General features: G+C 67.4%; 43 protein-coding genes (1 of these 43 running past the window's edge). 23 read left to right on the plus strand and 20 right to left on the minus strand.

The window, feature by feature from the left end:
- Positions 1-61 precede the first annotated feature (61 nt).
- Positions 62-361: a sarcosine oxidase subunit delta gene (locus QAR72_RS02145; RefSeq protein ID WP_304615716.1), complete on the minus strand. Its 300-nt coding sequence runs from the start codon at positions 359-361 to the stop codon at positions 62-64.
- 24 nt (positions 362-385) lie between these two features.
- Complete coding sequence (locus tag QAR72_RS02150) at positions 386-1,639, minus strand: sarcosine oxidase subunit beta family protein (protein WP_304615717.1); 1,254 nt, start codon at positions 1,637-1,639, stop codon at positions 386-388.
- Positions 1,640-1,735: 96 nt separating this feature from the next.
- On the opposite strand from QAR72_RS02150, the gene QAR72_RS02155 reads away from it, so the two are divergent.
- The gene (locus QAR72_RS02155; RefSeq protein WP_304615718.1) at positions 1,736-2,731 is read left to right on the plus strand and encodes a GlxA family transcriptional regulator; all 996 of its coding nucleotides are present in this window, start codon (positions 1,736-1,738) and stop codon (positions 2,729-2,731) included.
- Here QAR72_RS02155 and QAR72_RS02160 read toward each other — a convergent pair.
- Both QAR72_RS02160 and QAR72_RS02165 read right to left on the minus strand, forming a co-directional pair.
- A complete protein-coding gene (locus tag QAR72_RS02160) occupies positions 2,715-3,782 on the minus strand; it encodes a hybrid-cluster NAD(P)-dependent oxidoreductase (protein WP_304615719.1) in 1,068 nt (355 codons plus the stop codon). The two genes, QAR72_RS02155 and QAR72_RS02160, sit on opposite strands and share 17 nt — an antisense overlap.
- Before the next feature lie 4 nt (positions 3,783-3,786).
- Complete coding sequence (locus QAR72_RS02165) at positions 3,787-5,025, minus strand: aromatic ring-hydroxylating oxygenase subunit alpha (protein ID WP_304615720.1); 1,239 nt, start codon at positions 5,023-5,025, stop codon at positions 3,787-3,789.
- A 151-nt stretch (positions 5,026-5,176) separates the two neighbouring features.
- On the opposite strand from QAR72_RS02165, the gene QAR72_RS02170 reads away from it, so the two are divergent.
- A complete protein-coding gene (locus QAR72_RS02170) occupies positions 5,177-6,082 on the plus strand; it encodes a LysR family transcriptional regulator (protein ID WP_304615721.1) in 906 nt (301 codons plus the stop codon).
- A 24-nt stretch (positions 6,083-6,106) separates the two neighbouring features.
- Here the strand turns inward: QAR72_RS02170 and QAR72_RS02175 are convergent, their stop codons facing one another.
- The 4 genes from QAR72_RS02175 to QAR72_RS02190 all read right to left on the minus strand — a co-directional run bounded on the left by QAR72_RS02175 (position 6,107) and on the right by QAR72_RS02190 (position 11,349).
- Positions 6,107-8,677, minus strand: coding sequence for a GcvT family protein (locus QAR72_RS02175; RefSeq protein WP_304615722.1), 2,571 nt, complete (start codon positions 8,675-8,677; stop codon positions 6,107-6,109).
- 70 nt (positions 8,678-8,747) lie between these two features.
- Complete coding sequence (gene folD, locus QAR72_RS02180) at positions 8,748-9,653, minus strand: bifunctional methylenetetrahydrofolate dehydrogenase/methenyltetrahydrofolate cyclohydrolase FolD (RefSeq protein ID WP_304615723.1); 906 nt, start codon at positions 9,651-9,653, stop codon at positions 8,748-8,750.
- On the minus strand, positions 9,650-10,582 hold the full coding sequence (locus QAR72_RS02185) for an electron transfer flavoprotein subunit alpha/FixB family protein (RefSeq protein WP_304615724.1): 933 nt from the start codon (positions 10,580-10,582) through the stop codon (positions 9,650-9,652). The genes folD and QAR72_RS02185 overlap by 4 nt, the downstream gene beginning before the upstream one ends.
- Positions 10,583-10,599: 17 nt before the next feature.
- On the minus strand, positions 10,600-11,349 hold the full coding sequence (locus QAR72_RS02190; RefSeq protein ID WP_304615725.1) for an electron transfer flavoprotein subunit beta/FixA family protein: 750 nt from the start codon (positions 11,347-11,349) through the stop codon (positions 10,600-10,602).
- A 216-nt stretch (positions 11,350-11,565) separates the two neighbouring features.
- Here QAR72_RS02190 and QAR72_RS02195 point away from each other — a divergent pair, with 216 nt between their 5' ends.
- Positions 11,566-12,588 carry a GlxA family transcriptional regulator gene (locus tag QAR72_RS02195; protein WP_304615726.1) on the plus strand — a complete coding sequence of 341 codons (1,023 nt, stop codon included), beginning with the start codon at positions 11,566-11,568 and terminating at the stop codon, positions 12,586-12,588.
- Positions 12,589-12,636: 48 nt separating this feature from the next.
- Here QAR72_RS02195 and QAR72_RS02200 read toward each other — a convergent pair whose 3' ends face one another.
- On the minus strand, positions 12,637-14,163 hold the full coding sequence (locus QAR72_RS02200) for a BCCT family transporter (RefSeq protein WP_304615816.1): 1,527 nt from the start codon (positions 14,161-14,163) through the stop codon (positions 12,637-12,639).
- A 608-nt stretch (positions 14,164-14,771) separates the two neighbouring features.
- On the opposite strand from QAR72_RS02200, the gene purU reads away from it, so the two are divergent.
- Entirely contained in the window at positions 14,772-15,656 is an 885-nt protein-coding gene (purU, locus tag QAR72_RS02205; protein ID WP_304615727.1) for a formyltetrahydrofolate deformylase, read from the plus strand.
- Between the two features lie 66 nt (positions 15,657-15,722).
- Here purU and QAR72_RS02210 read toward each other — a convergent pair whose 3' ends face one another.
- From QAR72_RS02210 to QAR72_RS02235, 6 genes are all read right to left on the minus strand, one after another.
- A complete protein-coding gene (locus QAR72_RS02210; protein ID WP_304615728.1) occupies positions 15,723-17,237 on the minus strand; it encodes an ABC transporter ATP-binding protein in 1,515 nt (504 codons plus the stop codon).
- Complete coding sequence (locus QAR72_RS02215) at positions 17,234-18,055, minus strand: ABC transporter permease (RefSeq protein WP_304615729.1); 822 nt, start codon at positions 18,053-18,055, stop codon at positions 17,234-17,236. Before QAR72_RS02215 ends, QAR72_RS02210 begins: the two co-directional genes overlap by 4 nt.
- Entirely contained in the window at positions 18,055-19,011 is a 957-nt protein-coding gene (locus QAR72_RS02220) for an ABC transporter permease (protein ID WP_304615730.1), read from the minus strand. Before QAR72_RS02220 ends, QAR72_RS02215 begins: the two co-directional genes overlap by 1 nt.
- Complete coding sequence (locus QAR72_RS02225; RefSeq protein ID WP_304615731.1) at positions 19,011-20,522, minus strand: ABC transporter substrate-binding protein; 1,512 nt, start codon at positions 20,520-20,522, stop codon at positions 19,011-19,013. The genes QAR72_RS02220 and QAR72_RS02225 overlap by 1 nt, the downstream gene beginning before the upstream one ends.
- Positions 20,523-20,685: 163 nt before the next feature.
- Positions 20,686-21,498: an anti-sigma factor family protein gene (locus QAR72_RS02230; protein ID WP_304615732.1), complete on the minus strand. Its 813-nt coding sequence runs from the start codon at positions 21,496-21,498 to the stop codon at positions 20,686-20,688.
- On the minus strand, positions 21,495-21,995 hold the full coding sequence (locus QAR72_RS02235) for a sigma-70 family RNA polymerase sigma factor (protein ID WP_304615733.1): 501 nt from the start codon (positions 21,993-21,995) through the stop codon (positions 21,495-21,497). Before QAR72_RS02235 ends, QAR72_RS02230 begins: the two co-directional genes overlap by 4 nt.
- A 216-nt stretch (positions 21,996-22,211) precedes the next feature.
- Between QAR72_RS02235 and QAR72_RS02240 the strand changes: the two genes are divergently transcribed.
- Positions 22,212-23,207: a DUF2333 family protein gene (locus tag QAR72_RS02240; protein WP_304615734.1), complete on the plus strand. Its 996-nt coding sequence runs from the start codon at positions 22,212-22,214 to the stop codon at positions 23,205-23,207.
- A gap of 70 nt (positions 23,208-23,277) precedes the next feature.
- Here the strand turns inward: QAR72_RS02240 and QAR72_RS02245 are convergent, their stop codons facing one another.
- The gene (locus tag QAR72_RS02245; protein ID WP_304615735.1) at positions 23,278-23,646 is read right to left on the minus strand and encodes a hypothetical protein; all 369 of its coding nucleotides are present in this window, start codon (positions 23,644-23,646) and stop codon (positions 23,278-23,280) included.
- Positions 23,647-23,895: 249 nt separating this feature from the next.
- On the opposite strand from QAR72_RS02245, the gene QAR72_RS02250 reads away from it, so the two are divergent.
- From QAR72_RS02250 to QAR72_RS02290, 9 genes are read left to right on the plus strand one after another with little or no spacing between them, the layout of a single operon-like run.
- Entirely contained in the window at positions 23,896-24,507 is a 612-nt protein-coding gene (locus QAR72_RS02250; RefSeq protein ID WP_304615736.1) for a Na+/H+ antiporter subunit E, read from the plus strand.
- Positions 24,504-24,767: a monovalent cation/H+ antiporter complex subunit F gene (locus QAR72_RS02255; RefSeq protein ID WP_304615737.1), complete on the plus strand. Its 264-nt coding sequence runs from the start codon at positions 24,504-24,506 to the stop codon at positions 24,765-24,767. The genes QAR72_RS02250 and QAR72_RS02255 overlap by 4 nt, the downstream gene beginning before the upstream one ends.
- Positions 24,764-25,057: a cation:proton antiporter gene (locus QAR72_RS02260; protein ID WP_304615738.1), complete on the plus strand. Its 294-nt coding sequence runs from the start codon at positions 24,764-24,766 to the stop codon at positions 25,055-25,057. The genes QAR72_RS02255 and QAR72_RS02260 overlap by 4 nt, the downstream gene beginning before the upstream one ends.
- Positions 25,050-26,018 (plus strand): hydrogen gas-evolving membrane-bound hydrogenase subunit E, encoded by a 969-nt coding sequence (mbhE, locus tag QAR72_RS02265; RefSeq protein WP_304615739.1) that lies wholly within the window; start codon positions 25,050-25,052, stop codon positions 26,016-26,018. Before QAR72_RS02260 ends, mbhE begins: the two co-directional genes overlap by 8 nt.
- Positions 26,008-26,301 (plus strand): NADH-quinone oxidoreductase subunit K, encoded by a 294-nt coding sequence (locus QAR72_RS02270; protein ID WP_304615740.1) that lies wholly within the window; start codon positions 26,008-26,010, stop codon positions 26,299-26,301. The genes mbhE and QAR72_RS02270 overlap by 11 nt, the downstream gene beginning before the upstream one ends.
- A complete protein-coding gene (locus tag QAR72_RS02275) occupies positions 26,288-27,742 on the plus strand; it encodes a complex I subunit 5 family protein (RefSeq protein ID WP_304615741.1) in 1,455 nt (484 codons plus the stop codon). The genes QAR72_RS02270 and QAR72_RS02275 overlap by 14 nt, the downstream gene beginning before the upstream one ends.
- Positions 27,739-29,220, plus strand: a complete 1,482-nt coding sequence (locus QAR72_RS02280; protein WP_304615742.1) for a complex I subunit 5 family protein — start codon at positions 27,739-27,741, stop codon at positions 29,218-29,220. Before QAR72_RS02275 ends, QAR72_RS02280 begins: the two co-directional genes overlap by 4 nt.
- Positions 29,221-29,223: 3 nt before the next feature.
- Positions 29,224-30,969 carry a complex I subunit 5 family protein gene (locus tag QAR72_RS02285; protein ID WP_304615743.1) on the plus strand — a complete coding sequence of 582 codons (1,746 nt, stop codon included), beginning with the start codon at positions 29,224-29,226 and terminating at the stop codon, positions 30,967-30,969.
- A 21-nt stretch (positions 30,970-30,990) separates the two neighbouring features.
- The gene (locus tag QAR72_RS02290; protein WP_304615744.1) at positions 30,991-33,210 is read left to right on the plus strand and encodes an ATP-dependent nuclease; all 2,220 of its coding nucleotides are present in this window, start codon (positions 30,991-30,993) and stop codon (positions 33,208-33,210) included.
- Positions 33,211-33,327: 117 nt separating this feature from the next.
- Here QAR72_RS02290 and QAR72_RS02295 read toward each other — a convergent pair whose 3' ends face one another.
- A complete protein-coding gene (locus QAR72_RS02295) occupies positions 33,328-33,675 on the minus strand; it encodes a hypothetical protein (RefSeq protein ID WP_304615745.1) in 348 nt (115 codons plus the stop codon).
- Between the two features lie 318 nt (positions 33,676-33,993).
- Here QAR72_RS02295 and QAR72_RS02300 point away from each other — a divergent pair, with 318 nt between their 5' ends.
- The 9 genes from QAR72_RS02300 (at position 33,994) to QAR72_RS02340 (ending at position 53,383) form a co-directional block, all read left to right on the plus strand.
- The gene (locus tag QAR72_RS02300) at positions 33,994-35,481 is read left to right on the plus strand and encodes an NADP-dependent isocitrate dehydrogenase (RefSeq protein WP_304615746.1); all 1,488 of its coding nucleotides are present in this window, start codon (positions 33,994-33,996) and stop codon (positions 35,479-35,481) included.
- A 76-nt stretch (positions 35,482-35,557) separates the two neighbouring features.
- Positions 35,558-35,818, plus strand: a complete 261-nt coding sequence (locus tag QAR72_RS02305; RefSeq protein WP_304615747.1) for a hypothetical protein — start codon at positions 35,558-35,560, stop codon at positions 35,816-35,818.
- 233 nt (positions 35,819-36,051) lie between these two features.
- Positions 36,052-38,016, plus strand: coding sequence for an alpha-1,4-glucan--maltose-1-phosphate maltosyltransferase (locus QAR72_RS02310; protein WP_304615817.1), 1,965 nt, complete (start codon positions 36,052-36,054; stop codon positions 38,014-38,016).
- On the plus strand, positions 38,013-41,303 hold the full coding sequence (treS, locus tag QAR72_RS02315; RefSeq protein WP_304615748.1) for a maltose alpha-D-glucosyltransferase: 3,291 nt from the start codon (positions 38,013-38,015) through the stop codon (positions 41,301-41,303). Before QAR72_RS02310 ends, treS begins: the two co-directional genes overlap by 4 nt.
- Entirely contained in the window at positions 41,300-43,480 is a 2,181-nt protein-coding gene (gene glgB / locus QAR72_RS02320; protein WP_304615749.1) for a 1,4-alpha-glucan branching protein GlgB, read from the plus strand. Before treS ends, glgB begins: the two co-directional genes overlap by 4 nt.
- Entirely contained in the window at positions 43,477-45,558 is a 2,082-nt protein-coding gene (glgX, locus tag QAR72_RS02325; RefSeq protein WP_304615750.1) for a glycogen debranching protein GlgX, read from the plus strand. Before glgB ends, glgX begins: the two co-directional genes overlap by 4 nt.
- Complete coding sequence (gene treZ / locus QAR72_RS02330; protein WP_304615751.1) at positions 45,555-47,297, plus strand: malto-oligosyltrehalose trehalohydrolase; 1,743 nt, start codon at positions 45,555-45,557, stop codon at positions 47,295-47,297. Before glgX ends, treZ begins: the two co-directional genes overlap by 4 nt.
- Positions 47,294-49,870: a malto-oligosyltrehalose synthase gene (gene treY / locus QAR72_RS02335; RefSeq protein WP_304615752.1), complete on the plus strand. Its 2,577-nt coding sequence runs from the start codon at positions 47,294-47,296 to the stop codon at positions 49,868-49,870. The genes treZ and treY overlap by 4 nt, the downstream gene beginning before the upstream one ends.
- Before the next feature lie 204 nt (positions 49,871-50,074).
- Complete coding sequence (locus QAR72_RS02340; protein WP_304615753.1) at positions 50,075-53,383, plus strand: ATP-binding protein; 3,309 nt, start codon at positions 50,075-50,077, stop codon at positions 53,381-53,383.
- Here QAR72_RS02340 and QAR72_RS02345 read toward each other — a convergent pair.
- From QAR72_RS02345 to QAR72_RS02355, 3 genes are all read right to left on the minus strand, one after another.
- Positions 53,380-55,200 carry a sugar-transfer associated ATP-grasp domain-containing protein gene (locus QAR72_RS02345; RefSeq protein WP_304615754.1) on the minus strand — a complete coding sequence of 607 codons (1,821 nt, stop codon included), beginning with the start codon at positions 55,198-55,200 and terminating at the stop codon, positions 53,380-53,382. The two genes, QAR72_RS02340 and QAR72_RS02345, sit on opposite strands and share 4 nt — an antisense overlap.
- An 81-nt stretch (positions 55,201-55,281) precedes the next feature.
- Complete coding sequence (locus QAR72_RS02350) at positions 55,282-56,247, minus strand: hypothetical protein (protein ID WP_304615755.1); 966 nt, start codon at positions 56,245-56,247, stop codon at positions 55,282-55,284.
- On the minus strand, positions 56,240-57,671 hold the end of the coding sequence (locus QAR72_RS02355; protein WP_304615756.1) for an exostosin domain-containing protein. 1,871 nt of this gene lie beyond the right edge of the window; 1,432 of the gene's 3,303 nt are visible here — the last part of the coding sequence; its start codon lies beyond the right edge, outside the window; the stop codon is at positions 56,240-56,242. Before QAR72_RS02355 ends, QAR72_RS02350 begins: the two co-directional genes overlap by 8 nt.

The raw sequence follows: 57,671 nt of genomic DNA on the forward strand, positions 1-57,671 counted from the left end.
AAGGTGAAGCTGACGGGCTTGGCGGGATCGACCCGGCCCATGCCGGGGATGCGGTAACGGCTCATTCCGCGGCCTCCAGTTTGGCGGGGGCCGGGCGTTCCTCGCCGGCCTTGTAGGTCATCAGGAAACGGTCGCTGACCGTGTCGCGGCAGGCGTTGAAGAAGCGCCCGCAGCCATGGATGTGGCGCCAGCGCTCGTAATGCGGGCCGCGCGCGTTGGTGCGGATGAAGAGGAAATCACGCCATTCCTCGTCCGACAGGGCCATGGGATCGGCCGGGCGCGAGATATGCGCCTCGCCGGCATAGGCGAACTCGGCCTCGGGCAGGGTCTCGTCGCAATAGGGGCAGTGGATCAGAAGCATGGTGAACCTCTCAGTGCGCGCAGACTAGTGGGCAACTGCGGCGGCGGCGGCTTCGTCGATCAGCCGGCCGGTGGTGAAGCGTTCAAGCGTGAAGGGCGCGTTGATCGGGTGCGGCTCGTCCTTGGCGACGGTCCAGGCCAGCGTGTGCGCCGCGCCGGGGGTGGCCTTGAAGCCGCCGGTGCCCCAACCGCAGTTGACGTAGAGCCCCTTGACCGGCGTCTTGCCGAGGATCGCCGAGCGGTCGGGCGTCACGTCCACGATCCCGCCCCATTTGCGCAGCATCCGCATGCGGTTGAAGATCGGGAAGACCTCGCAGATGGCGGCAACCGTGTGCTCGATCAGCGGCAGGCCGCCGCGCTGGCTGTAGCTGGTGTACTGGTCGGTGCCCGAGCCGATCACCAGCTCGCCCTTGTCGGACTGGCTGATATAGGCGTGAACGGTGTTCGACATCACGACGCAGGGGAAGATAGGCTTGACCGGCTCGCTGACCAGCGCCTGCAGCGGGAAGCTTTCCAGCGGCATCCGCACGCCCGCGCTGTCCATGACCACGCTGGTGTTGCCCGCGGCGGAAACCGCGACCTTCTTGGCCTTGATGAAGCCTTTCGCGGTATCGACGCCCTGCACCGAACCGTCGGGCCCGCGCCGGATCGCGATGACCGGGCAGTTCTGGATGATGTCGACGCCCCGCGCCGCCGCCGCCCGCGCATAGCCCCAGGCCACCGCGTCGTGCCGCGCCGTACCCGCCCGCATCTGGAGGGCGGCGCCCATCACCGGGTAGCGCGCGTCAGGGCTGATGTTCAGCGGCGGGCAGAAGGCCTTGGCCTCCTCCTTCGTCAGCCAGCGGTTGTCGACGCCGTTCAGGCGGTTCGCGTGGATGTGGCGCTGGAAGGACTGCACGTCATGGACGTTGTGCGCCAGCATCATCACGCCGCGCTTGGAGTACATGACGTTGTAGTTCAGCTCCTGGCTGAGGTTCTCCCACAGGTCCAGCGCGTGATCGTAGAGCCGCGCGCTTTCGTCGTAGAGATAGTTCGAGCGGATGATGGTCGTGTTCCGGCCCGTGTTGCCGCCGCCCAGCCAGCCCTTGTCGATCACCGCGACATTGGTGATGCCGTGCTCTTTCGCGAGGTAATACGCCGCGCCCAGGCCGTGGCCGCCCGCGCCGACGATGACGACGTCGTATTCGGCCTTGGGCTGGCTGTCGGGCCACTGCTCGCGCCAGTTCTTGTGGCCCGTCAGCGCATTCTTCAGCAGGGACATGGCAGAGAAACGTTGCATGGCGGGGGCCCTCTTCATCGCATCTGATTGTCACATTATGGTTTCATCGGTGCGGCTGGTTGTAGATTTGCGCCAGCCGTCGTGTAGGATCGCGTCATGAGCCCGATACCCGCCACAACCCGTCTGCGAGTCGCCTTTCTGCTGGCCGATCAGTTCACGCTGTCGGCCTTTGCGAACTTCGTGGACGTGCTGCGGCTGGCCGCCGACGACGCGGACAAGTCGCGCCCGATTCTCTGCGACTGGACGGTTCTGGCCGAGCGGATGGACCCGATCCGGTCCAGTTGCGGGGTGCGCGTGCAGCCCGACACGCCGCTGCGCCGGGCGGGGGTCTTCGACTATCTGGTGGTGGTCGGCGGCCTCATCAGCGACCGCGCGGCCTTTGGCCCGCAGGCGCTGGACTTCATGCGCGAGACGGCAGCGCGGGGGGTGCCGCTGGTCGGGCTCTGCACCGGGGTCTTCACGCTTCAGGCGGCGGGCCTGCTGCAAGGCTATCGCTGCTGCGTCAGCTGGTTCCACCACCAGGATTTCATCGACCGGTTCGAGCACGAGACGCCCGTATCGGACCAGATCTTCGTGGTGGACCGCGACCGGCTGACATGCTCGGGCGGGCACGGGGCGGCGCATCTGGCGGCCTTCCTGGTTCAGCGCCATGTCGGGCAATCGGCGGCGACCAAAAGCCTGAACATCATGATGATCGAGGATGCGCTGAGCGGTCAGCGCGCCCAGCCCGGCCAGATGCTGGCCCGGCAGGCGCGGGACGAACTGGTCAAGCGCGCGGTGCTGAAGATGCAGCAGAACATCGAACAACCGCTGAGCGTGGACGAGATCGCCGCCGCCCTCGGCACGGCGCGGCGCACGCTGGAACGGCGGTTCCAGGCGGATCTGGGCCAGTCACCCCGCCGGATCTATCTGGAGATCCGGCTGGACCGCGCCACGACGCGGCTGCGCCAGACCGAGCAATCGGTGACGGATATCGCGCTGGCCTGCGGCTTTTGCGACGCGCCGCATCTGGCGCGATCGCTCAAGGCCGAGCGCGGCCTGACTCCCGGCGAAATCCGCAGCGCGCGGTCTGAGGCTACGCCTCCAGCGTGACAAGCCCGCGCGGATGCGAGCAGCAGGCGAGGATGTAGCCCTCTTCGACCTCGTCGTCGCTGATGCCGCCGTTATGGACCATGTGCACCTCGCCGGACAGCTTTCGGATGCGGCAGCTGCCGCAGACGCCCATGCTGCAACCATAGGGAATGGCGACCCCGGCCGCGCGGGCGGCCTGCAGCACCGTGTCCGTCGGGGTGCAGGTATGGGTGATGCCCGAATCCTGGAACACCAGCTGCGCGCCTTCAGCAGGGGTGGCCTCGGCATCGCCGGTCTCGACCGGCGGCGGATCGGCCGCTTCGGGCGCACCGAAGCTTTCCTGGTGGTAATGCGCCATGTCGAAGCCAAGGCCCGCCAGCGCCTCGCTGACCGATTGCATGAAGCCCGCCGGGCCGCAGCAGAAGACCTCGCGTTCAAGATAGTCGGGCGCCATCAGCCCCAGCATCAGCTGGTTGAACCGGCCCTTGTAGCCGGTCCAGGGCTGGTAGATGTCGGCCTGCTGCACGACCCATTTCAGGTCCAGCCCCTCGATCCGGGTGGCCATATGCTCGAGACGCCGCTTGAAGATGATCTCGGACGGGCGCTGCGCGCAATTGACAAAGACGATGTCGCAATGACGGCCCAGATCATAGATCTCGGTCGTCATCGACATCATCGGCGTGATCCCCGATCCGGCCGAGATGAAAAGGTATTTCCGCGCCGGAAAATGGGTCGAGGTGAAGCGCCCGGCAGGGCCGCGCGCCTTCAGCTGCATGCCGGGGCGCAGATTGTCGATGATCCAGCGCGTCCCGATCGAGCCGGGCTGCGCCTTGATCGTGATCGTCAGCGATTTCGGCCGCGTGGGCGAGGACGAGATCGTGTAGGTGCGGTGGATCGTGCCACCCGGCAGGGGCAGTTCCAGCGTCAGGAACTGGCCGGCCAGAAACTCGAAGGGCCGGCCGGACGGCGCCTGAAAGCACACCGTCACGACGTTGGGGGATTCGGGCAGGATCGAGACGCATTCCAGCGGTTCGTCATCGGTCCATTTCGCTGTCTGCCGGGCGTCGAGCATCGGTTTACTCCGCCGCCATCGCCAGACCCGGCTGGCGAGCGCGCAGGCGGTCCAGATACCAGTTCACGAACTGGATCACCCCATCCTCGTGGATCGTCGAGTAGGGGCCGGGCTGGTATGCTGGCGAGCAGATGCCCTGCTGGTTGTGCTCGACCACGCGGCGATCCTCGTCATTGGTGTGTTCCCAGACGGTGGTCAGGTTCTTCAGGTCGTAATCCACGCCCTCGACCGCGTCCTTGTGGACCAGCCATGTGGTCTGGACCTCGGTCTCCATCGGGCTGATCGGGGTCACGCGGAAGGTGATCGAGTGGTCCGTCAGAAAATGGTTCCACGTCGTCGGGTAATGGAACATCAGCAGCGTCCCGGCATCGAGGAACGGCACCCGGCCAAGCCGCTTCTGCACGGCGATCTTGCCGTTGATCGTGTAGCTTTCCGCCCCGTCCAGCAGCGGCATCCGTGCCACGCGGAACTGTCCGTCCGGCGCCATGCGGAACCGCGAGGGCGCGCCCGCGCCTTCCAGACGGTTGAAGTGGTTCTCGACCTTTTCCGGGAAGGTGCCGTCCGGGCTGACGCCGGTGATCGAGGGATCCTCGGGATAGGTGCGGCACAGATCAGGATGGTTGCCCGCGCAGTGATAGCATTCGCGGTTGTTTTCCCAGACCAGCTTCCAGTTGCCGTTCTCGATGATCGTGGACTGGAAGGCGACCTTGGCGTCGGACAGGTCATGCACGCCCAGATAGGGCGTCACAGTGCTGGCGAAGGCATCGCAATCGGGCGCCTCGTCGGCAAGGCAGATATAGACGAGGCCCGCGACCTCACGGCAATGCACGGTCTTGAGGTTGTGCTGCGTCGGGTCGAAATCCTCGCCCATGTCGCGCGCCCAGAGCAGCTTTCCGTCGAGGCCGTAGGTCCATTGGTGATAGGGGCAGGTCAGCTTGGCCACCTTGCCCTGCGCGACCGAGCAGATGACCGAGCCGCGATGGCGGCAGGAATTGTGGAAGGCGCGGATGCCGCCCTGGTTGTCGCGCAGGACGATCACGTCATAGGCGCCGATCCGCAGCCGCTGGAAGCTGCCCGCCTTGTCCAGGGCGCAGGCGGGCATCGCATAGAGCCAGTCGCGGTAGAAGATCGTTTCCATGTCATGCGCGAACACCTCGGCCGAGGTGTAGAAGGCTTGCGGCAGCCCGTGGCCGGGCTTGTGCTGCGCGATGAGGTCGGAGAGGGGCTGGGGACGTCCTGGCATGGTGGGCTCCTGCAAAGCCGGATGTGTCTGGCGCCACGAAGCCAGTCCGCAAGGCGCTTGACAATGGGATAAAATCTCATCTGACATTAGCTTGGTTAAACCCTTGCCGCTGCGTCATCGCAGCGACCCTTCCCCTGCCGGATGCGACATCATGCCCAAGCCCTATAACCTGCCCCCGCTTGGCGACCTGGCCTGTTTCGAGGTCGCGGCCCGGCATCTCAGCTTCAAGCGAGCCGCGTCGGAACTGAACGTGACGCCCGCCGCCGTCAGCCACCGCATCAAGGCGCTGGAGCTGGAACTGGGCCAGCCCTTGTTCTTGCGGCATTATCGCGGGGTCGAGCTGACCGAGGCAGGCGCGCTGCTGTTCGTCGCGCTGCAACGCGGGCTGGAGGGCATCGCCGAAAGCGTCGGGCGCATCCGCAACCGCTCGGTCCGGTCGGGCGTGTCGATCGCCGCCACCACCGCCGTCAGCACGCTGTGGCTGATGCCGCGGCTGGCGGGCTTTCTGGCCCTGCATCCCGAGATCACGCTGTCGCAGCTGGTGCAGGACGGACCGGCGCCAGAAGGCGTCGATCTGAGCATCCATTACGGCGATCCGTCCGAGGTTCCGGACGAAACCGTGGTGCTGATGCAGGACCGCATCCTTGCGCTTGGCACACGCCGATTCGCCGAACGTCACGCCATTCGCGATCTGGCCGATCTGGCGCGGGCGCCCTTGATCCATACGCGCTCGGACGAGCCGGAATGGACCACCTGGCCCGATTGGTTCCGCGCGATGGCGGGGGTCGAGCCGACCGGCCCCGGCTTTGCGCTGAACAATCACCTCGTCTCGTTGCAGGCGGCCGAGGATCATATCGGAGCCGTTCTCGGCTGGGAGGCCCTGCTGCACCCGCATCTGTCCAGCGGCAGGCTGGTGCCGCTGGTTCCGCAGGCGTTGCCATCGCCCTGGCCGTTCTATCTGCGGATCCACGGCCGACCGTCCTCGAATGCCCGCCAGCTGGCCGATTGGCTGGAGGCGCAACGCGATGTCGCGGCCGATCCTCCGGCCGCGACTTGATTTAGTTTAACTAACCGCTTCGCCTCAGCTGCGCGGCTTCGTGTTCTCCGGGTCGTAGAGCGGCGCGTAGCCGATGCCCGCGACCTCGACCGGGTAGAGTTCGTCGAAATAGCTGACCTGCAGCTTGCGGCCCATCTGGCAGTATTCCCAGGGCAGGTAAGCCAGCGCGATGTTCTTGCCCACGGTCGGGCCGTAGGCGATCGAGGTCGTGTAGGAACGCCGCCCGAGGCTGTCGATCAGCACGGCGCCCGTGTCCGGATCGATCACCGGCAGCGTGCCGACCGGATAGCGGGCGACGCCCGAGGCATCGAAGTTGTCGGTCATCACCAGCGTGCAGAGCATCGCCGGCTGGTGATCGCGCGCGCGGTATTCGAGGTGCTTTTCCTTGCCGCAGAAGTCCGCCTCCTTGACCTTGGGGCGGGCGAGGTCGGCCTCGAGCAGGTTGTACTGCGTCAGAAGGTCCGCGTTCTGCAGGCGCAGCGACTTTTCCAGACGGCGCGAGTTGGCGTAGGTCTCGATCCCCACCGCCATGACCCCGGCGCCGCGCAGCGCGTCCCAGACCGCGAGGCCGTCGGAATAGGGCATGTGCAGCTCCCAGCCCCGCTCGCCGACATAGGAGATGCGGAAGGCCATCACCTTGCGGCCCGCGATCTCGATCTCGCGGATCGCGGCGAAGGGGAAGTTCGCCGCGTCCAGCGCGTCCGGGTCCGCGACCACCGTCTTCAGCCGCTCGCGCGCGTTCGGGCCCCAGATGCCGATCGTGGTGTAGTCCTCGGTCACGTCGGTGATCGTCACGTCGAGGCCGCGGTCCTGCGCCACGCGGCGCATGTGGATCGGATCCCGCGGGCCGGCGTCCGCCCCGTTCACCAGCCGGCAGCGGTCCGCCATGCGGAAGACGGTGAAGTCGGCGCGGACCATCCCCTGATCGTCCAGCATGTGGGTGTAGATGCCCTTGCCGATGTTGGCGTCCCCGCCGATCTTCGCGGCACACAGCCACTCCATCAGCGCCACATGGTCCGGCCCCGAGATGTCGGTCATGTGGAAATGCGAGAGGTTGATGATGCCGCAGTCGACGCTCATCTCCAGCTGCTCGGCGTTGGACACGCGCCAGAAGTGGCGGCTGTCCCATTCATTCAGGCGCTCGGGGACCTGACCCGCGTATTTCTCCAGCAGGTGCTCGTTGGCGGCATAGCCATGCGCGCGCTCCCAGCCCCCCAGCTCCATGAAGTAGCCGCCCAGCTCCTTCTCGCGCTCGTGGAAGGGCGAGCGGCGGATGCCGCGGCCGTTCGCGAAGGGCTCGCGCGGGTGGACCGGCGGGTTGTAGATCTTGGCCGCCGTCTCCTCGCAGCGGCCGGCGATGAAGTCCTCGGTCAGCTGGAAGTCGCTGAAGCGGGCATAGTCGATCCGGTTGTGGTCGATCTCGGTCCGGCCGGTGGTCATCCAGTCGGCGATCAGCTTGCCCATGCCGGGCCCGTCCTTGACCCAGATCGCGACGGCGTACCACAGGCCCCGCAGCTTGCGGCTTTCGCCCATGGACGGGCCGCCATCGGTCGTCGTCTGCAGAAGCCCGTTGAACGAGTGGCTCTCGTTGAAGCCCAGCTCGGCCAGGATCGGCGTCAGCTCCATCGCCCGCTCGAGCGGTTCGATCACGTCGTCCAGCACCAGGTCGCGCTGCGAGGGCGAGAGCCGCGCCTCGTGCTTTTCCAGCAGGTCACGCGGATGGACCATCCGCACGTCCTTCTCGTAGTAATAGCCCCACTCGATCTGGCCGCCCTCGGTCGTGGTCGGATCGCCGGTGTCGCGCAGGTAGGCCGAGTTGCCCTGGTCGCGCAGCAGCGGGCGCCCGATCTCGAGCCCGGTGCCGGCGAACTCCTCGTAGGGGCCGAAGAAGGTCAGCGGGTGATCGACCGGCATCACCGGCAGGTCCTCGCCCGCCATCTCGGCGATCAGCCGCCCCCAGAGGCCCGCGCAGACCACCACGTGATCGGCCATGATCGTCCCGCGGGTGGTCCGAACGCCGGTGATGCGGCCGTTCTCGTGCAGCAGCTCCAGCGCCGGCGTGTTGGCGAAAGCCTTCAGCTTGCCCGCGGCCTCGGCCATGTCGACCAGCTTGCCCGCGACCGTCTGCGAGCGCGGCACCACGAGGCCCGCATCGGGGTCCCACAGTGCGCCCTGGATCTGGTCTTCCTCGAGCAGCGGGAACTTCGCCTTGGCCTCGGCCGCCGAGATGATGGAAACGTTGGTGCCGAACGCCTTGCCGCTGTCCACCCGCCGCTTCAGCTCGGCCATGCGGGCGTCGTCACCGACCCGCGCGACCTCAAGGCCCCCAATGCGTTTGTAATGGCCGAGCTTCTCGTAGAAATCCATGGAATACATGGTCGTCCAGCAGGACAGAAGATCGTGGCTGGTCGCGTAGCAGAAGTCCGAGGCATGCGCGGTCGAGCCGATATCGGTCGGGATGCCGGACTTGTCGATGCCGACGATATCGTCCCAGCCGTTCTCGATCAGGTGATGCGCGACCGAGGCACCGACGATGCCGCCGAGGCCGACAATGACGACGCGGGCGCGAGAGGGAAAGCTGGACATCTTGCTCATCCTTGAACGTTGTGGCGAGGCGGCGGGGCCGCTGGTGGTTACTATGCCGCATCACACGGCGGGCGATCCGTCAATCGATCTTCGGGGCAGAGAGCCCGGTGCGACGATAAGCAGCGATCAGGGTATTGTGCATCAGCGTCATGATGGTCATCGGGCCGACCCCGCCCGGCACCGGCGTGATGGCGCGGGCGCGCTGGCTGGCGCCTGCGAAATCCACGTCGCCGACGAGACATGTGCGGCCGTCGCGGATGACGCGGCTGGTGCCCACATCGATCACCGTCGCGCCCGGCTTGATCCATTCGCCGCGGATCATCTCGGCCGATCCGACGGCGGCCACGACGATATCGGCACGGCCCACCTTGGCGGCCAGATCGCGCGTGCGCGAATGCGCCATCGTCACGGTGCAATTCGCGCCCAGCAGAAGCTGCGCCATCGGCTTGCCCACCAGGATCGAGCGGCCGACGACAATCGCATCCAGCCCCGACAGATCGCCCAGGCTGTCCTGAAGCAGCATCAGGCAGCCAAGCGGCGTGCACGAGACCAGCCCCGGCAGACCCGAGGCCAGATAACCCGCGTTGACGGGGTGAAGGCCATCGACATCCTTGGAGGGGTCGATGGCCTCGATCACGGCAAGGCTGTCCAGATCGCCGGGCAGCGGCAGCTGCACGAGGATGCCGTCCACGGCCTCGTCAGCATTCAGGCGCGCGACAAGCGCCATCAGCTCGGCCTGCGAGACGCTTGCCGGCAGGACATGCTCGAAGCTCTCCATGCCCAGCTTGCGCGCCATGCGGCCCTTGGAACGCACATAGATCTCGCTGGCGGGGTCGGTGCCGACCAGAACAACGGCCAGTCCCGGCGCGCGGCCGGTCTGCGCGGCGAAGTCGCCGACCTGCCGCGCGATCCGCTCGCCCAAAGTATCGGCAAAGGCCCTGCCGTCGATGATGGCGGCCTCGGCCGCGCGGGCCTCGGCGATCACAGGGCGCGCTCCATCTCGGGGAGGACGTCGAAGATGTCGCCGACGATGCCATAATCCGCGACCTGGAAGATCGGCGCTTCGGAATCGTTGTTGATGGCGACGATGATGCGGCTGTCCTTCATGCCCGCCAGATGCTGGATCGCACCCGAGATCCCGCAGGCGATGTAGAGATCCGGCGCCACGACCTTGCCGGTCTGGCCCACTTGGAAGTCGTTCGCGGCATAGCCCGCATCGACCGCGGCGCGGGACGCGCCCACGGCGGCGCCCAGCTTGTCGGCAAGGGGGTTGATGACCTGTTCGAACCGTTCCTTCGAGCCAAGCGCGCGCCCGCCCGAGACGACGATCCGGGCCGAGGACAGATCCGGGCGGTCATTGGCCGAAAGCAGGTTCTCGCGGAAGCGCGAGGGGGTCGGCAGATCGGCGCCCTCGACGGCCGTCACCGGCGCCGTGGCGCTGCCGGCCGCGGCGGGGGCGAAGCTTGCGCTGCGGATGGTCAGCACGCGCACGGGCTCGGCCGACTGGACGACCTCGATCGCGTTGCCGGCATAGATCGGGCGCTTGAACGTGTCGGAGGCCACGACCTCGATCACCTCCGAGACCTGCATCACGTCCAGAAGCGCGGCCACGCGGGGCATCACGTTCTTGCCGCTGCTGGTGGCGGGGGCGACGATCGTGTCATACCCCGCCGCAAGCGAGACGATCAGCGCGGCGCAAGGCTCGGCCAGACGCTCGGCCAGCGCGTCGCCTTGGGCCAGAAGGACGCGGCGCACGCCCTCCAGCCGGGCGGCGGCCTCTGCGGCGGGTGCGGCGCCCTGCCCCGCGATCAGGATGTCCACATCGGCGCCGATCCGGCGCGCGGCGGTCAGCGCGCGCGCGCTGTGCTCGGACAGTGAGGCATTGTCGTGGTCGGCAAAGAGAAGGATGGCCATGGCGATGTCTTTCCCAATCAGAGGACGGCGGCTTCGGATTTCAGCCGGTCGAGAAGCTCGGCGACGCTGCCGACCCTGATGCCGCTGGCGCGGGAGGCGGGCTCTTCGACGCGGATGACGTTCAGGCGGGGCGCGACCGAGACACCCAGCTCTTCGGGCGTCTGCTGGACCAGCGGCTTCTTCTTGGCCTTCATGATGTTGGGAAGGCTGGCATAGCGCGGCTCGTTCAGGCGCAGGTCGGCGGTGATGACGGCAGGCAGGCTGACCTCGATCTGCTGCAGGCCGCCATCGATCTCGCGCGTGACCAAGGCGCGATCGCCCGCCAGTTCCACGGCCGAGGCAAAGGTCGCCTGGCTCCAGCCCAGCAGCGCGGACAGCATCTGGCCGGTCTGGTTGCAATCGTCGTCGATCGCCTGCTTGCCCAGAATCACCAGCCCGGCCTCTTCGGCCTGGGCCACGCGCTGCAAGATCTTTGCGACAGCCAGGGGCTCGATCCGGCCCTCGGCGGCGATCAGGATGGCGCGGTCGGCACCCATGGCCAAAGCGGTCCGCAGCACGTCCTGCGCCTGGGCAGGACCGACCGAGACAACCACGACCTCGGTCGCATCGCCGGCTTCCTTCATGCGGACGGCCTGTTCGACGGCGATCTCGTCGAACGGGTTCATCGACATCTTGGCATTGGCCAGTTCTACGCCAGAACCGTCTGTTTTCACGCGGATCTTCACGTTGTAATCGACCACCCGCTTCACCGGGACCAGGATCTTCATGACGGCTCCTCTCTGTCGATGGCCCCGCAGCGGGGGCTTTTGCCCGTGCCGCCCCTGCCTTGCGCGGGATCGTCGGGAAACGACCCTGTCGTGGCAGAGCGCGGCCTCTGTTGTCGCCAACATTGCCGTTTCGCGGCCCCCCGCGACAGGACGTTTGCGTCATCGCGGTATTAGAGCTACGACATGGCACCGTCACAATCAGCCCGAGGCCGCGCCATGAGCCTTGCCGCCACCCCCGCCCGCCCCGGCATCGCCCGCCCGCTGCGCCGCCAGCAGGGCGATACCCGCCTGTCCGTGGGTTTCATCCTCGCCAAGCGATTCACCCTGTGCGCCTTCGCGAATTTCGTTGATGTTCTGCGACTTGCCGCGGACGAGGGCGACCGCAGCCGCCCCATCCTGTGCAACTGGACCGTCCTGTCCGAGACGATGGAACCCGTCACGTCAAGCTGCGGGATCAGCGTCCAGCCCAAGGAACGGCTGGGCGATCCGGCCCGATTCGACTATATCGCCGTAATCGGCGGCCTGATGGAGGACGAGGCCGTCCTGCAGCCCGGTTATCATCGTTTCCTGCACGATGCGGCCGCGATGGGCGTTCCGTTGATCGGCGTCTGCACCGGCGCGTTCCTGCTGCACCAGGCGGGGTTGCTGCAGGGCTATCGCTGCTGCGTCAGCTGGTTCCACCATGCCGACTTTCTGGAACAGTTCGAGGGGCTGAACCCGGTCACCGACCAGATCTTCGTCGTGGACCGCGACCGGCTGACCTGCTCGGGCGGGGCCAGTTCCGCGCATCTGGCGGCCTATCTGGTGGACAAGCATGTCGGCCGCGCCCAGGCCAGCAAGAGCCTGCACATCATGATCATCGACGAGGCGCTGCAGGCCGACAAGCCCCAGCCCGGCATCACGATGGATTTCAAGACGCGCGATCCGATGGTGCTGCGCGCGCTGCTGTTGATGCAGCAGAACATCGAGCAGCCCTTCACCGTGGCCGAGATCGCCGAACGCATCGGCCACAGCAAGCGCCAGCTGGAACGGCACTTCCAGACCGCGCTCGGCACCTCGCCGCAGGCGGCGTTTCTGGACATGCGGCTGTCGCTCGCACATCACCTGATCGTCACGGGCGAGCGGCCGATCTCTCAGATCGCGCTGGAATGCGGCTTTTGCGACAGTTCGCATCTGAGCCGCATGTTCCGCCGCCGCTACGGCCAGACCCCGCAAGCCGTGCGGCAGGCCCACGCATGAGAAAGGCCCCCGCAGCGGATGCGGGGGCCCGAGTTCGTTTTCAAGGGGTCAGCGCGGCTCGCTGGCCAGACCCTTCCAGATCGCGACGCACATCAGAAGCAGCAGCACCGTAAAGGGCAGCCCGGTCGAGATGACCATCGATTGCAGCGCCCCCAGACCGCCCGCCGACAGCAGCAGGACGACCGCGATCACGGCCTCGAAGACGCACCAGAAGACGCGCTGCGGGACCGGGGCATCGACCTTGCCGCCCGAGGTGATCGTGTCGATCACCAGCGATCCCGAATCCGACGAGGTGACGAAGAACACGATCACCAGCACGATCCCCACGAAGGACGTGATCTGCGTCAGCGGCAGCCCGTCCAGCATGGCGAACAGCTGCAGCGGCAGGTCGGCATCGCGGACCACGCCGTAGCCCTCGCGGACCACCTGGCTGATCGCCTCGCCGCCGAAGATCGACATCCAGATCACGCAGACCAGCGACGGGATCAGCAGCACGCTGATGATGAATTCACGCACGGTCCGGCCACGCGAGACGCGGGCGATGAACATGCCGACAAAGGGCGACCAGCTGATCCACCACGCCCAGTAGAACGAGGTCCAGCCCTGCATGAAGTTCACGTCATCGCGCCCGACCGGGTTCGACAGCGCCGGCAGATATTGCACATAGGCCATCAGGAAGTTGCCCATGTCGGTGATCAGCAGCAGCGTCGGCCCCGCGAACAGCACGAACATCAGCAGGCCGAAGGCCAGCACCATGTTGATCTCGGACATGCGCTTGACGCCGGCTTCCAGCCCGCGGATCACCGAATAGAGCGCGATGGCCGTGATGCCGATGATCAGGATCGTCTGCGAGGTCTCGTTGATCGGCATGCCGAACAGCTTGTTGAAGCCGGCATTGGCCTGCACCGCGCCGAGGCCAAGCGAGGTCGCCAGACCGAACAGCGTCGCAAAGACCGCGAGGATGTCGATGATGTGGCCCGGCCAGCCCCAGACGCGTTCACCGAAGATCGGGTAGAAGGCCGAGCGGATCGTCAGCGGCAGGCCCTTGTTGTAGCTGAACAGCGCAAGGCTCAGGCCCACCACCGCATAGATCGCCCAGGGGTGCAGCGCCCAGTGGAAGATCGAGGCCGCCATGCCCAGCCGGATCGCCTCGGCCTCGGTCGCGGCGGCGCCAAGGGGCGCCCAATCCGTCCGGACCCCGTCGGCGCCGACCGCGATGCCGCCCGCCGACGACGTGAAATGGCTCAGCGGTTCGCTGACACCGTAGAACATCAGGCCGATGCCCATGCCCGCCGCGAACAGCATCGAGAACCAGCTGACATAGCCGAAATCGGGCTTGGCCGCCGCGCCGCCCAGGCGGATCTTGCCGTAGGGGCTGACCACCAGGACCAGGCACAGGATCACGAACACGTCCGCAGCGGCGATGAAGAACCAGTCAAAGCCCTTGGTCGCCCCTGAGAAAAGCGCGCTGAAAAGATTTCCCGCCGCCTCCGGCAGCGCCAGCGTGAAGGCCACGAAGGCCACGACGCACAGGGCCGAGATCAGGAAGACCGGGTTGTGGACGCTGTAGGGCATGGCCCCCAGCTGACCCTCGATATTGTCCTGACCGACCTGGTAATCGGTCTGGATCACGCTTTCGGGCGGAGGCGCGTCGGTCCGGTCCCCGGCCTCGCCCTCCTTCGTCACATAGGTCACGCTTACGTCCTCCTGAGTTGGCACCGTGCCTGCCTGAAGGGTTTCCCGCCGATTGGCGCCGTCTTGCTTTTGGCGTGGAAGCACGAGCATCCCCCGGCCGGGTCGCGACGCAACCCGATCCCGCAGGACATGTCCTGCCGACGTTCCATTTCCATGCGATGTGCGGCTGACCCGGCAGCGAGACGAGACAAGCAACTTGAAGTCTGACATTTATGTGTCGAAGTGCCGCAGCGTCGCAGAACGGGCGCGACATTCCGGCGGTAGCATTGCGTCCGCGCCGACATCCCGTCCCGGCCGCGAAACGCGCATCCGGCATGCCGCGGCGCAGCATCGGCGGGCTGGCGCAAAGCTGCTGGCACCGCGTCGCAAATCTTCACGCCGCCCGGATGCCGACCCGCTACCCATGAGACAGGCCAGACCCGCCCCGGCCCCGTGCCGCCGGGCAGATGCATGCCATCCCCCCACGCCACCATCACGAGGACATCGCCATGCCCCAGCTCATCCTGACCGTCTCCTGCCCTGTCCGGACCGGGATCGTCGCAACGATTTCCTCATTCCTGGCGCAGGCCGGCTGCAACATCCATGACAGCTCGCAGTTCACCGACCTGCAGAACGACCGCTTCTTCATGCGCCTCAGTTTCATGTCCGAACAGGGCAAGACCCGCGAGGAACTGGATCAGGCCTTCCGCGCCGCGATCGAGGGCACCGACATCGTCCATGCCTTCCACGATCCCTGCGAAAAGATGAAGGTGGTGATCATGGTCAGCCGCTTCGGGCATTGCCTGAACGACCTGCTCTATCGCTGGCGGATCGGCGCGCTGCCCATCGACATCGTGGCCGTGATCTCGAACCACATGGATTACCAGAAGGTCGTCGTGAACCACGACCTGCCCTTCCATTGCATCAAGGTCACGAAAGAGAACAAGGCCGAGGCCGAGGCCGAACAGATGCGCATCGTGCGCGAGACCGGTGCGGAACTCATCGTGCTGGCGCGCTACATGCAGGTCCTGTCCGACGAGATGTGCCAGCAGATGTCGGGGCGGATCATCAACATCCACCATTCTTTCCTGCCCAGCTTCAAGGGCGCCAATCCCTACAAGCAGGCCTTCGACCGGGGCGTGAAGCTGATCGGCGCGACCAGCCACTATGTCACCGCCGATCTGGACGAGGGTCCGATCATCGAACAGGACACGGTCCGCGTGACCCATGCGCAAAGCGCGGGCGATTATGTCAGCCTTGGCCGCGACGTGGAAAGCCAGGTTCTGGCGCGGGCGATCCACGCCCATATCCACCGCCGGGTGTTCATCAGCGGCGCCAAGACGGTGGTGTTCCCGGCCAGCCCCAACGAATACGCCTCGGAACGGATGGGCTGAGCAGCGGCTTCGACGCCCGCGACCTTTGCCGGTCGCGGGCGCTTGGCTGGTCGCCCCTGCGCCCGCTCAGGCGCCTGAAACCTCTGCCGCGACGCGGGTGCCGAAACCGGGCTTGTCCGCGGGGCGGTATCCGGTCTGCGCCGCAGGATCGCGGACAAGATCCGCTCCGGTCGGGCTACCTTCATGGTCGCCCAGCCGGATCACCCGGTCCGCCGCGCCGGCCAGCAGGTCGGGATCGTGGCTCACGATCAACAGGGCCATCCCGGTCTCGCGCGCGGTCTCAACCAGCAGCTCGGTGACTTCCGCCTGCGTGATCAGATCCAGCCGCGAGGTCGGCTCGTCGGCGAACAGGAAGACCGGATCCAGCAGCAGCAGGCGCAGCAACGCAAGGCGTTGAAGTTCTCCGCCCGAAACCGCGTCCGGGCGGCGGCCCAGCAGGACGGGGTCAAGTCGCAGGCGGGCCATCAGCCCCCCAATGCGCCCCCGGTCCAGCCCGTGAAGCCGGACAAGATCCTCCAGCGCGCGCCCAAGGGGCAGGTGCCGGGGAAAGGCGCTTGGCGGGTCCTGATAAAGCTTCTGAAAGCGCCGGGCCGCGATGCCCTCGCCCCGGATCACCTTTCCCTGCTCGGGGCGGCACAGGCCCAGCAGCACATCCCCAAGCGTGGATTTGCCGCAACCGCTCGGCCCCTCGATGCCGATGATCTGGCCTGGATGCAGATCGAGACCCAGATCCCGGAAAAGGCGCCTTCCGCCGCGCCGGACCGACAAGCCCTCGGCCCGCAGGACGGGCTTGCCCACCGGCTGGCGCGGCACGCGCCGGGGCCAGCTGGCGGGGTCCGCCGCGACAAGGCGGCGGGTATAGTCGTGGCGCGGCTGCGACAGGACCTGGTCGGCGGGGCCGCGCTCGATCACCCGACCTTTCAGCATGACGATCAGTTCACCGCCCATCCGGCGGGCCAGGGTCAGGTCGTGCGTGATGGTCAGCAGCGCGCCGCCCTGCACGACCTCGCGCATCAGCAGCGCGATCACGTCGTCGCGGCGCGCGATGTCCAGCCCCTTGGTCGGCTCGTCCGCCACGACGATCCGCGCGCCGCCGGCACGGGCCGCCGCAAGGGCCAGCCGCTGCGCCATACCCCCCGAAAGCTGGTCGGGCCGCGACGCGCTCGCCTCAGCAAGCCCCAGCCCGGCCAGGTCGCGGTCGGCTGCCTGCCCGGCCTCGGCCCGGTTCAGGCCGCGGACCAGGGCGTGCCCCTCGGCCACCTGCGCGCGGGCGCGCATCAGCGGGTCCAGCGACAGCCAGGGCTCTTGCGGCAGGACTGCGATGACGCGGCCCCACAGATCGCGCAGCGCGCGAGGATGCGCCAGATCGAGGCTGCAGCCTTCGACATCGACCTGCCCGCCGGCACGCAGCCCCGCCGGCAGCGTGCCGATGATGGCCTGGGCCAGAAGGCTCTTGCCCGACCCGGTCTCGCCCAGAATCGTGACGGGCCGACCTGCCGCCAGCGTCAGAGAGACGGGCTCGACCAGTTGCGACAATCCCGCCCGGACCGAAACGGCCGTGGCCTTCAGCAGATCGCTCATGTGCGGCGCCCTCCGGCAACAAGGTTCAGCCCCAGCAGCGTCAGGAAGGTCGCAAGGACAGGCACCAGCAGGGCCATCGGCGCCTCGCGGTAATAGGGCAGCAGCTCGACCATCATCAGGCCCAGTTCCGGCGTGGGCGGACGCATCCCCACGCTGACGAAGCCGAGAGCCGCGATCATCATGATCGCCGTCGCCGCACCAAAGGCGCCGAGCGTCAGCAGAACCGGCGCCAGTTCGGGCCAGAGATGACGGCGGAAGACATAGAGCGGGCCGAAGCCCAGCAGGCGCGAGGCCTCGATGGCGGGCGCGGCCATAAGGCGGCTGACGGTGGCGCGGGTCAGGCGGAAATACTCGATCCAGAGAACCAGCGTCAGCCCGATCCAGAAGGCCATCGGCGTGACCGGAACGATGGCCGACACGATCAGCACCAGCAAAAGCCCCGGCAGCGCGAGAAAAGCATCCGCGATCAGGCTGACGGCGCGGTCCACCCAGCCGCCGCGCCAGGCCGCCAGCACGCCCGCCGCAACGCCCAGCAGCGCCGCGCTGGCCACCGCCGCCGCCGCGATCGCCAGCGACAGCCGCAGTGCCGCCGCCAGCCGTGCCGTCAGCGACCGGCCCAGATGATCATAGCCAAGAGGCGAAGCCGCGTCGGGCGCGGCCAGGATGTGGCGCAGGCTCTGGCGCAGCGGATCGGCGGGAAAGACCAGCGGCGCCAGCAGCGCAAAGCCAAGGACCAGCGCCAGCAACGCCGCCCCGGCCAGCCGCGACCATGGCCGCGCGGATGCCTGCAGCGGGATGTCGGTCGGGATCACGCTCATCAGCCCTGCCTCCGGCTGTCAGGGTTACGCGGGTCGATCCAGCGCGCGGTCAGATCGATCATCGCGTTCAGCGCCACGAAGCCCAGACCCAGCAGCAGGGCGGTGCCCTGCACCATCGGCACGTCGCGGCCGAAGATCGCATGGACCAGCGCATGGCCGATGCCGGGCCAGCCGAAGATCGATTCGATCACCACGACACCTTCGACAAGCATCGCGAATTGCAGTCCCAGATAGGTGACCATGGCCACCCCGATATTGCGAAGACCGTGGCGGCGCAGCAATTGCCATTCGGACAGGCCCTTCCAGCGGCCGAATGCGTAATGCGGACTGGCCGCCACAGCCGCCATCGCGTCGCGCGCGATCCGCGCCGAAACCGCCGCCAGGCCAAGCGCCAGCGTCAGGGCGGGCAGGATGAAATGCTCGGCCCGCCCGTATCCCGCTGCCGGAAGCCAGCCAAGCTGGATCGAGACCAGCACGATCAGGATCAGGCCCATCAGGAATTGCGGCACCGAACGCAGCGCGGTCGAGACGACCAGCAGCGCCCGGTCCAGCCAGCCCCCTGCCCTCAGCCCGGCCAGGATCCCGAGCGGCGGGCCGATCAGCAGCGACAGCGCCAGCGCCGCCAGCGCCAGTTGCAGGCTGGCGCCCAGCTGGTGGCGGATCTCGTCCATCACCGGCGCGCCGGAAATGACCGAGGTGCCGAAATCCAGCCGCATCAGGTCCAGAAACCACGCCCCGAACGCCTCCAGGGCCGGGCGGTCCAGTCCCAATTCCAGACGGACGGCCTCGGCCGCCTGGGCGTTCACCGCATCATAGCCGTAGCGGCCGGCCGCGATCCGGAACGCCATGTCGCCAGGCAGCGACTGCATCATCAGGAAGGTCAGCACCCCGACCAGCAGCGCGACCAGCAAGGCCTGCGCCGCCCGGTAGAGGATCGCCCGCAGGACAGGGTGCATCACTCTGCCCACCGGATCTGCCGCAGGCCGATCGTGCGTTCGTAGGGGTCGACCACCGCGCCGGTGATCCCGGCCGAGACCGCCGCGGTCTGCTGATACCAGGCCACGGGAATGACCGGCAGTTCGGTCTGGAGGATGTCGATGGCGCGGTCGCGTTCCGCCTGACCGCCCTCGCCCCGGGCAAGGCCCCGGATCAGGTCGGCGAATTCGGCGCTGTCCCAGTTCATCGCGCCCCAGTCGCCGGTCGGGGCGTAGTCGGTCAGGAAGGTGCCGACCGGATCGGGGACCAGCGCGAAATTCCGCGCGATCAGCGCGATGTCCAAAGTGCCGTCGCCATGCCGCACGGGGATTTCCGACGAGTTCGTCGAATCGATGACCACCTCGACGCCGATATCGGCGAACATCTGCTGCAGCACCGCCGCAGACAGGGGCAGTTCGGGCCGGTCGGGATAGGTCGTCAGGGTCAGGCTGAAACGCTCGCCGTCGCGGGTCAGGATGCCGTCCGGTCCCTCGGCCCAGCCCAGTTCCGCCAGCAGGTTGCGCGCCGCCTGCGGGTCATGGGCCAGCGGCTCGACCGTGTCCGAATGCCAGTCCGAGACCGAGGGCGGCAGGATCTGGTCCGCTGCAGCGGGATAGCGCAGGATCGCCTCGGCCAGCCCTGCGCGGTCGATGGCCAGCGACAGGGCGCGCCGGGCCTCGGGCTCGGACAGGGCGGGATGGCCGGCATTCACCTTGATGAGCAGCGAGCGCGGCACCGACACCGACAGGACGCTGACATCGTCGCGACCCGACAGCCGTGCGACCGAGGCCGGATCGAGGTTGAAGACGTAATCCGCATCGCCGCTTTCGGCCAGCAGGGCGCGCGTCTCGGCCCGGCCGACGGCCTGATAGGTCGCCCGCTCGATGGCGGGGGCGCCATCCCAGTGGTCGGCGAAGGCCTCGGCCTCCAGCCGCAGCGGCGCCTCCAGCCGCGTGACGCGATAGGCGCCGGTGCCGATGACCTCGGAGACGCTGCCATCCTCGGCATAGGCCGCGGGCGCATAGATCAGCGACCGATATTCCGACAGGAAGGCTGGCAGGGGCGCGAAGGGCTCGGACAGGCGGATGACCAGCGCGCCATCCTCGGCGGCGATCTCCGTGATCGGCGCGGTTTCCAGCAGGCCCGGCTTGGCCCGCGCCACATCCAGCGCGCGGGCGGCGGCCTCGGCGGTGAAGGGCGTGCCATCATGGAACAGCACATCATCGCGCAGGCGGAAGCGCCATTCCAGACCGTCATCCGTGGGCTGCCAGTCCAGCGCCAGACCGGGGATCAGCCGCCCTTCGGCATCGGCATTCACCAGCGTCTCGGCGATGTCCATCTTGATGAAGATGCTGCCCGAGGCGACGGGATCGGCGCCCTTGATCTCGAACGGGGCGACCACGTCCAGAACGCCATCACCGGCGTGAAGGGCAGCGGGCAGGACAGGGGAAAGAAGCGCGGCAAGGGCCGCAGGGGCAAGCAATCTTTGCATCGGGTCCGACTCCTGAGATTGCTAGCGTTATTATATCACATAACGACGACCGCAAGCCCGAAGGCGTCCCATGGATCAGATTGCGCGGCCGACCCGGCGGGCGGGCCTGTTCGCCCGCCCCATCTCCTGGCCGTGCCTGCGCGCCGCCGGTCAGGCCGCGCGATCAGCGCCCGCCCTGAGCGCGGATCGAGGCGATCAGGGGCAGCATCCCGTCCGCGTCCACCGAGGCGATGACGACGTAATCCAGCGCGTCATCGGTCCAGTAGGCAATGCTGCCAAAGGCAGCGGGCTCGACCTTCAAATCGTAATCGGGCCGGTCCGGCGGGTGGCGTTCGACGGCAAGCGTGGCCTGACGACCGGCCTCGTCGCGATAGGTGAAGAACGCCGCCGGGCCGGACGCGTAGCGGGTGTAGCGAACCGCGTCGATGCGGTGGCCGGGCAATTCGAACGCGGCCTCGCGGAAGCGATATTCGAATTCGTCCGAGATCAGCTGGACTGCCAGGTGAATCTCGTCGGCGGCGAACTGGCGCGTTTCTGCGGTGCTGTCGGCATAGACGAGATGCCCGCCCAAGGCGCGTTCGACCGGTGCGGGATAGGCCAGCGCGCCGATCGGGGGCTGGTCGGTCAATGCGTGCACGCCCCAGCCGGCGGCAAAGATCATTACGCCAGCCGCCGCGCTGCGCAGATGCGGGCCCGTCAGCAGGCCGCGCAGCCGCCGCGCGCGCAACCGGCGCGCAAGCTGGCGCTCCAGTCCGGCGATGGCCAGGTTCGCGGGCAGGCCGTCCGCACGCGCTGCAGCCTCGCGGATCAGCGCGGCGTGGTCGCGCCAGGCCTCGACGGCGTCGCGTGCTTCGGGATCCTGGGCCAAGGCCGCCGCGACATCCTGCATGCGTTCGGCGGGCAGCATCCTGTCGGCATAGGCCAGCAATTCGGCATCCTGGCCGGGATCGGGGATTTTGTCTTTCGCTTGTCTCAAGGTCGTCCTTCCTTTCGGGTCTCGCCGGGCAGCGGACCGTTCTTGCGCGCCGAAGCGCACCGCCCGCCCACCAGCCGCCTGAGGGCCTCGCGGCCGCGGCCAAGCCGCGACATGAAGGTGCCAAGCGGCACTTCCAGCGCGCGGGCGGCCTCGGCATAGCTCATCTCGCGCAGGGCGATCAGCACGATGGGCCTTCGCTGCGCCTCGGGCAGGCTGTCCAGCGCCTGCAGCACCTGGCGCAGTTCGACGCGGTCATGCTGCGTCTCGGGCGTCACGGGCCGGGGCAGGTCGGGGGCGGCATCGTTGCGGGTCCGGGTGCGGCGCAGATCGCTGACATGGGCGTTGTGCATGATGCGGAACAGCCACGGCCTGAGATCGCTGCCCGGCTGCCAGGTATCCGCCCGCGCGATGGCGCGGGTCAGCGTCTCCTGCACCAGGTCATCGGCCGAGACCGCGTCGCGTGTCAGCACCAGCGCATAACGGCGCAGGCTCTTCACGTGTCTGTTCAGCTCGGACCCGATCCCCACCCCGTCACCTCCGTTTCAACCGCTGCGGTCCCACACATACGCCCCGCCCGCCCCTTTCATCCCCGCCTGACGCATTTTTTTCGGCATCCGGCGGCGGGACGGGCGCGGATGATTCATCCCCTCCATGCGTATGTGAGCAGAGGCGACCGCATTGCGGCAAGCCGCCCCGGACAGCAGGAGGAGCCCATGGATAAGGCCCGCAGCATCGACAGCGCGACGGTCCGGCCGCCCCGGCAGGGATTGCTGCGGCGGTTCCTTGCGTCGGGACCGCGCGTCGCGCTTCGCCGTCTGGCGCTTGCCCTGCTGCTGGTGGGGGTGCTGTTCTACGGGGTGATCGGCAGTCTTCTCAGCACGGTCGATGCGGATGTGGACTTCATGCCCCCCTCGCCCGTCGCGGGGGGCAGCCATGCGGTGAACATGGCCGAGGCACTGATCCTGCGCGAGGTGCAGACCAACCGTTGGGCGCCGAACGACCCGCCATTCTTTCCGACCGCGATGCATGACAACATGGCCAATTTCCAGCGCGGGATGATGCGCGCGATCGGCCGCTTCACCCTGCAACTCGAAATTCAGGTCGGTCGGCTGCGCGGCTCTTCGGCCATCGACGAGGATCTCAAGCGCGCCAGCGGCCTGCTGCAATTTCCGACCGATGTCTGGTTGTTCGACTTCAACCAGTCGCTGCTGCCGGTCCAGCCCGCCGAGGTGCAATACGAGGCCGCCGCGCGCGCCCTGCGCAATTACAACCTGCGCATTGCCGGCAACACCGCCATCTTCGAGACACGCGCCGACGCTCTGGCGCTGACGGTCGAGCAGATGGCCGACGAACTGGGCGCGCGGGCGGCACTGATCGACGCCCATATCGCCGCCGGGCATTTCGTCATCAACACGCAGTCCGACGACATCTTCTATGCCAACAAGGGCATGGCTTATGCCAGCTATCTGCTGCTGCGCGAACTGGGGCGCGACTTCGACCGGGTGATCCAGTCGCAGGGACTGGGCAAGGTCTGGTTCCAGTCGCTGGAAAGCCTGCGCCACGCGGCCGAGCAGCGCCCGGCGGTCGTGCTGAACGGTCGCGGCGTGAACAGCCTGATCGCCAATCACCTGCAGATCCAGGGCTTCTACCTAAAGCGCGCCATTCTGCAACTGGACGAGGTCGCCCGCGTCATCCGCGCCGGACGCTGATCCCGGAAAGGCAAAACCCGGACCAAAAGGTCCGGGTTTGCTTGGTCGGGCCGGCGATGGCGCGGGCTTCCTATTCGGCAGCGATGCGGTTGCGCGCGGCCGCCTCATGGCCGACAGGCTCGACCTCGTCCAGATCGGTGCCGCCCACCAGTTCCAGCGCCTCGCGGCCCAGCCTCTGCATGTGCTCGACATTCAGCATCAGCATCTGCACGTCCAGCGCCAGCGTGGCGCGCGTCATGCCGATCCGCTTGAGCTGGCGGTCCTGAAGGCGCAGCAGCGCGGCGATGATCAGCGTGCTGTCGCGCTCACGCAGCCATGCCTCATAGGCGGCGGTGTCCCGGTGGCGCAGCCGGCCCCAGATCAGGGCGATCCGGTCCAGGCTCCAGCGATCATGCTTGCGGTCAGTCGCGCCGAACTCGGCAGTCATCGTGTGGGTCATGCTGTCCTCCTGTGCGTTGCATCCCGATTACGCGCGGGCGGGCGAACTCGTCCGCGCCTCACGCGGTCGTGACCCGGCAGACCGGCCCGGCCGCAATTTTCGCAAAGGGCCGGGATGAAAGCGCGCGCATGGGCGTATGTGCCGCGAGAACGCCGCAGAGGATCGACGCCGACCGGGCCAGCACCGGCCGGCGGATCAAGCTGCGCCCCCACCGAAGCACAAGACCTTGCGACCGACAGGAGGACACGGGTGACGACCTCGCCACGCCCCGCTGATGCGGCCCGGACAGCCATCACCACCACGACGCAATTGCGCGCGATCCAGCCATCGCCCCCTGTCGGGCCGGTCGAGCGCGCCGGGTTGCGCGACCGCCTGCGCGGGCTGATCCTGCCCGTCGCCCTGTTGGCGCTGATCTGGTCGCTGCTGACGGATTGGCGGCTGGATGCGTGGGTGTTCGGCCTGCCCGCGCTGGCCATCGCCGCCGGGCTGCTGCTGGCGATGCCGCATCCGCGCCGCTGGCGGCTGGCCCCGGTGCCGACGCTGCTTTTCGCGCTGTGGTTTGCTGTGCAGGCCGTGCGCGGCGCGGTCGATGTCGCGCTGCGCGCCGTCGCGCCCCGAATGCCGCTGCGGCCCGGCTTCCGGTCCTGGCGCACTGCCCTGCCCGAGGGTGCCCCCCGCATCGTTCTGGCCAATGCGGTCACGCTTCTGCCCGGCACGCTCAGCGCCGAGCTCGAGGGCCAGCGGCTTGTCATCCACGTTCTGGATGCCGGGCTTGACCACGACCGCGCGCTTGGCGATCTCGAGTCGCGGATCGCGGCAATCTTCGCCGCCCCCCTCCCGGGCCGCGAGGTGGCGGCATGAACACCTATCTCGGCCTTGTCGCGCTTGTCCTGCTGGCCAGCCTGCTGGCGGGTCTGGTGCGCGTGATCCGCGGCCCGGCCCCCGAGGCGCGGCTGATGGCGGGGCAGCTTCTGGGCACAACCGCCGTCGCGATCCTTCTGGTCCTGTGGGGCCTGACCGGGCAATCGGCCTTTCTGGACGTGGCGATGGTCTTTGCCATCCTGGCCGCCGTCGCGCTGATCGCCTTCGTCGCGCTGTCGAACCAGGGGGCGGGGCGATGATCTCGATGGTTGCCATGGTGCTGATCGGCGCGGGGGCGCTGTTCTTTCTGGCCGGGACGATCGGTCTGCTGCGCTTTCCGGACCTTCACTGCCAGCTTCACGCGCTGACCAAGGCCGACGGGCTGGGCCTGACGCTGATCGGGCTGGGCGCGGCGCTGCTGGCCGGGTCCGTGGGCGATATCGCGCGCATCGCGCTGATCTGCGCCTTCGCCGCCCTGTCGGGGGCCACTTGCGGCCACCTGATCGCCCGCCATGCGCGGCGCGGCGATGCGGAGGGCCGGGATGTCTGAGCCCCTGTTTCTCTTTGACCTGCTGCTGGCGCTGGCGGTGGTGGCGATCGCGGCTGCTGCGCTGCTTGTGCGGGACGCATTCGCAATGATCGTGCTGTTCGTCGTCTTCGGCCTGCTGTCGGCTCTGGCCTGGGTGCGGCTGGCCGCGCCGGACGTCGCGCTGGCCGAGGCCGCCATCGGCACCGGCCTGACCGGCGCGCTGCTGTTGAAGACGCTGCATCACCTGCGCGCGCGCGGCATGGCCGGCTGGGAACCGGGCGCCGCGGCCCCACGCCCGGTGCCGCGGGCCGTTGCCTCGCTGAATGCGGGCCTGACGCTGGCAGTCGTGGCGGGGCTGGGCGTCGCCATCCTCGGCTCGCCGCTGCGCGTCACGGGGCTGGAGATCGCCGTGGCCGAGGCCATGCCCCTAAGCGGCGTCGACAACCCGGTGACGGCGGTGCTGCTGAACTTCCGCGCCTATGACACCCTGATGGAGGTCGTGGTGCTGCTGGCCGCAATCATCGTCGTCTGGCAGGTCGAGCGTGGCGCGGACGCCGCACCCGCGCCCTCTCTCGGCCCGATCTGGCAGGGCTTTGCGCGCCTGACGCTGCCTGCGGCGGCGATCGTCGGAGTCTACCTGCTCTGGGCCGGGGCCGAGGCGCCGGGCGGAGCCTTTCAGGGCGGCGCCATGCTGGCGGCCATCGGCCTGATGCTGCTGCTGACCGGGCTCTACCGGCCCCATCCGGACCACCGTGCGACGGCGCGACTGCTGTTCGTTCTGGGTACCGTCGCCTTTGCCGCCGTCGCGCTGCTGGTGGCGGGCGCGGGGCGCGCCAGCTTCGAATATCCGCAAGGCCACGCCAAGACGCTGATCCTACTGATCGAGGGTCTGGTGACGATCTCCATCGCCGTCACCCTGACCGCCCTGTTCCACGGCCGCGAACCGGCCGCGCTGAAAGGAGAGCTTCGCCATGACCCCTGACCTGATCTACGGCGCGGCCGGTCTGGCCGTCTTCGGCATCGGCCTGTGGGGCGCCATCGCGCTGCAGGACCGGATGCGGCGGCTCTTGGGGCTGAAGCTCTGCTCGGTCGGGGCGGGGTTCGTGCTGATCGTGGGCGCCTGGCGCGAACCGCCCGCCGCGCCCGATCCGGTGCCGCATGCGCTGGTCATCACCGGCATCGTCGTCATGCTCAGTGCGACCGCCGCCGCGCTGGCCCTGATCCGCCGCCTGCACGATCTGGAGGCCGCCGATGACCGGGCCTGACTGGCTGACCCTGTCCATCATGCTGCCGCTTTTCGGAGCGGTTGCCGCCTTCATCCTGCCGCGCGCGGCGGCGGGGCTGGGCCTGGCCACGGTCGCGGCCACGACGCTTTGCGTGCTGATGATGGCCGACCGGGTGGCGGCCTTCGGCGCGGTGACGGTGCCGCTTGGCGGCTGGGGCGCGCCCTTGGGGATCGAGCTGCGCGCCGACGGGCTGTCGGTGGCGATGCTGGCCCTGACCGGGATGGTGGGCCTGCTGGTCAGCGTCAGCGCGATCGACGCCTTTGCGGGCGATCGCACCGCCCGCCAGCGGCACTATTTCTGGCCGCTCTGGCTGCTGCTGCTCAGCGGGCTGAACGGGGTCTATCTGGGAACCGACCTCTTCAACCTCTATGTCATGATCGAGATCATCGCCCTGGCCGCCGTCGGCCTGACCGTCTTGGGCGGCACGCGAGAGGCGCTGAGGGCGGGGCTGGACTACGTCTATGCCAGCATCCTGGGCGCGCTGCTGTTCCTGCTGGGCGTCGGGCTGATCTATCTGCAACTGGGCCGGCTGGACTTTGCCGGCGTTATTGCCGCGCCCCCTTCGGCCGCGATGACGGCGGCGCTGGCGGTGATGTTCGTGGGGCTTGCGCTGAAGACGGCGCTGTTTCCGCTGCATGTCTGGCTGCCTGCCGCCCATGCCAATGCCGCCGCCCCCGCCAGCGCGCTGCTGTCGGGGCTTGTGGTCAAGGGCGCGCTTTACATCGTGCTGCGGCTGGCCGGCTACATGCCCGCCCTGACCGAGGACATCCTGACCCTGATCGGCCTGATGGGCGCGGGCGCCGTCATCTGGGGCGGCATCCAGGCGCTGCGGGCCGACCGGCTGAAGCTGCTCGTCGCCTGGTCCACCGTCGCGCAGATCGGCCTGATATTCGTCGCGCTGGCACGGGCGGGGGAACGGGGCCTCTCTGACAGCTGGAAGGCCGCCGCGCTGCTGATCCTCGCCCACGGGATCGCCAAGGCCGCGATGTTCCTGGCTGCCGGGCGCATCAAGGACGAGGTCGGCCATGACCGCATCCGCGATCTGGACCGCAGTCCGATCCGCCCGACTCTGGCGCAGGTCACCTTCGCGCTGGCCGCGATCAACCTGATCGGTCTGCCGCCCAGCCTTGGCTTCATCGGCAAGTGGCAGCTGATGGAGGGCGCGATGATGGCCGGTTACTGGCACTGGGTGGCGATCACCATGATCGGCACGCTGTTCTCGGTCGCCTATTTCAGCCGCGTTCTGGCGGGCTTCCTGCGCTTTGACCGCGTGCGGGGCGGGCCTCTGGCGGAACATCACGGCTGGTCGGGGGCGGATGCCGCGCCGCTGATCCTTGCCGGCGCGGCGGTGCTGCTGGGTCTGGCCGCCGGTCCGATCATTGCCTTCATCGACCTTGGCGCAGGGGGGGCCATGCCATGACCGAATCCGCGACCCTTCTGATCCTAATCCTGCTGACCTCGCTCGGCGCGGCGCCGGTCATCTTCGCCCTGCCCGAGCGGGCGGCGCGCCTGCGGACGGCGATCAACCTGACCATGGCGGCGATCAAGGTCGCGCTAGTCGGCTGGCTGGCGCTGGAGGTCGGCCAGGGCGCCCGCCACGGCCTGTCCTTCGCGATCCTGCCGGGGCTGGAATTCCGCCTGCAGGCCGACCCCTTGGCGATCCTGTTCATCGCGCTGTCGGCCGTCCTGTGGCTGATCACCACCATCTATTCGGTTGGGTATCTCGAGCGCGGGCCGCACCGGGCGCGGTTCTTCGGCTTCTTCAGCCTGTGCGTCGGCGCGACCGTTGGCGTCGCGCTGGCGGGCAACCTGTTTACCTTCCTCGTCTTCTACGAGCTGCTGACGCTGGCCACCTATCCGCTGGTGATCCATCGCGGCACGGCCGAGGCGCTGCGGGCGGGGCGGATCTACCTGATCTACACGCTGGCCGGCGGTCTGGTGCTGCTTCTGGGTACGCTTGGCCTGTGGGTTCTGGCGGGCACGACCGATTTCGTTGCGGGCGGGATCATGGCGGACGTGGCAGCCGCCCAGCCCCTTGCGGCGCAGGCGCTGTTCGTGGTCCTGATCCTGGCGCTCGGGGTCAAGGCGGCGCTGGTGCCGCTGCATCGCTGGCTGCCCATCGCCATGGTCGCCCCCGCCCCCGTCTCGGCGCTGCTGCACGCGGTCGCTGTGGTCAAGGCCGGAGCCTTCGGCATCATCCGCGTCGTCTTCGAGGTTTTCGGGATCGAAACCGTCCGCGAGCTTGGCCTTACCATGCCTCTGGCCGCGCTGGCGGCGGTGACGATCCTCTACGGCTCGGTCCGGGCGATGACGCAGGACGACATCAAGAAGCGGCTAGCCTATTCCACCGTCAGCCAGGTCAGCTACATCACGCTTGGCGTGGCGCTGGCCGGGCCGGTGGCGGCGGTGGGGGCGCTGGCGCATCTGATCCATCAGGGCCTGATGAAGATCACCATGTTCATGGCCGCCGGAAACCTGGCCGAGGCCCTGGGTGTCAAACGCGTCAGCCAGATGGACGGGGCGGGCCGCGCCCTGCCGGGCACGATGCTGGCCTTCACGCTGGCGGCGCTGGCGATGATCGGGCTGCCGCCCTTGGCGGGCTTCGTCAGCAAGTGGTATCTGGCGCAGGGCGGTCTGGCCGTCGGGCAGGACTGGGTGATCCCGCTGCTTCTTGGATCGAGCCTGCTGAACGCACTCTATTTCCTGCCCATGCTGCACCGCGCCTGGTTCCGCGATGCGCCCGAAGCCGAAGCCCCGCGCCCGCGCATCGGCTGGATGCTGGCCGCGCCGCCCTTGGTGACGGCGGCGCTGGTGCTGGCGGCGGGGCTGATGGCCAACGCGCCCTTCAGCCCGCTGGAATGGACCCGCTTCATCGTCGAACTGGAATACCGGGAGTAACGCATGACCGGCCTGTCGCTTGCCCTTGTCCTGATCCTGCCCGGCATGCTGGCCGTGGCCCTTGCCTCGCCCGCCCTGCGCGCGGCGGCCTGGCGGCTGGTGCCGCTGGCCCCCATGCCCGCGCTGGCACTGGCCCTGATGACCGCGCCCGATTCCGCGCCGGTCCTGCGGGGCGACTGGCTGATTCTGGGGACAGAACTCGGCCTCGACCCCGTCTCGCGGCTGTTTCTGGCCTTCACGTCGGTCCTGTGGATCGCGGCCGGCTCCGCCGCGCGGCACTGGATGCGCGACGATCCGCGCGCGGCGGCCTTCGGCATCTGCTTCCTGATGGCGATGACGGGCAATCTGGGCCTGATCCTCGCCCGCGACGCCGCCAGCTTCTACGCCTTCTTCGCGCTGATGAGCTTTTCGTCCTACGGGCTGGTCCTGCACGAGCGGAGCGACAAGGCGCGATCGGCTGCGCGCCTTTACATCGGCTTTGTCATCGCGGGCGAGCTGGCGCTGTTCGCAGGGCTGGCCCTGGCGGCGGCGCAGGCCGGATCGCTGCTTCTGGCCGATCTGCGCGCATCCGCGGCGGACGGGCTGGCCGCGTTGCTGCTGTTGGCCGGGTTCGGGGTCAAGCTGGGGCTGGTGCCGCTGCATTTCTGGCTGCCGCCGGCGCATGGCGCAGCGCCGGTCCCGGCCAGCGCGGTCCTGTCGGGCGCGATGATCAAGGCGGGGCTGTTTGGAATGATCGCCACGCTGCCCCTTGGCGTGACCGCTTTCGACGATCTGGGACCCTTGGTCATGTCGGCAGGGCTGGTCACGATCTTCGCCGCGCTGCTTCTTGGCGTCCAGCAGACGAACCCGAAGGCCGTTCTGGGCTATTCCAGCGTCAGTCAGATGGGGATCATCGCGCTCGGCCTTGGTGCGGGCCTGCTGGCGCCCGAGGCCTGGCCCGCGATCCTGCCGGCGCTGGTCTTTCTGGCGGCGCATCATGCGCTGGCCAAGGGGGCGCTGTTCCTCGGCGTCGGCGCGGTGGCGGCGCAGCCGCTCGGCAGGGGGCGCTGGCTGATGCTGGCGGCGCTGGCCCTGCCCGCGCTGGTGCTGGCGGGCCTGCCCGCCACCTCGGGCGCCCTGGGAAAAGAGACGCTGAAGACCGCACTGGCCGCAGGCTCGGCCGTGTGGCTTCCTTGGCTGGTGGTGGCGCTGACACTGTCGGGGATCGCAACGACGCTGCTGATGGCGCGCCACCTGTTCCTGCTGGCCCGCCAGTCTCCGAGCGCGCCGCAGGCCGTGGCGCCCGAGGCCATCGCCCTGCCCTTCCTCGGGCTGGCCCTAGGCGCGGTCATGCTGCCCGCGCTCTGGCCTTGGCTGGCCGGTCCCGCCGGCGCGCCCCTTGCCCAAGCCAGCGCCGGGCCGCTCTGGCCCGTGGCAGCGGGGCTGGCCATCGCGCTTGGCGCAGGGCTGGAGGCTCATGCACGGCGGATCGGGCCGGCAGTCTTTGCCGCGCAGCTTCTGACGCCTTTCCGCGCCGCGCGCGCCCGGCTGACGCGCGTGGTGGCGGTCCGGCAGCGCGGGCTGCGCCGCCTGTCGGTGCAGGTGCCCCGCCAGATTGCCGCGCGGGCCCTCGACTGGCGGCTGGCCCAGACCGCGATCCTCATCCTCATTGCGCTGGTCATGGCGCTTCATCTGGCTTCGGGGCCGCGCGCCAGCGTGATCCCCGATCCGTCGGGCACATCGGGTGCCGCAACCGAAGGAAACCTCTGACATCACGAAAGGCAGGAGAACATGCGCCATGAAAGCAATTTCCCCCGGCAGGACGCCATGACGGACCGGTCGGTGCGACCCGAACCGACGGGCCTGACGCTGCTGCGATACCGGGTCAGCAATTTCCGCTCGGTCGCGGATTCGGGATGGCTTTCGGCGGATCACGTCACCGCTCTGATCGGCGTGAACGAATCCGGCAAGACGAACCTGCTGCTGCCCCTGTGGAAGCTGAACCCGGCCAGCGGGGGCGAGCTTCAGCCGACCTCGGATTATCCCAAATCGCTCTTTGCCGCGATCAGGGCGGCGCCGGGGCAGTTCCCGTTTGTCACGGCAGAATTCGACACCGGCGCGCAGGCCGGGGCGCTGGCCGCGCTTGCGGGCATTCCGGTCGAGCAGGCGCGCCGGGTCAGCGTCTCGCGCTGCCATGACGGCAGCTATCAGACGGCCCTGCCCGCCGCGCTGCGCGATGAGGGCAAGGCGCTGCGCACCGCCCTGGACGCCCTGCGCGAGGCGCATGCCGCGCTGCGGGCCGTCCCGGCCGGGACGGATCTGCGGGACGAGGCGCTGCAGCTTGTCGCCCGGCTTCTGACCGAGAGTGACGGTCCCGCGCGCGTCACCGGCAACGACCTGCGCCTGGCGCGCAACGCGGTCGGCGCGCTGATCCCGGCCATGCCGCCCGCCAGCAGTCTGGTCATTCCCGTCCTGCGCTCGCTGCAGAAGACGCTTGGCCAGCAGATGGCCGCGATGATGTCGCCCGACCCGGCCAGCCGTGACGAGGTGCGCCAGTGGATCATCGACCACCTGCCGCGCTTCGTCTATTATTCGAATTACGGCAATCTCGACAGCGAGATCTACCTGCCCCATGTCGTCGAGAACATGGGCCGCGCCGATCTGGGCGCGAAGGAGGGCGCCAAGGCGCGCACGCTGCGGGTGCTGTTCGACTTCGTCGGCCTGCAGGCCTCCGAGATCCTGGAACTGGGCCGTGATTTCCGCGACCTGCGCGAGGAAGCCGAACGCCGCCAGATCGCCGAAGAGGGTCACAAGGCGCGGATCCGCACGCTGTGGCAGCGGGCCAGGGGCGAGGACGAGATCCCCGATGCCGACCTTCTGGCACGGATCGCCGAGGCCAAGCGCACGCGCTCGATCCTGCTGCAATCGGCGGGGACCAAGCTGACCGAGCGCTTTGGCGAATGGTGGCTGCAGGGCGATTACCGCTTTCGGTTCGAGGCGGATGGAAATCATTTCCGGATCTGGGTCTCGGACAGCCGCCGCCCGCAAGAGGTCGAGCTGGAGCACCGCTCGACCGGGCTTCAGTGGTTTCTCAGCTTCTTTCTGGTCTTCCTGCACGAGGCGCGCGGCCGGCACGAGAACTGCGTCCTGCTGCTGGACGAGCCGGGCCATTCGCTGCACCCGCTGGCACAGCGCGACCTTTCGGCCTTTTTCGAGGCTTTGGCGGAACGCAACCAGATCCTCTACACGACGCATTCGCCGTTTCTCATCGACGCGGACAGGCTGGCGCGGGCGCGCAAGGTCTTTGTGGACCGCGACGGCTCCACCCGCGCCAGCGGCGACCTGCTGGAGGGCGAGGGGCGCGACAGCCAGCGCGGGGCGGCCTTTGTGGTGCGCGCCGCGCTGAACCTTGCCGTGGCCGAGGCCACGCTTGGAGGCGCGCAGCCGGTGCTGGTGCAGGGACAGGTGGAACAGACCTATCTGTCGCTGATCCGCACGCTCTGCATAGCCTCGGGGCGGTTCCGGCCCCGGCGGGATCTGATCTTTGCGCCGGTCTGCGGGCTGGGGGTCATGCCGGTTCTGGCGCGGATGCTGGGCGGGGCGGATGCGCGCCCGCCCAGCCTTGTCGTGGACGGCACGGCGGCAGGCGCCGAGCTGGCGGCGGCGATGGCTGTCGCCGATGCCGACCGGCTGGTGCGGCTTGACGGCCTGTCGGGCCGTGAGGTCGAGACGATCGAGGACCTGCTGCCCAAGGCGCGGCTGGCCGCCCTGCTGGACCGGATCGAGCGCCGCCCCGAGCGCATGTTCTCGGACGTGCTGATCGAGTGGCGGCCCTTCATGCCCCAGGTTCTGGAATGGGCGCGCGACGAGGGGATCACCCTGGCCCCCGACTGGCGCCTCAGGCTGGCCGAAAGGCTGCGGACACACTTGCTGGACGGCGCGGCCAGCGATGAGACGCAGCCGCTGCTTGAGCCGTGGCTGGACCTGATGACCCGGCTTCAGGAGGGCTGAGCCTGTCCCTGAACCATGCCTGCGGGTTTCTGCCCGCAGGCTTTTTCATGGCCTCTTCCTCACATGAAAAAAAAGGCCGCCCCGAAGGGCGGCCTTTAGGGTCGGGCGTGCAGCGCGTCAGGACGTGCCGAGCGTATTCCCACCGGTCGACCGATCAGCGGCACGCAGCCACAGCCCCGCGCCCAGGATCGCCGCAGCGCCAGGCAGCAGCAGCCACATCGCGGCGCCGCCCGTGATGACCGCGAACAGGGCGGCCACTCCTCCGGCGCCGATCATCAGCAGGGAATCGACGGCCGAGGGACGCAAGAGCACCTTGGCCGCCACCAGGACGCCCGCCAGTCCCAGCACGAAGGCGAGGCGCGCGCCACCGCCATAGAGGCTGGACACCCACGGGCTGATCACGATGAGCAGCGCGCCGAACGAGGCGATGGCTCCGGCGAGGGTGGATTTCGAGATAGCTTTCATCAGTCTTTCCTTTCCTGCGCTTTGGGGGCCGGATCCTGTCGGCATTGCGGTGGGGCGCTGCCGCTGCCCCGGCCGGGTTCGGGGTTCGTATCGGACATACGCGCCGCACCGCCCGGTTAATCCCCTGAACGGAAACGATTTCGCGCCGACGGATTTTTTTCGCACGCCGCGGATGAGACCCGCCCGTCGGGCGTATGTGTCGTCGGAGATGCCGGAGAGGACGGCTCCGTTCCGGCAGGCCTTCGCTGCCTGGAGCCAGCCGGGGCGGCCCGCCCCTTCCATCTCCACCCTGACCTGATCCCATTCCAAGAGGCCTCAATGAACCAGCTATTCGTTCCCACAGAGCCCTCGGCCCGCGACGACGCGCAGCAGGCCGCGCCCGTCACGGTAGCCCATGGCGACGGCATCGGCCCCGAGATCATGGAGGCCTGCCTGCGCGTCCTGACGGCGGCCGGCGCCCGTCTGGCCATCGAACGCATCGAGGTCGGGCAAGACGTCTACAAGGCCGGCCACGGCGCTGGCATCGCCCCCGAGGCCTGGGACAGCCTGCGCCGGACGCGGGTTCTCTACAAGGCGCCCATCACCACGCCCCAGGGCGGCGGCTACAAGAGCCTGAACGTCACCATCCGCAAGACTCTGGGGCTTTACGCCAATGTGCGCCCGGTCAGCGCCTACGCGCCCTTTGTCGAGACGCGCCATCCCGACATGGACGTGGTCATCATCCGCGAGAACGAAGAGGACCTCTATGCCGGTATCGAGCACCGGCAGACCGACGAGGTCTATCAATGCCTGAAACTGATCACGCGCCCCGGCTGCGAGCGCATCGTTCGCCATGCCTTCGCATATGCCCGCGCGCATGGCCGCAGGAAGGTCACCTGCTTCACCAAGGACAACATCATGAAGCTGACCGACGGCCTGTTCCACCGGGTCTTCGACGAGATTGCGGAGGATTATCCCGACATCGAGACCGAGCACATGATCGTGGATATCGGGGCCGCGATGCTGGCCGACACGCCCCATGCCTTTGACGTGATCGTCGTGCCAAACCTCTATGGCGACATCATCAGCGACATCGCGGCGCAGATCTCGGGATCGGTGGGGCTGGCGCCCTCGGCCAATCTGGGCACGGATTTCGCCATGTTCGAGGCGGTCCATGGCAGCGCCCCGCGGCTGGCCGGGCTGGACATGGCCAATCCGTCGGGCCTGCTTCTGGCGGGCGCGATGATGATGGCGCATCTGGGCCAGATCCGCGTGGCCGAGCGGGTGCGCAACGCCTGGGCGCGCACGATCGAGGACGGCGTTCATACCTTCGACATCTACCGCGAAGGGCGCTCGCGCCGCGCCGTCGGCACCGCCGATTTCGCCCAGGCCGTCATCGACCGCATGGGCCACCGCCCCAGAAGCCTGCCCGTGGCCCGCTACGCCGCCGCGCCCGCGATGCCCGCGCCGCCGCCGCGCAACCGGCAGCCCGCGCGCAAGGAACTGGTCGGGATCGATGTCTTTGTCCAGCATGTCGGCACGACCGAGGCCCTGGCCGACATGCTGCGCCCCCTGGGCCGCGGCCGCCTGTCGCTCGGGATGATCAGCAATCGCGGCGTGAAGGTGTGGCCCGACGGCATGCCCGAGACGTTCTGCACCGATCACTGGCGCTGCCGCTTCACGGCGGCCGGGCGGGCCTCGATCCGCAAGGCGGACATCATCGACCTGCTGTCCGAACTGGCCCTGCACGGGGTCGATTTCATCAAGACGGAACATCTTTACACCTTCGATGGCACGCCCGGCTTCTCGGTCGGACAGGGCCAGTAACCCGCGTCGGGAGGCATGCTCCGTTGCCTCCCCCCGCACCCCAACCGCAACGTCAACAGCAACAGGAGAACGGAAGATGAAGAAACTCGCCTGCATTCTCGGTGCCGCATCGATGCTTGCCCTCGGCTCGGCCGCCTTCGCCTATGCCGAGATGGACTCGGACCTGCGCGCGCAACTGATCGAGCTTGGCCTCGACGAGGAAGCGGTCGCGGCGATCGACGCCGATCAGGCCGCCGAGGTCCAGGAAATCCTGGCCTCCGAGGCCGAGGAGGACACGATGCGCGACCAGATCCTTGCCCTGATTGCCGCCGAGGAGGCCGACGAGACCGACGGCTGAGAAGCCCTCTCCTCCCGGTTTTCCGACCGGGAGGAGACCCCTTAGGGTCGCACTGCGATCCTTCGACCAACAAAGATCAGCCCCCGGGTTCAGGAACATCATCCCGTTCCGCAGGTTCCTCGCGCCTTGCAATCCGAGGGGGCCAGCCATTGACAGCGACGACGCCGTTCACCGACCGCCCGAAAAGGCGCGCAGCCACCGCCGCGCCGCAACCCGCGACCGATCTTGAACGGCTGGCCGCCCAGAGGCTGGCCATCGAGGGGATATCGCATTCCATCGACGGGGGCCGCTTTCCGGCCAAGGCCGTCGCCGGACAGCCCGAACGGATCGAGGCCGACATCTTCTCGGACGGGCACGACATCATCGCCGCTGCCCTGCTGACACGGCAGCGCGGGCAGGACGCGTTCGCGGAAACGCCGATGCGGTTCGTCACGAACGACCGCTGGTGCGCCGATGCGGTCTTCGAGACGCCGGGCGATCACGAATTCATGCTGATCGCATGGCGCGACCTTTACGCCACCTGGCACAAGGAGATCGCGGCCAAGCATGCCGCCGGGCAATCCATCACGCTGGAACTGGAAGAAGGGCGCCGCCTGATCGAGGCCGCCGCCGGGGCCGAGGGCTGGGCGGGGCGCGAGGACAAGGCGCTGATCCGCGCGATCCTCAGGGACGACAAGGCGCTGGCGCGGGACGCGGGCGCCAATGCCGAAAGGCTGGCCGCACTGAGCGCGGATCGGGTGGTCGACCTGATGCGTCGGGGCGGGCCGCGCACCAATCTCAGCCGGTCCGAGCTGCTGCGGCTGCATGTGGACCGCGAGGCGGCCGCCTTCAGCGCCTGGTACGAGTTGATGCCCCGCTCGCAATCGGGTGACCCGACGCAGCACGGCACGTTCGACGATGTGATCGCGCGGTTGCCCTATGTGCGCGATCTGGGCTTCGACGTCCTCTATTTCCCGCCGATCCACCCGATCGGGCGCACGAACCGCAAGGGTCCGAACAACAGCCTGACCGCGGGTCCCGATGATCCGGGCAGCCCCTATGCCATCGGTTCCGAGGATGGCGGTCATGACGCCATCCATCCTGAACTGGGCGATTTCGAGGATTTTCACCGACTGATCCGCGCCGCACGCGAGCACGGGCTGGAGATCGCGCTGGACTTCGCCATCCAGTGTTCGCCCGACCATCCTTGGATCAAGGCTCATCCCGAATGGTTCGACTGGCGCCCCGATGGCAGCATCAAGTTCGCCGAAAATCCGCCCAAGAAATACGAGGATATCGTCAACGTCCATTTCTACCGCGACGCCATGCCGGGCCTGTGGCACGCGCTGCGCGACGTGGTCCTGTTCTGGGTCGATCACGGCGTGCGGATCTTCCGCGTGGACAATCCCCACACCAAGCCCTTCCCCTTCTGGGAATGGCTGATCGCCGAGATCCGGGCGCACGATCCCGGCGTGATCTTCCTGGCCGAGGCCTTCACCCGGCCCAAGGTCATGAAGCGGCTGGCGAAACTGGGCTTTTCGCAATCCTATTCCTATTTCACCTGGCGCAACCACAAGGCCGAGTTGACCGAATACCTGACCGAACTGACCCGGACGGAAAGCCGTCTGGTGATGCGCCCGAACTTCTTCGTCAACACGCCCGACATCAACCCGCGCTTCCTGCAATCCAGCGGCAGGCCGGGCTTTCGGACGCGTCTGGTCCTGGCCGCGACGCTTGGCGGGAATTACGGCGTCTATAACGGTTTCGAGATCTGCGAGGCCGCCCCCGTTCCCGGCAAGGAAGAATATCTCGACAGCGAGAAATACCAGCTGCGGGCCTGGGACATGGACCAGCCCGGCCATATCCAGGACGACATCCGGCTGGTGAACCGCCTGCGCCGCGACCATCCCGCGCTGCGTCAGTTCACCGACCTGGTCTTCTGCCCGGCCCATCACGATCAGGTTCTGGCCTATGCCAAGCGCGCCGGCGACGACTTCGTGCTGATCCACGTCAATCTGGACCCGCACAACGCAGCCGCCTTCCATTTCGAGATCCCGCTTTGGGAGCTGGGCCTGCCCGACGATGCCTCGGTCGAGGTCCGAGACCTGATCCACGGCAACAGCTTCACCTGGCACGGCAAGACCCAGTGGCTGGAGCTTGACCCCCAGACGCGCCCCTACGCGATCTGGCAGATCATCGCGCCGGGGGTGGCCCGATGAACCGGCCCCTGTCCGGGCGCGACGGCGCCAGCTTCGCGGTGAAGGGCGGCATCGACCGGTCGCAGGCCGACTGGTATAAGGACGCCGTCATCTACCAGCTTCATATCAAGGCGTTCATGGATTCGAACGGCGACGGCATCGGCGATTTCGCCGGGCTGATGCAGCGGCTGGATTACGTTCAGGAACTGGGCGTCACGGCGATCTGGCTCTTGCCCTTCTACCCTTCGCCTCTGCGCGATGACGGCTACGACATCTCGGATTACCGCTCGATCAATCCGTCCTACGGGACAATGAAGGACTTCAAGGCCTTCGTGACCGAGGCGCACAGGCGCGGCATCCGCGTCATCACCGAACTGGTGATCAACCACACATCGGACCAGCATCCCTGGTTCCAGCGGGCGCGGCGAGCAAAGCCTGGCTCTGCCGCCCGCGACTGGTATGTCTGGTCCGACACGGATGAGAAATGGCCCGAAACGCGGATCATCTTTCTGGATACCGAAAAATCCAACTGGACCTGGGACCCTGTCGCGGGCGCCTATTACTGGCACCGCTTCTATTCGCACCAGCCCGACCTGAATTTCGACAATCCGCGCGTTCTGGCCGAGGTGCTGAAGGTCATGCGGATGTGGCTGGACATGGGCGTCGACGGCCTGCGGCTGGACGCTATTCCCTATCTGGTCGAACGCGACGGCACCAACAACGAGAACCTGCCCGAGACGCATGACGTCCTCAAGGCGATCCGTGCGGACCTCGACGCGCACTTCCCCGATCGGATGCTGCTGGCCGAGGCGAACCAGTGGCCCGAGGACACGCGCCCCTATTTCGGCGACGGGGACGAGTGCCACATGGGCTTTCACTTCCCCCTGATGCCACGCATGTACATGGCGCTGGCGCAGGCGGACCGGCACCCGATCACCGACATCATCCGCCAGACGCCCGAAATCCCCGAGAATTGCCAATGGGGCATCTTCCTGCGCAACCATGACGAGCTGACGCTGGAAATGGTGACGTCGGAAGAGCGGGACTATCTGTGGCAGACCTACGCCACCGATACCCGCGCGCGCATCAATCTGGGCATCCGCCGCAGGCTGGCGCCCCTGATGCAGAACGACCGCCGCAAGATCGAGCTGCTCAATTCGCTGCTGCTGTCCATGCCCGGCACGCCGATCATCTATTACGGCGACGAGATCGGCATGGGCGACAATTACTATCTGGGCGACCGCGACGGCGTGCGCACGCCGATGCAATGGTCGGGCGACCGCAATGCGGGCTTTTCCACCGCCAAGCCGCAGCAGCTTTACCTGCCCGCCATCATCGACGCCGTCTATGGCCATCAGGTCATCAATGTCGAGGCGCAGGCCGAGGACCCGTCCTCGCTGCTGAACTGGATGCGGCGGATGATCACCGTGCGCCGCCAGCACCCCGCCTTTGGCCGGGGCGAGATGACGCTGCTTTACCCCGGCAACCGCAAGATCCTGGCCTATCTGCGCCAGCACGAGGGGCGCGCCTATCTCTGCGTGGCGAACCTGTCGGATGCCGCCCAGGCGGTGGAACTGGACCTCGCGCGCCATCGCGGGCGGGTGCCGGTGGAACTGACGGGGCGCTCGGCCTTTCCGCCGATCGGCGATCTGCCCTACATGCTGACGCTGCCAGCCTACGGCTTCTACTGGTTCGCCCTGTCGGGCCCCGAGGAGATGCCGTCCTGGCACGACCAGTTGCCCGAGATCCTGCCCGAATTCATCACCCTGACCACGCGGGACGGCACCGTCGCCACCGCGTTGGCGGGGCGCGAGGGTGCCCAGTTCCGCCACGAGGTGCTGCCGCAATGGCTGCCCCTGCAACGCTGGTTCGCGGCCAAGGATCAGGCCGCGCCCGACCGCGTCGGGCTGGACCATCTTGGCGATCTGGGACAAGGCGAACACGCGCTGGTCTCGATCCGCACCGCCGATGGCGCGGACGCGCCGCGCTACTTCCTGCCGCTGTCGGCCCGGTGGGGCGACGACCATCTGCGGCCGGGCGCGCCCAAACTGTCCTGGACCTTGGCCAAGATCCGCCACACCGCGCGCGTGGGCGCGCTGATCGACGGGGCCTTCGACGAAAGGCTGCCGGTCCTGATGCTGGACGCGATGAAGGCCGACAACCGTCAAGGCGCGCTGCATTATCACGGCACAGATGCCCTGCGCGCCATCGCCGATCCCGGCGCGCTGCGTCAGCTGGGGGTGGAACAGTCAAACCTGTCGGTCGCCTTCTCGGACCAGATCATCCTCAAGCTCTACCGCAGGCTGCGGGCGGGGCGGCAACCCGATGTCGAGGTCGCGCACTTCCTGACCGAGGTCGCCGGCTACGCGCATACGCCGCGCTATCTGGGTCATCTGGCGCATGTGGCCGAGGACGAGACCGTGCTAGCCGCCGCATTCGCCTTTGTCCCCAATCGCGGGGATGCCTGGTCGGGCGTGATCGACGCGCTGTCGCTGGAACTGAACGATCACGAGACCTGGTCGCTGACCGCCGACGATCCTGCGCCGCCGCATGGCTTCGACTTTCCCCTGTCGATCGGCGCGCTTCTGGGGCAGCGGACGGCTGAGCTGCATCTGGCGCTGGCGACCCCGAGCGATGACCCGGCCTTTGCGGCCGAGCCGATGACTGCGGGGCATCTGTCGCACTGGGCCGCCGAAGCCGAGGCCGAGGCCACAAAGCTTCTGGACAGGCTGGAGGCCGCGGACCTTCCCGAGGACGCCGCGCCGCTTGCCGCCAGACTGATCGAGAACCGGGCGCTGCTGTTGGACCGTCTGCGCGGGATCGGTCAGATGCAGCCCTCTGCCAGCCTGACGCGGATCCATGGCGATTTTCATCTGGGGCAGGTTCTGCTGGCCCAGAACGACATCGCCATCATCGATTTCGAGGGCGAACCCTCGCGCAGCCTGGCCGAGAGGCGGGCGAAGACCTCGCCCCTGCGCGATGTGGCGGGGATGCTGCGCTCGTTCGACTATGCCGCGCAGACAGCCGCCGCGCGCCATCGCACCAGCTTTGGCGGCTCGGCGGAACGCGCCCTCGAACGGATCGGGGAATGGCGCGCAACGGCCAGTGACGCCTTCCTGACGGCCTATCGCCACCAGATGCAGGGCGCCCCGAACATGCCCGCCGAGCCCTTGGCCGGGGCGCTCCTGGACCTCTTCCTGCTACAGAAGGCGGTCTACGAGGCAGGCTACGAACTGGGCAACCGCCCTGCCTGGATCGGCATTCCGCTGGCCGGCATCCTTGATCTGCTGAACCGAGAGGCCCCATGACCGATAGCGTTGCGCCCGACCTGCCCGATGGTCTGACCCTGTCGGCCATCGAGGCCATCCTGCGCGGCAGGCATCACGACCCCTTCGCCATCCTCGGGCCGCATGACGGCCAGCTGCGCGTTTTCGCCCCCCAGGCGGCCGAGGTGGATGCGCTGTCCGGCGACCGCGCGATCCCGCTGGAACGCATTCATCCGGAGGGGTTCTTCTGCGGCCCTGCCCCGGACGGCCCCTACCGGCTGGCCATGCGCGCCGGCGATCACGCCTGGCAGACCGATGACCCCTATCGCTTTGGTCCGGTTCTGGGCGAGATGGACGAGTATCTTCTGGCCGAGGGCAGCCACAGGCGGCTTTACGACCGGCTCGGCGCGCATCCCCTGACGCATGAGGGCGTGGCGGGGGTCAGCTTCGCGGTCTGGGCCCCGAATGCGCGGCGCGTCAGCGTGGTGGGCGATTTCAACGCCTGGGACGGGCGGCGCCACCCGATGCGGCGCAGGCTGGGGCCGGGCGTCTGGGAATTGTTCATTCCGGGCCTGGGCGCCGGCGACATCTACAAATACGAGGTTCTGGGCGTTCACGGCGAATGCCTGCCGCTCAAGGCCGATCCGGTGGGCTTTGCCCATCAGGCCCCGCCCGAGACGGCCTCGGTCGTCCACGGCCTGCCCGAACATGACTGGCACGATCAGGGCTGGATGGCGGCCCGCGCCTCGCGGCAGGACCGGCACGCCCCGATCTCGATCTACGAGATGCATCTGGGTTCGTGGCGCCGGGGCGGCGCGGACGAGATCCTCGATTACGACGCCATCGCGGATCTGCTGGTCTCGTATCTGGACCGGATGGGGTTCACCCATGTCGAATTCCTGCCCGTCAGCGAACATCCCTTCACCGGGTCATGGGGCTATCAGCCGATCGGGCTTTTCGCCCCGACCAGCCGCTTTGGCCCGCCCGAGGGGTTCGCGCGCCTCGTGGACCGGCTGCATCAGGCCGGGATCGGTGTGATCATGGACTGGGTGCCCGCGCATTTCCCCTCGGACGCGCATGGCCTGGCGCAGTTCGACGGCACCGCGCTTTACGAACATGCCGATCCGCGTCAGGGCTTTCACCAGGACTGGAACACGCTGATCTACAATTTCGGCCGCCGCGAGGTCGCCAATTTCCTTGAGGCCAGCGCACTTTACTGGATCGACCGCTTCCACGTGGACGCGCTGCGGGTCGATGCCGTCGCCTCGATGCTGTATCTGGACTATTCGCGCCAACCCGGCGAATGGGTGCCCAACCCGCAGGGCGGCAACGAGAACCTTGAAGCCATCGCCTTTCTGCGCGGGGTCAATGAACGCGTCGCCGCCGACCATCCGGGCGCGATCACCATCGCCGAGGAATCGACCGCCTTTCCCCATGTCAGCCGACCCGTCGATCAGGGCGGGCTGGGTTTCGGCTTCAAGTGGAACATGGGCTGGATGCACGACACGCTGGCCTATTTCCGCCGCGACCCGATCCATCGCCGGCACCATCAGCACGACCTGACCTTTGGCCTCGTCTACGCCTTCTCGGAGGATTTCGTCCTGCCGCTCAGCCATGACGAGGTGGTGCATGGCAAGGGCTCGCTGATCGGGCAGATGGCGGGCGACCGATGGCAGAAATTCGCGAATCTGCGGGCCTATTTCACCTTCATGTGGACGCATCCGGGCAAGAAGCTTCTGTTCATGGGCGGCGAATTTGCGCAGGAACGCGAATGGAACCACGACCAGTCGCTGGACTGGCACCTGCTGGACGATCCGATGCATCGCGGCATCCAGGGGCTGGTGGCCGACCTGAACCGGATCTACCGCGACTTCCCCGCCCTGCACCGGCTGGATTGCGACCCGGCGGGTTTCGAATGGATCGATGCCAGCGACACGGCGCAAAGCGTGCTGGTCTGGCAGCGCAATTCGGATGACGGTTCCCCGCCAGTCGTCGTCGTCTGCAACCTCACCCCGGTCGTGCGCGAGGATTACCGCATCGGCGTGCCTGCCGCAGGTGCATGGCGGCTGATCCTGAACAGCGACGAGGAACGCTACGGCGGTTCGGGCGTTGGGGAACAAGCGCATCCGGTGGCCGAGGCAGAACCCTGGCACGGGCGCGAGCATTCGCTGCGCCTGACCCTTCCACCCCTCGCCACGATCGTGATGACCCCTGCATGAGCAAGAACGACCTTATCGTCCATCCGGGCAGCCCGGCCTCTCTGGGCGCGACCTGGGACGGATCGGGAACGAATTTCGCCATCTTCTCGGCCCACGCCACCAAGGTCGAGCTGTGCCTGTTCGACAGACGCGGCAAGCGCGAGACCGACCGCATCCCGCTGCCTGAATACACCGACGAGGTCTGGCACGGCTATCTGCCTCAGGTGCGGCCCGGCCAGCTTTACGGCTACCGGGTCCACGGCCCCTATGACCCCGCGAACGGGCATCGCTTCAATCCCAACAAGCTGCTGCTGGACCCCTACGCGTTGGAGCTTCAGGGCGATATCCGGTGGCATGACGCGCTGTTCGGCTATCGGATCGGGCATGGCCGCGAGGATCTGTCCTTCGACCGGCGCGACAGCGCCTTTGTCATGCCCAAATGCGTCGTCGTCGATCCGGCCGTCACATGGGGCCCGGACCTGCGCCCGAACCGTCCCTGGGCCGAAACGGTCATCTACGAGGCGCATGTCAAGGGCATGACCGCTCGCCATCCCGGCATCCCTGAAAAGCTGCGCGGCAGTTTTGGCGGGCTGGCCGATCCGCGCGTGATCGAGCATCTGACCGATCTGGGCGTCACCGCGATCGAGCTGATGCCCGCCCAGGCCTTCTTCGACGACCGCTACCTGATCGAGAAGGGCCTGACGAATTACTGGGGCTACAACACGGCGGGCTTCTTCGCGCCGGCCATGCGCTACATCTCCCCCGGGGCGAACCTGCACGAATTCAAGCTGATGGTCCGCCGCCTGCACGAGGCCGGGATCGAGGTGATCCTGGACGTGGTCTACAACCACACGGCCGAGGGCAACCATATGGGCCCGACCCTCAGCTTTCGCGGCATCGACAATGCCAGCTATTACATCCAGGCCGACGATCCGCGCTATTACTTCGACACGACGGGCTGCGGCAACACGCTGGACCTGACCCATCCGCGCGTGCTGCAGATGGTGATGGACAGCCTGCGCTACTGGGTGCAGGACTGCCATGTCGACGGCTTCCGCTTTGATCTGGCTTCGTCTCTCGGGCGCGACCGCGATCAGTTCAGCCCCTCGGCCACGTTCCTCGACACGGTGCGGCAGGACCCGGTCCTGTCGGGCGTCAAGCTGATCGCAGAGCCCTGGGATACGGGCGCGAACGGCTATCAGCTGGGGAATTTCCCGCCCGGCTGGGCCGAATGGAATGACCAGTATCGCGACACCGTGCGGTCCTACTGGAAGGGCGATCAGGCGATGCTGCCCGCCCTGGCATCCTGCCTGACCGGCTCGGCCGACCGTTTCGACAAGCGCGGCCGCCGCCCCTGGGCCAGCGTGAACTTCGTCACCGCCCATGACGGTTTCACGCTGATGGACACGGTCAGCTACAACGACAAGCACAACGAGGCGAACAAGGAAGACAACCGCGACGGCCATTCCGACAATCGCAGCTGGAATTGCGGGGTCGAGGGGCCGACCGGGGACGAGGACATCCTCGATCTGCGCGACGGGCTGCGCCGGGCGATGATGACCACACTGATGCTGTCGCAGGGCACGCCGATGATCCTGATGGGCGACGAGATCGGCCGCAGCCAGGGCGGCAACAACAACGCCTATTGCCAGGACAATGCCATGAACTGGCTGGACTGGGATGACCCCGCCCCGCGCGAAGGCGCGTTCCGCGACTATCTGCGCGGCCTGATCGCGCTGCGCCGCTCGCGTCCGCTTCTGTCGCTGCCGTCCTTTCTCAGCAGCGACCGGCTGCGGGTGCGGGTCGAGTGGCTGCGCCCGGACGGCCAGCCGATGGAGGACGAGAACTGGCACGACCCCGACGCCCGCAGCGTCGGCATGTGGCTGCGCAACGACGGCGAAAGCCTGCTGGTGCTGTTCAACGCCCATTTCGAGCCCGTCCCCATGACCCTGCCGCCGCCGGACCATGCCAGCGCGTGGACCTGCCTTCTGGACAGCGACAGCGGCGCCCTGCATTTGCGCGACGCCCCGGTCCAGTCGAACCACAATCCCGCCCTTGCCCCCCGCAGCATCATGGTCCTGGAGGATCGCCCCTCATGAGTCGCAACTATGCCTGGGGACCCCAGCCGGTCGAGGGCGGGACCCGCTTCCGCCTCTGGGCGCCGGGTCAGGACCATCTGTCGCTGCGATGCGGCGGGCTGGATCACCCGATGCAGCCCGAAGAAGGGGGCTGGTTCGCGCTGACGCTGGAGGGTGTGGCTCCGGGCGCGGAATACGGCTTTCTGCTGACCGACGGCCGTGTAGTGCCGGACCCCGCCTCGCGCATGCAGGCCGGGTCGGTCCACGGCCTGTCGCGGCTGGCCGTTCCGGGCCGGTTCGACTGGCATCCATGGACCCCGCGCCCCTGGGAAGAGGCGGTGATCCTGGAACTGCATGTCGGCACATTCACCCCGGAAGGCACGTTCCGCGCGGTGATCGACCGCCTGCCCCATCTGGTCGCCACCGGGATCACCGCGATCGAGATCATGCCCGTCGCACAATTCGCCGGCAATCGCGGCTGGGGCTATGATGGCGTGCTGCCCTATGCCCCCCATCCCGCCTATGGAACGCCCGACGACCTCAGGGCCTTGGTCGATGCCTGCCACAGGCATGGGCTGATGGCACTGCTGGACGTCGTCTACAATCATTTCGGACCCGAGGGAAATTACCTCGCGGCCTATGCGCCTGACTTCTTCGACCCTGACCGACTGACGCCCTGGGGCAAGGCCATCGCCTATGACCGCCAACCCGTGCGGCGCTTCTTCATCGAGAACGCGCTTTACTGGCTGGATGAATTCCGGTTCGACGGGTTGCGTCTGGACGCGGTCGATCACCTGCGCGACGCCAGCGACCCCGAAATCCTGGTCGAGATCGCGCAAGAGATCCGCGCCCACTTCCCCCACGCCCATCTGACGACCGAGGACAACCGCAACATCACCGCCCTGCACGAACGCGGTCCCGACGGCGGCGTGCCGCTCTATACGGCCGAATGGAACGACGATTTCCACAACGTGGCCCATGTGATCGCCACCGGCGAGGCCGAGGGCTATTACGCCGATTTCGCCACCGACCCCTGGCCGAAATTCGGCCGCGCGCTGGCCGAGGGCTTTGTCTGGCAGGGCGAAGGCGGGCACGGCGCGCCCTCGACCCATCTGCCGCCGACGGCCTTTGTCGATTTCCTGCAGAACCACGACCAGACCGGCAATCGCGCCTTCGGCGAGCGGCTGCTGACGCTGGCGCCCGAGCCCATGGTCCGGGCGCTGATGACCATCCACCTGCTGTCGCCGCATGTGCCTCTGATGTTCATGGGCGAGGAATGGGGCGAGACCCGGCCCTTCGCCTTTTTCACCGATTTCGACGGCGATCTTGCCCGGATCGTGCGCGAAGGGAGGCGCCGCGAATTCGCGGGCTTTGCCGCCTTCGAGGCCGAGGCGACCCGCGACGCCATTCCCGATCCCAATGCCCCTCAGACCTTCGAGGCCTCGCGCATCGACTGGAACCGCGCCGCCTCGCCCGAGGGACGGGACTGGCTGGCCTTTGTGCGGGGGCTGCTGGACCTGCGGCGGGACTGGGTCCTGCCGCATCTGAAGGGGGCGCCGGGCCGTTCGGGCCGGGTGATCCGGGCCGAGGACGGCCTGATCGCGGTCGACTGGACGCTGAATGGCGCACGGCTGGGCCTGCGGGCCAACCTGTCCGAGGCCGAGGCCGACTTGCCGCCCGGCGCGGGTCTCTGCATCCACGGCCTGCCCGGTGCACTGCCGCCGTCTCAGGTCGCCTGGTGGCACGAGGTCGCCGAATGATCCCCCTGCGCGCGACATACCGCCTGCAATTCAGTGCCGATTTCCGCTTTGTCGATGCCGCTGCGCTGGTGCCGTGGCTGGCCTCGATGGGAATCAGCCATGTCTATGCCTCGCCCATCTTCGCCGCCCGCCCCGGCAGCACGCACGGCTATGACGTCACCGATTACAACCGCCTCAACCCCGCCTTGGGCACGCGCGCCGATTTCGATGCGATGGTCGCGACCCTCGACGATCACGATATGGGGCTGATCCTCGACTTCGTGCCGAATCACATGGGCATCGGGGGCGATGCGAATGCCTGCTGGGACAGCGTGATGGAATGGGGTCCGCACAGCCCCTATGCCCATTGGTTCGACATCGACTGGGACCGGCTGGAGGGCAAGCTGCTGTTTCCCTTTCTGGGCGCCGCCTATGGCACCGTGCTGGAAGAGGGCGGCTTGCGGCTGCAACTGGAACAGGACGGACGTCTTGCCGTGCGCGCCCATGACAGCCACCGCCTGCCGATCAACCCGCTGGATTATGCCGAAATCCTCGACTGTGCGGGATCGCCACTGGCACCCGCCTTTGCCGCGATGGCAGGTGCGGGGCCGACGCATCCCGGCTGGGCGGACCTGTTCGCGCAGCTGGCCGAGGCCGGGGCCGATCTGTCACCTTATGAGGACACGGCGCGGCTGGATGCATTGATCGTACGCCAGCATTGGCGGGCAGCCAGCTTCACGCTGGACGCAGACGCGATAAACTACCGGCGCTTCTTCACGATCAGCGATCTGGCCGGGGTCCGGGTCGAGGATCCGCGCGTCTTCGACGAGACACACGCTTTGGTCCTGTCGCTTCTGCGCGAAGGCTCGGCCAGCGGCATCCGCATCGACCATATCGACGGCCTGCGCGACCCGCGCGGCTATTGCCGCAGGCTGCGCCAGGCGGTCGGCAAACCCTTCTGGCTGTTCGTGGAGAAGATCCTCGGACCTGACGAGGCCCTACCGGCCGATTGGGACACGGACGGGACGACGGGCTACGAATTCGCCAATCAGGTCGTGACCCTCATGGCGGACCCGGCCGGCAAGGCCGCGCTGGACCGAATCTATGCCGAGACGACCGGCCAGAGCCAACCGCCCGACGAGATCGTGCACGAGGGCAAGCTGGCGGTCATGTCCGGTCCCATGCGCGCCGAGGCCGAGGCCCTGACCGACGCGCTGGCCGCGATCGCCGCAGAGACGCCGCAATGGGCCGATCTGGGCCGCGGGGCGATCCGCGAGGCTCTGATGCAGCTGATCGCGGCGCTGGACGTCTATCGCACCTATGGCGACGCGCAGGGAATGCCCGCCGAAAGCCGCGCCCGGATCGAGGCGGCGCTGGACCGCGCCCGCGCCCGTGCGCCCGATCCCGACCCGGTGGTGTGGGACATGCTGGCCGCGACGCTGACGCTGGACGCGCTTGGAACCCTGCCTGATCAGCGCGAGGCAATCATGGCGGCCGTGACGCGTTTCCAGCAGCTTTCGGGACCGGTCATGGCCAAGGGGCTCGAGGATCGCGCCCTCTATCGCTTCAACCGGCTGATCGCCCTGAACGAGGTCGGCTCTCATCCAGGCGATACGGAATTGTCGGTGGCCGAATTCCACGCGGCTCAGTCGGCGCGGCTGGAACAGACGCCCCGGAACATGCTGTGCACCGCCTCCCATGACACGAAGCGCGGCGAGGATGCGCGGATGCGGATCGTCGCGATCAGCAGCAACACCGCCCTGTGGGAGACGCGGCTGGCCGATTGGAGCATGCTGCTGGGCGATGCCGCCTCGGGCGTCGATCCGAACGAGCTCTATTTCTTCTACCAGCTGCTTCTGGGCCTCTGGCCTGACGATGGCGTCGTGGACGACGATCTGGCCGCACGGGTGCGTGACGGCATGCTCAAATCCGTGCGCGAGGCCGCGGCCAATACGCGCTGGATCAACCCGGACGAAGCCTACGAAGCGGCCTTGGACCGGCTGATCACGGCGGCGCTGACCCAGCCGGGCTTCCGCGAATCCTTCACCGGCTTCCTGTCCGCCCTGCGCCCGGATGCCGAGGCCGCCAGCCTGATCCAGACGGTCCTGAAGCTGACCGTGCCGGGCGTGCCCGACATCTATCAGGGCGCCGAGGCAGGAGACCATTCGCTGGTCGATCCCGACAATCGCCGACCCGTCGATTTCGCGCTGCGCCGCGAGATGCTGGATGCATGGGATGGCGGTCCGCCCCTGTCGGGTTCGGGCGGCTTCGCCGCGCAGAAGCTGCGCCTGACGGCCGCGCTGCTGCGCCTGCGGGCCGCAAGGCCCGACCTGTTCGCCAAGGGGCTTTATCGTCCCCTGCCCGCCTCGGGCCCCGGTGCGGCGTCGGTTCTGGCGTTCCTGCGCGAGGACGGGACGGATTCGCTGATGGTGGCGGTCGCGCTGCATCCGCGCCCCGATTGGGCGAATGTGGTTCTGCCGCATCCCGGCAGCCCGGACCGCTGGCGCGACATCCTGGACGAGCGGCTGGTCGCACCGGATGATGCTGCGGACCTTTTCTCACGGCGTCGGGTGGCGGTCCTGCGCCCGGATTGATCAAGGCTGGCGTGGTCCGGCCTCATGGGCCGCCCGGAATTTGAACAAGGTGCAATACTTGCATCCACACAATTGAAGATTGTTCGATTAAACCGTTCCGTATATTATCGCGTTGCATCTATCCAAGACCAGCCGTTCGACGAGGTTAACCGGTCGACCAGCATGCATTTGAAAAAAAGGCATAGAAAGCAGAACGCTATCGCCTTGGTCATCGTCGCCGCGACGGCCACTCTGATGCTGGCGCTGTTTCTTGTCGGCAGCCAGCTTCTTCGATTGCGGACGGGCGAGGTTCAGGATGCCTCGATGACGCAGGCGGCGCAGGTCCGGACAAACGGCGCCGCGCTGGCCTTTGCACATGCCCTGTCCGAGAACTGGCGCCAGGTCGTCTGGCTGTCCCGCGCCATCGAAGAGGGCGACGAGGTCGATATTGCCGAGACGCTCGGCGCGCTTGTTCAGGACCACCGCAGGATCAGCTGGGCGGGTTTCGTCTCGCCCGAGGGGACGGTTTTGGCGGCCTCGCGCAACCTGCTGCTGGGGGCCGATGTCTCGGCCCGGCCCTGGTTTCAGGCGGGGCTGCGCGGCGATCACGCGGGCGACGTGCACGAGGCGGTCCTTCTGAACGACCTGCTGGGCGGCTCGCAGGAAGAGCCGCTGCGCTTTCTGGACTTTGCCCGCCCCGTCATCGACCCCGACGGCACGCTTCTGGGCGTTGTCGCCGTCCATATCGATGCGGCCTGGGCACAGGCCTACCTGAACGAGATCGCCGACAGCCTCCAGGTCGAGCTGTTCATCGTCGATGATGCGCTTCAGGTGAAATTCGCGACAGATCCGCTGCTGGATGGCGCGCTCAATCTCTGGGCGCTTGAACAGGTGGGCACCGTGTTTTCGGGCGGGCTCGAAGTCTGGCCGGACGGGCGCCGGTATCATTCGGCGGTGGTCCGCGATCTGCATCAGGGGCTGATGCCCGATTTCGGCTGGCGGCTGGTGGGCCGTCTCGATCCGATGTCCTACAGCGGGATCGTGGGGCGCATCCCCTCCGATGTGGAGGCCATGCTGTCGCGGGAAGGCGCGGCACGGATGCTGCGTGGCGTGCTTGGGGCGCTGGCGCTTGGCGTGGTGGGGCTGACGGCGCTGGCGATCTTCCTGCGGCAGTCGCTGGACCGCGAAGCCGGGCGGGCGCAATCCGTAGGCCACCAGCTCGCGCGCAGCCAGAGACGCTTTTCCGTCATTGCCGAAAGCGCGGCCCTGCCCATCGCGACGCTGCGCGACGGCATCTATCACTCGGCCAATCCCGCGGCGGTCCGGCTGCTGGGCTACGAACGCGAGACCGAGCTGACCGGCCGTGCATTTCTGGATGTCTCGCCGGCCGGCGAGAGCCAGGACGATGGCGGCCTGCAGGAGTGGAGCGATTTCGAGGACGCGCTGCACAGCGCACAGACCTTGCGGATCGGATGGCAGCACGAGCGGCCGGACGGACAGGTGGCGCATCTGGACGTGCTGCTCTGCGAGGTGCCGACCGAAGCCGGGACCGAGGTGATCGCGATCATGCAGGACATGACCTCGCGGCACGCGGCCGATGCGCTGCTGCGCGATTACCAGAGCCATCTTGAACGCGCCGTCGCCGAGCGCACCGAACAGCTTGAGCAGAAGCGGATGGAGCAGCAGGCCATCCTGAATGCGGCGATGGTCGGGATCGCGGTGCTGCGCGACGGCGTGATCGTGCAGACCAACCCCCCGCTTCTGCGCAAATTCGCGTTGAACCAGCCGGCGAACGACGCCAATGTGCAATGGCACCTGCTCAAGGCGCTGATCCTGCCGGGCGACCGGGCCGCGGCCGCCGCCGACGCCTTCGCCCGCAGCGAGGCCTATCATTTCGAGGATACGCTGGAACGCCAGGACGGCACGCATTTCCGCGCCCGCGTCACCGTGGCGCCGCTCTACCCGTCCGATCCCGCCGCGGGGGCGGTCTGGGTCGTCCGCGACGTGACCGACGAACGCGAGGCTGAGCTTGCGACCCGCCAGAGCAAGGACATCGCGGACCAGGCGGGCCAGCTCAAGATGCAGTTCCTGGCGACCATCAGCCACGAGATCCGCACGCCCCTGAACGCGGTTCTGGGGTTCATGGATCTTGCCGCCGAGGAAAGCGACCCCGCCGAGCGGCTTCGGCATATCGACAAGGCGCGCCGGTCGGGTCGGCAGGTGGCGGGTCTGCTCAACGACCTGCTGGATCTGTCGCGGGCGGAATCGGGACGGATGGAGATCGAATCGATCCGTTTCGATCTGGCCGAACTGGCCCATGAATGTCTTGAATCGGTCGCGCCCCTGATCGGCTCGAAAGAGGTCGAGCTGGTTCTGGACATTGCGCCCGATCTTCCGGCCGAATTGCTAGGCGATCCGCTGCGGCTGCGGCAGATCCTGGGCAATTACCTGTCGAACGCCGCCAAGTTCACCGCCTCTGGCGAGATCGTCCTGTCGGTCACGGGCCAGCATGTCGAGGGTGACGAATGGCGCCTTCGGCTGGCCGTGGCCGATACGGGCATCGGGCTTTCGGACGAACAGACGGCGGTGCTGTTCTCCAGCTTCACCCAAGCCGACAAGTCCACCGCGCGGCTTTATGGCGGCACCGGGCTTGGCCTTGCCATCTGCAAGCAGCTCGCAGGGTTGATGGGCGGCAGCGTCGGTGTCCAGTCGGTGCGGGGCAAGGGCAGCGTGTTCTGGATCGAACTGCCCCTGATCGCGGCAGGCACCGCGCCCATCGCCCCGCCGGACGAGGAACAGGGCGCGGCCTATCTGGCCGTCACCTGTCCGCGCCTGGCCGACAGTCTTGCGCGCGCGCTGCAAAGCGTCGGCCTGATGCTTGTCGACGAACCGCGAGCCGATGCCGTGACGATCATGGACGACCGCGAGATCGAGGCCAGGGGCCTGTCGCCCGAGACCTTTGCCTCCGGCCCCGGCATCTTCCTGTCACGCAGCATGGCCGAAACTGTCAGCCCCCGGACGATCATGCTGCGAAAGCCGGTCAGCCCCTGGGTGCTGGTCAACCGCGCGCAGTTCATGCTGCAGCAACCCACCGGCACCGTCTTTTCACAACAGAACCAGCCGGTCGAGGCGTTCCACGACCGGCCTTGGGCACTGGTCGCCGACGATTCTCCGATGCTGCGCGACCTCTCCGAGCAGCTTCTGAACCGGCTGGGGTTCCAGGTGACGACGGTCGAGAACGGCGCAGCGGCGGTGCAGGCGGTGCTGGACAACGCCTTTGACGTGGTCTTCATGGACCATCAGATGCCCGTCGTGGACGGGATCGAGGCGACCAGACGCATCCGCGCGCTTGGCACCAGCCGCGCAAGCGTGCCCATCATCGGCGTCAGCGGGACCGACTCGCCGGAATTGCGGCGCCTGTGCCTGGCGGTGGGGATGGACGAGTTCCTGCTGAAGCCCATCGCCCGCAAGGACGTGCAGCGCGTGCTGAGAGACGGCCCGCTGAGCCGCGTTTCCTCGCGGAAAGGCCCCTAACGCGGAGCCTTCCAGAGATAGGCGAAGCCGGGCGTCATCAATCGCGACACGACCACGCTGGCGATATCGACCGAGCCGAGATGCAGCGTCGGATCCCAGAACATGTTGCCTTCCAGAATGACCGGACCCTCGGGGCCGATGGCGACATCCCAGCCGATGGTGATCGGGGCCGGGCCGATCATCTCGTGCAATTGCAGGCAGTGGCGGACCGCCTCGTCGTAATGCGGGATGCTGTAGCCCTCGAGGGTGTCCAGACCCAGTGGCGCGGCGGAAAGCTGCGCGCCCGCCTTGCTGCGCGGTATCGCGCAGAGCCCGCCCGAGGCTTGATCGACGCCAGCGCAGTAACCCCCGCCGCTGAGATTGTCGACGATATTGCCCGCAGCGCCGATCCGGATGGCGGTCGCCAAGGACACCGCCTCGGGGCAGTTGCGACCCAGCATCGTCACGACGCGCAGGCTGTTGATGCTGGACGGATTGAGCGCCGCCATCCTGTCATGCTGGACGAGACGCTTCTGGATCAGCGCGGGATAGGTCAGGGACCGCAGCTTGGCGATGATCTCGTCGCGCGTGGCGGGCTTGCCGTTGAGGCTGCACTCGGCCTCAGAGACGTTCACCAGAAAAGCGCCCTCGCCTCCATGGCCCTCGCGGTCCTTGATGAACAGGTCGCCCTGATGGCGGGAGAGGAATGTCGGCAGGTCGGTTTTCTGCTGCGTCGCGACATCATAGACGACGCTCCGCCGCAGCAGGGCCAGCGTCTCGGGGGTGTCGAAGCCCGCATTGCGGACCCACCCGTCAAAGACCAGCTTGTCGCGGAACACATGAAGCCGCTGCGTGCGCCGGTTCAGCGCATAGACGACGTGATGGAACCTGCTGCGCCAGTTCCCGCCCTTCGGGGTCTCGTTCTCTGCGAGGCTCAGCCGCGCGCGCCCGACCGCCTCGACGAAGCGGGGTCCCAGACCATCCTCGGCGGTCGGGGCGGGCGCCTGAACCGGAACGGAGGGCCTGACGGTATCCATCATCTGGCACATCAGCCGGTCGCCATAGGGCGTGAACGCCTCTCCGGCCGAAGGGTACGAAGTGAACTCGCCAAAGACCGGACCGCGCGTGGTCATGTAGAAATCCAGCCGGTAGAACTCGTCGATATTGGCCGAGATGCGTTCAGCCATCGCGATCATCACTTCAAGATCGCCGGGGCGTGCATAGGCTGGACCCATGTGATAGTTCGTCTTGATGGGGCGGTCGATATAGGACCAGTCGCGCGTAAAGAAGGAGTTGGTGCGCAACTTCTTTTCCGGATTGCGGTCGATTACCTGGATCAAGCCACATCTCCCCTTTGCCGCAAAGACCTTGAAGTCGCGGGGAATCGCAAAGGCGGGATCGTAATCCTGCAGAAATTCTTCGGCGATAACCCTTGTTCCGGATTTTTCGAGGATCTTGTCAGCTGCCCAGACCTCGCGGACATAGCGCGCCCGGTCATGCAGAGGCACTCGGTCGCCGTTCATGCGGTTGATCTCGCCGTCCAGCAGGATTACGCCCTTGCTGTCAGCGCCGTTATTGGGCTTGATCACGACGCGCGGCGGAAGGGCATCAAAAGCCAGCTGATCCAGCGACGCAACCTCGGCATGGATCTGTGGAAGCGGCAATGCCAAGCGGCTGATATAGTCGGTCATGACCGACTTGTTCACCAGCGAGGCCAAGAACAGCCTCCGCGCCTGAAGCGCCGGATCCGGGTCAGGGTTCTTACGGTGATACCATTCGGAGAGGCGCTGATTCATGCGCTGCTTGAAGGTCGGGTTGGGTCGCTTCTCGTCCAGCATCAACTTGCCGCCTTTACTGGTTCGGCTGTCTTGCGCCGCCGATACTTAACATGTGCGCGGGCGGTTGCCTGACGGCGCGGATCAGCGAGATTCATCCTGGGGCGCACCCTTCCCTTCGTCGACCGGGGGCGCAGCTCGCAAGAGCCTCATGCTGAGCGCACGCAGCGGCCTCGTGATCCTCCACGAGCGCGAGGACAAGACGGCTGCCAGTGTCTCGGCCGTCTGTGCGTGTCGCATCACGGCCCTGTCGCGCTGTTCCTCGGCCTGTTTGCGCCGTGACCTTTCCTGACGAAGCTCGGCAAACATCTGGTGCAATTCCGCCGTGACCCGCGCCAGTCTGCCTGGCGCAGCGTTTGCCGAAGCACTCTCAGCGTCGGAAAATGCCAGCTGCTGAAGCAACAGCTGTTCGCGCATCAGCCTTGCGGCGCTCGCACTGTCCAGAAGGGCCGCGTAATGCGAGGCGGCCTGGGTCAGCGGCGCGGATTGGGCGAGGCCAAGGCTTGCGTCGTCCAATGCCGCCAGCGTGTCGTAAGTGGCACGGTCGCTTGCCAGAACGCCCATCGCCAATAGAACTGCCAGCGGATCCGCCGCACTGCGGACGCCCGTCGATTGCAGACCTGCCCCGCCACCCGCCTGGAAGCGATGCAGAGCCAGAGACGCAGCGTCCCCGGCCTCCAGCCGCGCAGCTGCGATCAACACGCAGCCGTCAGGATTGACCCGGTGTAGGTCCAAGAGCGTTTTTGCCCGATTCTGCCACTCGCGAGCGACAGGTGCAGGGTCGCACCCCTCTGCGAAGGCAGCGCCTATCGCGGTCGATGGCGGAGCCCAAAGGATAGCAACCGCCTCGGCCCGCGCGATGCACGATAGATCGGCGATGATCTCGATCTTCGCGCCCTGCTCCGACATCGCGCGGAGAAGAGCCGGATCCACATCGACGGTCGCCAGAAGGCGCCGTGAGGCCACGGTGTCCTGCGCCAAGCCTGACTTGATGGGCCTCCCCGACGCAAACTCCATCGTCACGTTCGGACCGGCTGGGGAATCAGACATGGCACATCACCTCGGTCACCAGAGCGTCGGCGATACGCGCACGTTCAGCCTCTACGATCCGGAAATCGCCGAAGAGGGCGGAAAGCCGGCGAGCCGAGTCCAGCCACGCCTCGGCCATCTCGGCATCGGGCGAAAAGTCCTTCAAGTGCAAGGCGGCTTCTTCGACCTCCTTGCCGTATGTGTTCACCATCGCGGCCTGCGGGATTAGTTCGAAAAGCCGATGACGCGGCCCTGCGAAACAAACCGGGATCGCCCCGCAAGCAAAGGCATCAAACGGTTTTTCAGAGATATAGCCATTCAGGTGGATATTCTCCTGGGCCCCCATAAGCAGACAGCGATCATGCAGTCTGGCAAGCTTGTCAAGATGCCAGTCGAACAGCTCCTGCCGGCGCGCCTCATGCCCCCAGCCCTTCCCCAAGCACAGGGCACCATGCGGCAGCATGCGCTTGGCCAATTCGGTGCGATAGGCGCTGAGGCGGACGATATCGCCCATGGGGCCCTCGTGGCGATATCTGGCCTCGGTGCGATACTCGGCGATAAACGCTGCGGGGAGCGAAGCGTCGCGCCAGTGGGCCAGCAGTTCAGCAGGGCTCCGTTTGGCCTGCCGTTCGATCAGGCTGGCATAGCGCATGACGAAGCTGTCATCAGTCATGGGATAATAGGGTAGTATCTCGAAGTCGAAGATTTCCGAGTTGCCATGCGCCAGATGAGCGTATTCCAGTGTGATGCCGGCCTGAGTCAGGTCATTGCGGCGACCCTGCGGCGCTCCGCTCCAGGTGATGTCCCAAAGCGGCTCTTCCGAGATCACCGCAAGGCGCGTGCCCTTCGCGGCAAGGGCGGCAATGCGCGAGGCATGCTCGCGGAAATCCAGGTCGAACCCGGTCACGACCAGATCGGCCTGTTCGGGTTCCGAAACCAGTCGAATGCGTTCGCCAATATGACGCCGCAGCGGCTGGTAGGACAAGGGGGTCCGGCAGGCGTGACGCCCGAAGAGACAAAGACGAGGCGCGGCGACGCGCTGGATCGCGGGGACATGCAGCGCCAGCCGCTCTGGCGACAGTCCGGGAAGGTCCCGCCGGGTAACCTGCAGGGCGCGACGCAGCACCGCATCGAAATGCTCGCCAATGCGTTGTTCGACTATCCGCGCGCGCTCGCCTGCGAGCGTCGCGACGAGTTCGCCCGAGGCTTCAATCTCGTCAAGGGCCGCGGCAGGATCTACCAGCAGCCGTCCACTCCAATCCACCAGCAGCGCCTCGGCGGCGCCGAAAGGCTGTGCATCCGCAGCCGTGGTAGCATTTGACAGGATGAAATTCAGCAGGTCGGTGACGAAGGTCGGCGCGCCGTAGAGAAGCCAGATCTGGCGCATGGCGTGACGCATGGCGGCGATGCGCTGCGGTTCGGCGGCGATCTGGCCCAGCTGGTCC

This window comes from Paracoccus sp. (in: a-proteobacteria) (genome assembly GCF_030604785.1).
GTDB lineage: Bacteria > Pseudomonadota > Alphaproteobacteria > Rhodobacterales > Rhodobacteraceae > Paracoccus.

Bases quoted from the DNA above. Each gene is read 5' to 3' on its own strand.
- QAR72_RS02185 (WP_304615724.1), bottom strand. From the start codon at position 10,582: ATGGCCATCCTTCTCTTTGCCGACCACGACAATGCCTCACTGTCCGAG.
- QAR72_RS02210 (WP_304615728.1), bottom strand. From the start codon at position 17,237: ATGAGCGATCTGCTGAAGGCCACGGCCGTTTCGGTCCGGGCGGGATTG.
- QAR72_RS02280 (WP_304615742.1), top strand. From the start codon at position 27,739: ATGACCGAATCCGCGACCCTTCTGATCCTAATCCTGCTGACCTCGCTC.
- QAR72_RS02295 (WP_304615745.1), bottom strand. From the start codon at position 33,675: ATGAAAGCTATCTCGAAATCCACCCTCGCCGGAGCCATCGCCTCGTTC.
- QAR72_RS02225 (WP_304615731.1), bottom strand. From the start codon at position 20,522: ATGCAAAGATTGCTTGCCCCTGCGGCCCTTGCCGCGCTTCTTTCCCCT.
- QAR72_RS02200 (WP_304615816.1), bottom strand. From the start codon at position 14,163: ATGCCCTACAGCGTCCACAACCCGGTCTTCCTGATCTCGGCCCTGTGC.
- purU (WP_304615727.1), top strand. From the start codon at position 14,772: ATGCCCCAGCTCATCCTGACCGTCTCCTGCCCTGTCCGGACCGGGATC.
- QAR72_RS02195 (WP_304615726.1), top strand. From the start codon at position 11,566: ATGAGCCTTGCCGCCACCCCCGCCCGCCCCGGCATCGCCCGCCCGCTG.
- treS (WP_304615748.1), top strand. From the start codon at position 38,013: ATGAACCGGCCCCTGTCCGGGCGCGACGGCGCCAGCTTCGCGGTGAAG.
- QAR72_RS02350 (WP_304615755.1), bottom strand. From the start codon at position 56,247: ATGTCTGATTCCCCAGCCGGTCCGAACGTGACGATGGAGTTTGCGTCG.
- QAR72_RS02345 (WP_304615754.1), bottom strand. From the start codon at position 55,200: ATGCTGGACGAGAAGCGACCCAACCCGACCTTCAAGCAGCGCATGAAT.
- QAR72_RS02300 (WP_304615746.1), top strand. From the start codon at position 33,994: ATGAACCAGCTATTCGTTCCCACAGAGCCCTCGGCCCGCGACGACGCG.
- mbhE (WP_304615739.1), top strand. From the start codon at position 25,050: ATGTCTGAGCCCCTGTTTCTCTTTGACCTGCTGCTGGCGCTGGCGGTG.
- QAR72_RS02190 (WP_304615725.1), bottom strand. From the start codon at position 11,349: ATGAAGATCCTGGTCCCGGTGAAGCGGGTGGTCGATTACAACGTGAAG.
- QAR72_RS02170 (WP_304615721.1), top strand. From the start codon at position 5,177: ATGCCCAAGCCCTATAACCTGCCCCCGCTTGGCGACCTGGCCTGTTTC.
- QAR72_RS02145 (WP_304615716.1), bottom strand. From the start codon at position 361: ATGCTTCTGATCCACTGCCCCTATTGCGACGAGACCCTGCCCGAGGCC.
- QAR72_RS02255 (WP_304615737.1), top strand. From the start codon at position 24,504: ATGAACACCTATCTCGGCCTTGTCGCGCTTGTCCTGCTGGCCAGCCTG.
- QAR72_RS02220 (WP_304615730.1), bottom strand. From the start codon at position 19,011: ATGCACCCTGTCCTGCGGGCGATCCTCTACCGGGCGGCGCAGGCCTTG.
- QAR72_RS02305 (WP_304615747.1), top strand. From the start codon at position 35,558: ATGAAGAAACTCGCCTGCATTCTCGGTGCCGCATCGATGCTTGCCCTC.
- QAR72_RS02260 (WP_304615738.1), top strand. From the start codon at position 24,764: ATGATCTCGATGGTTGCCATGGTGCTGATCGGCGCGGGGGCGCTGTTC.
- QAR72_RS02150 (WP_304615717.1), bottom strand. From the start codon at position 1,639: ATGCAACGTTTCTCTGCCATGTCCCTGCTGAAGAATGCGCTGACGGGC.
- QAR72_RS02275 (WP_304615741.1), top strand. From the start codon at position 26,288: ATGACCGGGCCTGACTGGCTGACCCTGTCCATCATGCTGCCGCTTTTC.
- glgB (WP_304615749.1), top strand. From the start codon at position 41,300: ATGACCGATAGCGTTGCGCCCGACCTGCCCGATGGTCTGACCCTGTCG.
- QAR72_RS02245 (WP_304615735.1), bottom strand. From the start codon at position 23,646: ATGACCCACACGATGACTGCCGAGTTCGGCGCGACTGACCGCAAGCAT.
- QAR72_RS02175 (WP_304615722.1), bottom strand. From the start codon at position 8,677: ATGAGCAAGATGTCCAGCTTTCCCTCTCGCGCCCGCGTCGTCATTGTC.
- QAR72_RS02215 (WP_304615729.1), bottom strand. From the start codon at position 18,055: ATGAGCGTGATCCCGACCGACATCCCGCTGCAGGCATCCGCGCGGCCA.
- QAR72_RS02165 (WP_304615720.1), bottom strand. From the start codon at position 5,025: ATGCCAGGACGTCCCCAGCCCCTCTCCGACCTCATCGCGCAGCACAAG.
- QAR72_RS02285 (WP_304615743.1), top strand. From the start codon at position 29,224: ATGACCGGCCTGTCGCTTGCCCTTGTCCTGATCCTGCCCGGCATGCTG.
- QAR72_RS02270 (WP_304615740.1), top strand. From the start codon at position 26,008: ATGACCCCTGACCTGATCTACGGCGCGGCCGGTCTGGCCGTCTTCGGC.
- QAR72_RS02290 (WP_304615744.1), top strand. From the start codon at position 30,991: ATGCGCCATGAAAGCAATTTCCCCCGGCAGGACGCCATGACGGACCGG.
- glgX (WP_304615750.1), top strand. From the start codon at position 43,477: ATGAGCAAGAACGACCTTATCGTCCATCCGGGCAGCCCGGCCTCTCTG.
- QAR72_RS02160 (WP_304615719.1), bottom strand. From the start codon at position 3,782: ATGCTCGACGCCCGGCAGACAGCGAAATGGACCGATGACGAACCGCTG.
- QAR72_RS02240 (WP_304615734.1), top strand. From the start codon at position 22,212: ATGGATAAGGCCCGCAGCATCGACAGCGCGACGGTCCGGCCGCCCCGG.
- treZ (WP_304615751.1), top strand. From the start codon at position 45,555: ATGAGTCGCAACTATGCCTGGGGACCCCAGCCGGTCGAGGGCGGGACC.
- treY (WP_304615752.1), top strand. From the start codon at position 47,294: ATGATCCCCCTGCGCGCGACATACCGCCTGCAATTCAGTGCCGATTTC.
- QAR72_RS02155 (WP_304615718.1), top strand. From the start codon at position 1,736: ATGAGCCCGATACCCGCCACAACCCGTCTGCGAGTCGCCTTTCTGCTG.